The organism is Pollutimonas subterranea (genome assembly GCF_002849655.1).
In the GTDB taxonomy this organism is placed as follows: domain Bacteria; phylum Pseudomonadota; class Gammaproteobacteria; order Burkholderiales; family Burkholderiaceae_B; genus Pollutimonas; species Pollutimonas subterranea.
The window spans coordinates 1-57,671 of record NZ_PDNW01000021.1 but is presented as its reverse complement, the minus strand read 5'-3'; the positions used below and the strand labels follow the sequence as shown (position 1 = coordinate 57,671).

Annotated in this window: 52 protein-coding genes (1 of these 52 running past the window's edge); 37 read left to right on the top strand and 15 right to left on the bottom strand. The window is 56.0% G+C overall.

Going from position 1 to position 57,671, the window contains the following annotated elements; translation table 11 throughout:
- The 6 genes in view from CR159_RS18590 to CR159_RS18565 are tightly spaced (at most 44 nt apart) and all read right to left on the bottom strand, a layout consistent with a single transcriptional unit that may run on beyond the window.
- Positions 1-136 carry the beginning of a PaaI family thioesterase gene (locus CR159_RS18590; protein ID WP_102075465.1) on the bottom strand. 269 nt of this gene lie to the left of the window's left edge, so the window shows 136 of its 405 coding nt (coding positions 1-136); it begins with the start codon at positions 134-136; its stop codon lies beyond the left edge, outside the window.
- Positions 137-180: 44 nt separating this feature from the next.
- The gene (locus CR159_RS18585) at positions 181-393 is read right to left on the bottom strand and encodes an acyl-CoA carboxylase biotin carboxyl carrier protein subunit (protein ID WP_102075451.1); all 213 of its coding nucleotides are present in this window, start codon (positions 391-393) and stop codon (positions 181-183) included.
- Positions 390-1,787, bottom strand: a complete 1,398-nt coding sequence (locus tag CR159_RS18580) for an acetyl-CoA carboxylase biotin carboxylase subunit (protein ID WP_102075450.1) — start codon at positions 1,785-1,787, stop codon at positions 390-392. Before CR159_RS18580 ends, CR159_RS18585 begins: the two co-directional genes overlap by 4 nt.
- Positions 1,784-3,874, bottom strand: a complete 2,091-nt coding sequence (locus CR159_RS18575) for an acetate--CoA ligase family protein (RefSeq protein ID WP_102075464.1) — start codon at positions 3,872-3,874, stop codon at positions 1,784-1,786. Before CR159_RS18575 ends, CR159_RS18580 begins: the two co-directional genes overlap by 4 nt.
- Positions 3,874-4,890: a Bug family tripartite tricarboxylate transporter substrate binding protein gene (locus CR159_RS18570; protein ID WP_233208399.1), complete on the bottom strand. Its 1,017-nt coding sequence runs from the start codon at positions 4,888-4,890 to the stop codon at positions 3,874-3,876. Before CR159_RS18570 ends, CR159_RS18575 begins: the two co-directional genes overlap by 1 nt.
- 41 nt (positions 4,891-4,931) lie before the next feature.
- The gene (locus tag CR159_RS18565) at positions 4,932-6,479 is read right to left on the bottom strand and encodes an acyl-CoA carboxylase subunit beta (protein WP_102075449.1); all 1,548 of its coding nucleotides are present in this window, start codon (positions 6,477-6,479) and stop codon (positions 4,932-4,934) included.
- A gap of 171 nt (positions 6,480-6,650) precedes the next feature.
- Between CR159_RS18565 and CR159_RS18560 the strand changes: the two genes are divergently transcribed.
- On the top strand, positions 6,651-8,387 hold the full coding sequence (locus tag CR159_RS18560) for a sigma-54 interaction domain-containing protein (protein ID WP_439650577.1): 1,737 nt from the start codon (positions 6,651-6,653) through the stop codon (positions 8,385-8,387).
- Between the two features lie 18 nt (positions 8,388-8,405).
- On the opposite strand, the gene CR159_RS18555 is transcribed toward CR159_RS18560, so the two are convergent.
- The gene (locus CR159_RS18555; protein ID WP_102075447.1) at positions 8,406-10,214 is read right to left on the bottom strand and encodes an acyl-CoA dehydrogenase family protein; all 1,809 of its coding nucleotides are present in this window, start codon (positions 10,212-10,214) and stop codon (positions 8,406-8,408) included.
- Positions 10,215-10,427: 213 nt separating this feature from the next.
- Here CR159_RS18555 and CR159_RS18550 point away from each other — a divergent pair, with 213 nt between their 5' ends.
- The 7 genes from CR159_RS18550 to CR159_RS18520 all read left to right on the top strand — a co-directional run bounded on the left by CR159_RS18550 (position 10,428) and on the right by CR159_RS18520 (position 17,794).
- The gene (locus CR159_RS18550; RefSeq protein WP_102075446.1) at positions 10,428-11,390 is read left to right on the top strand and encodes a tripartite tricarboxylate transporter substrate binding protein; all 963 of its coding nucleotides are present in this window, start codon (positions 10,428-10,430) and stop codon (positions 11,388-11,390) included.
- 34 nt (positions 11,391-11,424) lie between these two features.
- Positions 11,425-12,216 (top strand): IclR family transcriptional regulator, encoded by a 792-nt coding sequence (locus CR159_RS18545; RefSeq protein WP_102075445.1) that lies wholly within the window; start codon positions 11,425-11,427, stop codon positions 12,214-12,216.
- An 87-nt stretch (positions 12,217-12,303) separates the two neighbouring features.
- On the top strand, positions 12,304-14,391 hold the full coding sequence (locus CR159_RS18540) for a 3-hydroxyacyl-CoA dehydrogenase NAD-binding domain-containing protein (RefSeq protein ID WP_102075444.1): 2,088 nt from the start codon (positions 12,304-12,306) through the stop codon (positions 14,389-14,391).
- 39 nt (positions 14,392-14,430) lie between these two features.
- Entirely contained in the window at positions 14,431-15,609 is a 1,179-nt protein-coding gene (locus tag CR159_RS18535; RefSeq protein WP_102075443.1) for an acetyl-CoA C-acyltransferase, read from the top strand.
- Positions 15,610-15,632: 23 nt separating this feature from the next.
- Positions 15,633-16,403, top strand: coding sequence for an SDR family oxidoreductase (locus CR159_RS18530; protein WP_102075442.1), 771 nt, complete (start codon positions 15,633-15,635; stop codon positions 16,401-16,403).
- Positions 16,404-16,457: 54 nt separating this feature from the next.
- The gene (locus tag CR159_RS18525; protein ID WP_102075441.1) at positions 16,458-17,138 is read left to right on the top strand and encodes a 3-oxoacid CoA-transferase subunit A; all 681 of its coding nucleotides are present in this window, start codon (positions 16,458-16,460) and stop codon (positions 17,136-17,138) included.
- A gap of 8 nt (positions 17,139-17,146) precedes the next feature.
- Positions 17,147-17,794 carry a 3-oxoacid CoA-transferase subunit B gene (locus tag CR159_RS18520; RefSeq protein ID WP_102075440.1) on the top strand — a complete coding sequence of 216 codons (648 nt, stop codon included), beginning with the start codon at positions 17,147-17,149 and terminating at the stop codon, positions 17,792-17,794.
- 18 nt (positions 17,795-17,812) lie between these two features.
- Here the strand turns inward: CR159_RS18520 and CR159_RS18515 are convergent, their stop codons facing one another.
- Positions 17,813-19,477 (bottom strand): AMP-binding protein, encoded by a 1,665-nt coding sequence (locus CR159_RS18515; RefSeq protein WP_102075439.1) that lies wholly within the window; start codon positions 19,475-19,477, stop codon positions 17,813-17,815.
- A gap of 182 nt (positions 19,478-19,659) precedes the next feature.
- Here CR159_RS18515 and CR159_RS18510 point away from each other — a divergent pair, with 182 nt between their 5' ends.
- On the top strand, positions 19,660-20,682 hold the full coding sequence (locus CR159_RS18510; RefSeq protein ID WP_233208398.1) for a chemotaxis protein CheB: 1,023 nt from the start codon (positions 19,660-19,662) through the stop codon (positions 20,680-20,682).
- An 88-nt stretch (positions 20,683-20,770) separates the two neighbouring features.
- On the opposite strand, the gene CR159_RS18505 is transcribed toward CR159_RS18510, so the two are convergent.
- From CR159_RS18505 to CR159_RS18475, 7 genes are all read right to left on the bottom strand, one after another.
- On the bottom strand, positions 20,771-22,042 hold the full coding sequence (locus CR159_RS18505; RefSeq protein WP_102075437.1) for an OmpP1/FadL family transporter: 1,272 nt from the start codon (positions 22,040-22,042) through the stop codon (positions 20,771-20,773).
- A gap of 79 nt (positions 22,043-22,121) precedes the next feature.
- Entirely contained in the window at positions 22,122-24,062 is a 1,941-nt protein-coding gene (locus tag CR159_RS18500; RefSeq protein WP_102075436.1) for a 3-hydroxyacyl-CoA dehydrogenase NAD-binding domain-containing protein, read from the bottom strand.
- On the bottom strand, positions 24,059-25,357 hold the full coding sequence (locus CR159_RS18495) for an acetyl-CoA C-acetyltransferase (RefSeq protein ID WP_102075435.1): 1,299 nt from the start codon (positions 25,355-25,357) through the stop codon (positions 24,059-24,061). The genes CR159_RS18500 and CR159_RS18495 overlap by 4 nt, the downstream gene beginning before the upstream one ends.
- An 11-nt stretch (positions 25,358-25,368) precedes the next feature.
- The gene (locus CR159_RS18490) at positions 25,369-27,666 is read right to left on the bottom strand and encodes an acyl-CoA dehydrogenase (RefSeq protein WP_102075434.1); all 2,298 of its coding nucleotides are present in this window, start codon (positions 27,664-27,666) and stop codon (positions 25,369-25,371) included.
- Entirely contained in the window at positions 27,663-28,355 is a 693-nt protein-coding gene (locus CR159_RS18485; protein ID WP_102075433.1) for a TetR/AcrR family transcriptional regulator, read from the bottom strand. The genes CR159_RS18490 and CR159_RS18485 overlap by 4 nt, the downstream gene beginning before the upstream one ends.
- A gap of 108 nt (positions 28,356-28,463) precedes the next feature.
- Entirely contained in the window at positions 28,464-29,165 is a 702-nt protein-coding gene (locus CR159_RS18480) for a hypothetical protein (protein WP_102075432.1), read from the bottom strand.
- A gap of 176 nt (positions 29,166-29,341) precedes the next feature.
- Entirely contained in the window at positions 29,342-30,769 is a 1,428-nt protein-coding gene (locus CR159_RS18475; RefSeq protein ID WP_102075431.1) for an NAD-dependent succinate-semialdehyde dehydrogenase, read from the bottom strand.
- A gap of 486 nt (positions 30,770-31,255) precedes the next feature.
- Here CR159_RS18475 and CR159_RS18470 point away from each other — a divergent pair, with 486 nt between their 5' ends.
- From CR159_RS18470 to dsbD, 28 genes are all read left to right on the top strand, one after another.
- A complete protein-coding gene (locus CR159_RS18470) occupies positions 31,256-32,803 on the top strand; it encodes a BcsE family c-di-GMP-binding protein (protein ID WP_158238562.1) in 1,548 nt (515 codons plus the stop codon).
- 177 nt (positions 32,804-32,980) lie between these two features.
- On the top strand, positions 32,981-34,651 hold the full coding sequence (gene bcsG, locus CR159_RS18465) for a cellulose biosynthesis protein BcsG (RefSeq protein WP_199173367.1): 1,671 nt from the start codon (positions 32,981-32,983) through the stop codon (positions 34,649-34,651).
- Positions 34,648-34,899: a cellulose biosynthesis protein BcsR gene (gene bcsR, locus CR159_RS18460; protein ID WP_102075429.1), complete on the top strand. Its 252-nt coding sequence runs from the start codon at positions 34,648-34,650 to the stop codon at positions 34,897-34,899. Before bcsG ends, bcsR begins: the two co-directional genes overlap by 4 nt.
- The gene (gene bcsQ / locus CR159_RS18455; RefSeq protein WP_158238561.1) at positions 34,896-35,624 is read left to right on the top strand and encodes a cellulose biosynthesis protein BcsQ; all 729 of its coding nucleotides are present in this window, start codon (positions 34,896-34,898) and stop codon (positions 35,622-35,624) included. Before bcsR ends, bcsQ begins: the two co-directional genes overlap by 4 nt.
- A complete protein-coding gene (bcsA, locus tag CR159_RS18450) occupies positions 35,591-38,248 on the top strand; it encodes a UDP-forming cellulose synthase catalytic subunit (protein WP_369406266.1) in 2,658 nt (885 codons plus the stop codon). The genes bcsQ and bcsA overlap by 34 nt, the downstream gene beginning before the upstream one ends.
- A gap of 4 nt (positions 38,249-38,252) precedes the next feature.
- Positions 38,253-40,523 (top strand): cellulose biosynthesis cyclic di-GMP-binding regulatory protein BcsB, encoded by a 2,271-nt coding sequence (gene bcsB / locus CR159_RS18445; RefSeq protein WP_102075426.1) that lies wholly within the window; start codon positions 38,253-38,255, stop codon positions 40,521-40,523.
- The gene (gene bcsZ, locus CR159_RS18440; RefSeq protein ID WP_369406265.1) at positions 40,477-41,631 is read left to right on the top strand and encodes a cellulose synthase complex periplasmic endoglucanase BcsZ; all 1,155 of its coding nucleotides are present in this window, start codon (positions 40,477-40,479) and stop codon (positions 41,629-41,631) included. The genes bcsB and bcsZ overlap by 47 nt, the downstream gene beginning before the upstream one ends.
- Complete coding sequence (gene bcsC / locus CR159_RS18435; RefSeq protein WP_102075424.1) at positions 41,613-45,173, top strand: cellulose synthase complex outer membrane protein BcsC; 3,561 nt, start codon at positions 41,613-41,615, stop codon at positions 45,171-45,173. Before bcsZ ends, bcsC begins: the two co-directional genes overlap by 19 nt.
- A gap of 359 nt (positions 45,174-45,532) precedes the next feature.
- Positions 45,533-45,901, top strand: coding sequence for a 50S ribosomal protein L14 (gene rplN / locus CR159_RS18430; RefSeq protein ID WP_073104517.1), 369 nt, complete (start codon positions 45,533-45,535; stop codon positions 45,899-45,901).
- Positions 45,902-45,911: 10 nt separating this feature from the next.
- Positions 45,912-46,232: a 50S ribosomal protein L24 gene (gene rplX, locus CR159_RS18425; protein WP_102068258.1), complete on the top strand. Its 321-nt coding sequence runs from the start codon at positions 45,912-45,914 to the stop codon at positions 46,230-46,232.
- Positions 46,233-46,244: 12 nt separating this feature from the next.
- Positions 46,245-46,784 (top strand): 50S ribosomal protein L5, encoded by a 540-nt coding sequence (rplE, locus tag CR159_RS18420; RefSeq protein ID WP_102068259.1) that lies wholly within the window; start codon positions 46,245-46,247, stop codon positions 46,782-46,784.
- A gap of 11 nt (positions 46,785-46,795) precedes the next feature.
- Positions 46,796-47,101: a 30S ribosomal protein S14 gene (rpsN, locus tag CR159_RS18415; protein WP_102075423.1), complete on the top strand. Its 306-nt coding sequence runs from the start codon at positions 46,796-46,798 to the stop codon at positions 47,099-47,101.
- Between the two features lie 11 nt (positions 47,102-47,112).
- Positions 47,113-47,508 (top strand): 30S ribosomal protein S8, encoded by a 396-nt coding sequence (gene rpsH / locus CR159_RS18410; protein WP_102075422.1) that lies wholly within the window; start codon positions 47,113-47,115, stop codon positions 47,506-47,508.
- A 10-nt stretch (positions 47,509-47,518) separates the two neighbouring features.
- A complete protein-coding gene (gene rplF / locus CR159_RS18405; RefSeq protein ID WP_102075421.1) occupies positions 47,519-48,052 on the top strand; it encodes a 50S ribosomal protein L6 in 534 nt (177 codons plus the stop codon).
- 21 nt (positions 48,053-48,073) lie between these two features.
- Positions 48,074-48,439, top strand: coding sequence for a 50S ribosomal protein L18 (gene rplR / locus CR159_RS18400; RefSeq protein ID WP_102075420.1), 366 nt, complete (start codon positions 48,074-48,076; stop codon positions 48,437-48,439).
- A 15-nt stretch (positions 48,440-48,454) separates the two neighbouring features.
- A complete protein-coding gene (gene rpsE, locus CR159_RS18395; protein ID WP_102068264.1) occupies positions 48,455-48,976 on the top strand; it encodes a 30S ribosomal protein S5 in 522 nt (173 codons plus the stop codon).
- A gap of 3 nt (positions 48,977-48,979) precedes the next feature.
- Positions 48,980-49,165: a 50S ribosomal protein L30 gene (gene rpmD, locus CR159_RS18390; RefSeq protein ID WP_102075419.1), complete on the top strand. Its 186-nt coding sequence runs from the start codon at positions 48,980-48,982 to the stop codon at positions 49,163-49,165.
- 11 nt (positions 49,166-49,176) lie between these two features.
- Entirely contained in the window at positions 49,177-49,617 is a 441-nt protein-coding gene (rplO, locus tag CR159_RS18385) for a 50S ribosomal protein L15 (RefSeq protein ID WP_102075418.1), read from the top strand.
- A gap of 9 nt (positions 49,618-49,626) precedes the next feature.
- Positions 49,627-50,952: a preprotein translocase subunit SecY gene (gene secY, locus CR159_RS18380; protein ID WP_102075417.1), complete on the top strand. Its 1,326-nt coding sequence runs from the start codon at positions 49,627-49,629 to the stop codon at positions 50,950-50,952.
- A gap of 7 nt (positions 50,953-50,959) precedes the next feature.
- Complete coding sequence (gene infA / locus CR159_RS18375; protein WP_073104500.1) at positions 50,960-51,178, top strand: translation initiation factor IF-1; 219 nt, start codon at positions 50,960-50,962, stop codon at positions 51,176-51,178.
- A 31-nt stretch (positions 51,179-51,209) separates the two neighbouring features.
- The gene (rpmJ, locus tag CR159_RS18370) at positions 51,210-51,323 is read left to right on the top strand and encodes a 50S ribosomal protein L36 (RefSeq protein ID WP_073104498.1); all 114 of its coding nucleotides are present in this window, start codon (positions 51,210-51,212) and stop codon (positions 51,321-51,323) included.
- Between the two features lie 35 nt (positions 51,324-51,358).
- Positions 51,359-51,724 (top strand): 30S ribosomal protein S13, encoded by a 366-nt coding sequence (gene rpsM, locus CR159_RS18365; RefSeq protein WP_073104496.1) that lies wholly within the window; start codon positions 51,359-51,361, stop codon positions 51,722-51,724.
- A gap of 14 nt (positions 51,725-51,738) precedes the next feature.
- Entirely contained in the window at positions 51,739-52,140 is a 402-nt protein-coding gene (gene rpsK / locus CR159_RS18360; protein WP_013743934.1) for a 30S ribosomal protein S11, read from the top strand.
- 11 nt (positions 52,141-52,151) lie between these two features.
- The gene (gene rpsD / locus CR159_RS18355; RefSeq protein WP_102075416.1) at positions 52,152-52,775 is read left to right on the top strand and encodes a 30S ribosomal protein S4; all 624 of its coding nucleotides are present in this window, start codon (positions 52,152-52,154) and stop codon (positions 52,773-52,775) included.
- A gap of 154 nt (positions 52,776-52,929) precedes the next feature.
- Positions 52,930-53,925: a DNA-directed RNA polymerase subunit alpha gene (locus CR159_RS18350; RefSeq protein ID WP_102075415.1), complete on the top strand. Its 996-nt coding sequence runs from the start codon at positions 52,930-52,932 to the stop codon at positions 53,923-53,925.
- Positions 53,926-54,114: 189 nt separating this feature from the next.
- Entirely contained in the window at positions 54,115-54,498 is a 384-nt protein-coding gene (gene rplQ / locus CR159_RS18345) for a 50S ribosomal protein L17 (protein WP_102075414.1), read from the top strand.
- Positions 54,499-54,682: 184 nt separating this feature from the next.
- Positions 54,683-55,009, top strand: a complete 327-nt coding sequence (cutA, locus tag CR159_RS18340; protein WP_233208401.1) for a divalent-cation tolerance protein CutA — start codon at positions 54,683-54,685, stop codon at positions 55,007-55,009.
- Positions 55,010-55,045: 36 nt separating this feature from the next.
- Positions 55,046-57,046, top strand: a complete 2,001-nt coding sequence (dsbD, locus tag CR159_RS18335) for a protein-disulfide reductase DsbD (protein ID WP_255398956.1) — start codon at positions 55,046-55,048, stop codon at positions 57,044-57,046.
- The last annotated feature ends 625 nt before the right edge of the window (positions 57,047-57,671 follow it).

Below are 57,671 nucleotides of genomic sequence, written 5' to 3'. Positions count from 1 at the left end.
CGCCGCGACTGTTCAGCAACTCTTCTTTCAGCGGCAGCCGGGTTCTTGCATAGCCAGGTTCCAGCCGTTCGGGCTTGAGGCCAATATGGCGCATGAAGGGAACGTCGATACCAAAATACAGGCCCTTGGCAGTCATTGCACTGGAAGGCTCTGGCCGGAGCACTATGTTAGTCAGTGTGCTCACTCGATCTCCATTACGATTTGTCCTTCGGTGATTGCATCGCCCGGCTGCACAAGTATGGCCTTGATCGTACCCCCCTCATCAGCTTCCAGCGGGATTTCCATTTTCATGGATTCCACAATTAACAGCGTCTGTCCCTCGGTGATGGTTGAGCCTTCCGACACTTCAATACGCATGATTTGACCGCCGACTTGGCTTTCTATGGATTTCATATCATTTCCTTTTGTGTTTCAGGCGTGGCGAGCACGCGTTGTGAGAGCGCGGTATCAATGCGGCATGCATTAAAGTCGTCGTGATCCAGCACTCGTATGATGAAAGGGATGTTGGTCTTGATGCCGCGTATGTCGAATTCTGTAAGCGCCTGCCGTAATCGTTGGATAGCCGCAGGCCTGTCTTCACCCCATGCAATGACTTTTGCGATCATCGGATCGTAGTAGGACGAAACGATGCATCCTTGTGCGTAGCCGGTTTCGGTGCGGATGCCATCTCCTTGAGGCAGCGTGAAAGTCTGCAGCGGACCGGGGGAGGGCAGGAAGCTCAAGGGGTCTTCGGCATAGATACGAGCTTCAATGGCATGGCCATGCGCGGTAATGGCCTGAGGCAGGACGGCGTCTATGGATTCGCCGCTGGCCAGGCGGATTTGAGCTGTAACAATGTCTATACCGGTTATTTCTTCGGTGATGGCATGTTCCACCTGTAGCCGGGTATTCATTTCAAGAAACACAAAGCCGGCCTCTGGCGTGTAAAGCATTTCGACGGTGCCAATGATATCGTAGCCGACCCGTGCGAGCAGTTCGGCGATTAATGCCGACACATGCTCAAGCGTTTCGTTATTGATGGCGGGTGCTCGTGCTTCTTCTATCACCTTCTGATGGCGGCGCTGAACCGAGCAATCTCGCTCGAACAGCACACGCACGCCGCCGTAACGGTCGGCCAGTACTTGAAATTCGACGTGACGTGGCGCGCTTATCAGCTTTTCAAGGTAGAGCTCCGCGGTGCCAAAGCTTTTTTGTGAAATCGAACTGGCCTTCGACCATGCTGTCATCAGCTCTGCATGATTGTGGGCCGGCAGCATTCCAATGCCACCGCCACCGCCGGCGGGTTTGATAAGAACCGGAAAACCGATGGCGTCGGCGGCGGCAGCTATGGCTCTGGGATCGTTGGGCAATACCGGCGAGCTGGCTGCCTGAGGCATGCCTTCGCTTGCCATGAAGCTGCGAGCCTGGGTTTTGTGACCGAGGCGGCGTATCCATTGCGGTGATGGCCCAATGAAGCATAAGCCAGCGGCCTGTACGCGTTCGGCGAATTCCGCATTCTCGGAGAGGAAGCCATAGCCGGGGTGTATGCCGTCGGCCTCTGCCTCCAAAGCGACCTTGATGATGTTGTCCTGATCAAGGTAGCTAAGCGATGCTTGAGCAGGACCAATAGGGATGGCGAGATCAGCCTCTTGCAGATAGGGGAGGCCAGCATCTGCTTCCGAATAGACGGCAATCGAGATAATGCCCAACACGCGAAGGGCTCGAATTACACGCGCTGCGGCAGCGCCGCGATTGGCCACCAGTACGCGGCGTAGGGGTTGGTGGTGTATGTTTTTTTGTGACTTCATGCCGGAACTCCGGTGCCCATGACAACGGCATCGACAATCACTGGGTCGATGTCTCCCCGAGCCACAATGACAGGGTTGGCGTCAACCGAACAGATGGCGCCCTGGGCGTGCATCATCCAGTCACCAAGCGAGGTCAGCATGGCTGTTATGCGGTGCAGGTTAACGGCCGGCATGCCTCGGACTTCACCAAAAGCGGGGGCAATGCGCAGACGCAGTAGAGCATCGTAGGCTTGTCTTTCCGTGAAGGGAGCGATCAAGAACTGGACATCTTTGAGCACTTCCACCAGTACGCCGCCCTGACCTACCATGACGATGGGTCCGTAGTCCGGGTCAAGATGGGCGCCAATAGCCAGTTCAAAATCGCCGTGATGCTGGCGCGCCAATAGCATGCCGCCATTTTCGACGGAAAGCTGGTTCAGGATGGCCATGAAGTCGTTAAAGGCCCGAATGGCTTCTGATTCGGTGTGTATGCCTAACCGTACAAGCTTGTGCTCGGACTTATGAGCCAAGTTTTTGGATACGCCTTTAGCGACCAACGGCCCTTCCATCTGTGCGATCGCATTACGCACATCAGCTTCAGAACGGCATAGTATGTGCTGGACTACTGGAAGATGGGCTGCAGCCAGCGCTGCAAGACTGCTGGGTTCATCCAGCGTAATGGCGGCGGCGCTGATATTTTGTTTTTTTGGAGCAATGCCGCCAGGTTCTTTTCGCAGCGCATCCCGCATTTCAACATAGTTTTCCAGCAGAGCCAGGCCGCGCATGGCGCTGCGTTCGCTGCCAAATACGGGTACGTTTTGGACACGAAATGTGTTACTGACCCAATCCTGATTAGTGCTTACTGTTACGGGTATCCCGCTGTGCTCCATGAAGCTGCCTGTTTGTACTGAAAAATCGCTGAAGTCATAACCCTCTCCACCGATGGGGAATCCAATATGGATCATGTCGGCTTGCTGCTGTTGCGCCAGCGTTTCAAGGGTTTTGCCGTAGATTTCCGGCTGGCCTAATAGTGCTGTTGTCATGTCAATAGGGTTGCGGGCCGTGACGTAGGAAGGCAGTACTTGTTTTAGTGCGCTGATGGTTGACGGTGAAAATTCACATAGTGATAACCCATGGTCTTCCGCCGCATCGGCGGCCAGTACGCAGGTGGCGCCCGAGTTGCTTATAGACACCACCTTGCGCCCTTTTGGCCTATACGGGCTCGAAAATAGCGCACTGTATTCAATGAGTTCATGGAAGTCCGCTAAACGTACAATGCCGTGCTGGCGAAAGAAAGCGTCTGTGAGCGCATCTTCGCCGGCGAGCGATCCGGTATGAGAAGACGCGGTAAGTTGGCCGGCACGGGTGCGCCCCGCTTTAACGGCCAATATGGGTATATCGCGGGCATGTGCAATACATGCCGCTTCGGCAAGTGCGTCGGCATTGCGCATGGCTTCGATGTAAAGCAGCACGGCGCGGATCGATTCGTCTTCAACGACGGCGCGCACGACTTCTGCAGCGGATATATCGGCTTCATTACCCGTGGCGACCATGTAGCGGACACCGATGCCCGCACGCCTCAAGCCTCCATAGATAATGGCGGAGCCCGCGCCGCTCTGGCTGACGATCGCCACAGGACCATCGCTGGGCGGGTTCTCGTTGATCATGGTTGAAAAATGCAGCACAGCGCCATCACGGAAATTGGCGATGCCCTGGGTATTGGGCCCAAACAGGCGTAGGCCGCCGGCTCTGGCCCGCTCGACCAACTCTTGTTGCTGTTTCTGGCCCGCCGCGCCAAGCTCGGCAAAGCCCGACGAATAGATAACTGCGGCGCGAGCGCCTACGGCAATGGAGTCATCGATGGCTTGCACTACGTCTTGGCTGGCTACGCTGACAATGACGATGTCAGGCTGCGCAGGCAAGTCTGTCAATTGACGGTACGAGGGCATGCCCTGAATTTGCCGGCGGTGGGGGTTGACGGGGTAAATGTCCCCTTTAAAGCCAAAGCGGCGCATGTAGTCTATAGGCCGCCCACCTGCCTTGATCGGACTGTCCGATGCGCCAAGGATGGCAACAGATCGCGGCGCCAGGATATCGAGCAACATAATTATTCCACCTTCAGGTTGGCATCCTGCACCACGCGCTTCCACTTGGTCAGTTCGCCATGGACGAAGGAGTCAAACTGCTCGGGATTCAGCTCGCCTGGAGAGGTTCCGTTCAGTGTGAAATACTCCTTTGCTTCGGCGTTATTCAGGCTTTTTACCGCGATGGCATTCAGTTTGTCGGTGATGGATTTATCCAGGCCTGCAGGACCATAAAAGCCTATCCATGTAATGGCTTCATATCCTTGCACGCCTTGCTCGGCAATGGTGGGAACATCGGGTAAGGCTTCGCTGCGTGTGCTGGAAGTAACGCCAATGGCCTTGACTTGGCCATCTTTAACGAAAGGAGCCATGGTCATGACATCGTGGAAAAGTGAAGGGACATGGCCGCCAAGAAGATCTTGTAATGCGGGCGTGGCGCCCTTGTAGGAGATATGGGCCATGGGGGCGCCCGTCATCAGCTTGAGCAACTCCCCTGACAAATGGGTGGCGCCGCCCACGCTGGACGATGCAAATAACATGCCGCCATCCATTTTTTTTGCATAGGCAAGATACTCTTGCAGGTTGGATACGGGTATGTCCTTGTTCACCACGAGTAAATTGGGCGTGGTGGCAAGCAGCGCTATAGCGGTAAAGTCTTTGGATGCGTCGTAGGGCAGGTTGTGCCGTAGCGCAGGATTGATGGCGTGATGCGTTGCCGATACCAGAAGAGTGTATCCGTCAGGTGTCGCTTGTGCCACATGCTGGGTGCCAATTTGCCCGCTGGCGCCGGGCCGGTTTTCAATGACTACGGACTGCTTTAGCGTTTCTTGCATATCTCGCCCAATACGGCGGGCAAGCACGTCTGTCATGCCGCCAGCGGGAAAGGGAACGATCAGCGTAATCGGCTTTTTTGGCCAGGCGTCAGGCTGCGCAAAGGAAGGCGGGGTAAAAAGCATGGCAAGCATCGCCATGATGAAAGCCGCGGCGGCCATCGCCGCAGATTGATATGGCAATTGAAGTTGCAAGGCGTTGTTGGTCATGTTTGTCTCTCAATTTGTTGTGTTGACGGAAAGGGTGTTGTCTATGGGCGGATACCGAATTTGCGTATACCCGGTTCGCGCAGCGGTGCGGCAAGATTTGCGAATTCGCATAGCAGGCGCCGTGTGTCACGCGGATCAATGATGTCTTCGATGACGAAGGCTTCGGCGCTACGGAAAGGGGATGTCAGGCTGCGTACGCGTTGCTCGATTTCCGCGCGTTTTTGTACAGGATCGTCTGCGCCTTCGATTTCTGCCTTGTAAGCCACGTCGAGGCCGCCTTCGATAGGCAGAGAGCCCCAATTTCCCGACGGCCATGCATAGCGGAAGTTATAGCGGCCCATATGCTGATGCCCCGCAGCGGCAACGCCATAGGCGCGGCGCAATATAAGAGAGCACCAGGGCGTTGTCGTCTGATACACCGCCGCCAGTGCGCGCACCCCATAGCGCATGATGCCCGCCTTCTCGGCCTCTAGCCCGATCTGGAAGCCGGCGATATCGACCAGATTTAACACTGGTAGATGAAAAACTTCAGCCAAATCGACAAAGCGGGTGAATTTTTCCGCTGTCGGGCCGTCCCAGCCGCCCCCGTAATGGTAAGGATCGCTGGCAACGACCGCTACCGGCCAGCCGTCGATGCGAGCCAGGCCGGTGACGAGGCCTTTGCCCCAGTAGCGACCCATTTCCATGAACGAGCCATTGTCGACCAGAGTTTCGACGATGGGCCGGATTTTATAAACGGACCGGCTATTACGAGGAATGGCTGAGAGCAGCCACTCATCACGCCGATTGGTGTCATCATTGATTTCGCCGCGGGGAGGGAGCTCGAAAACGTTTGATGGCAAATAAGAAAGGAAGCGTCGTACGCGTTCTAGCGCATCTGCTTCACTGGCGGCTTCGTCGTCGACCACGCCGTTGCGAGTGTGAATGTGGCTGCCGCCAAGGTCGTTTTTTTCAATATGTTGGCCGGCACGGGCCACAACAGGCGGCCCCGCATTGAATAATTGTGAGCTGTCTTTGACCATGACCGAGTAATGGCTCGCAGCCACACGGGCCGCACCCATTCCCGCCACAGAGCCAAGCGCTAACGATACGACGGGCACCAGCGACATATTTTCGACTACATGCTGCCAGACTTTCATTGTAGGAATAAGAGTATGGCCCTTGGTTTCTATATTGCGTACCGAGCCGCCTCCGCCAGTGCCGTCTACCAAGCGAACCATGGGCAGGCGTAGATCACGGGCCATTTTTTCAGCATAGATCAGCTTGTCGCCGATACTGCCATCGTTGGCTCCACCGCGCACAGTAAAGTCGTCTCCGACCAAGACGACGGGCCGCCCCGATATGCGTGCTCGTCCTATTACTAGATTGGCGGGTGTCAAGCCTATGAGTTTGCCTTGGGCGTCGTACTGCCCCGTGCCTGTCAACGCCCCTATTTCGTGGAAAGACTCGGGGTCGGCGCAGGTAGCGATACGTTCTCGAACTGTCAGCTTCCCCGCGGCTTTATGCCGAGCCACTTTTTCTGCCCCTCCTAGGGCTGAAGCTAATTGCTTGCGATATGCCAATTCATCAATTTCGGGCTGCCAAGTCACATTTGACTCCTTGTATGGTTTTATATTTTCAATAAGCTATATGAGATGAAGCGCAATATCTGTGCCAACGTCAATCAATAATGATTTAACTGGGTATGTTTCGATTGAGACGATAGAATGTCCTCATTGGAGACACAAAAGTGTGTTTGTATAAACAGAAAGGTGTGCTCAGTGAAAACACTTGAAGACGAGGTGCTCGGAGCCATGGTGTGCGATGCCGAGAGCGTTGTGCTTTATGCCTTTGGAGTGGCTGGCAATGACGCGGTTCAGCAAGCGACCCTAAGTGCGTGCCGCACCCTTGAAAATATGCCTGGGCATAGCAGCGTGATGTTCCACGTTGACGTGGTTGATGATACGGACGGCGACAACGCGCAGCCAAAAAAATATATAGGCCTTCGGCTACAGGATCATGCGCATCAATTAGTGCTGCTGCGCGACTGCCGTTTCGAGGATGCCCTAGTCGATTTTATTGCCGCTGTGCCGTTTGCGGCCACTATTCTCAACCATTTCATTACCAGCCCCTATCAGGCGGTGAACGTGGTGGACAGCACAGGAAAAATTCTTTACATAAGCCCTACGCATGAACGTTTTTTCGGCCTCAGGAAGGGGGAAGGCTATGGTCGCCAAGCTGGCGAGGTGATTCCGAACTCCCGGCTGGATATCGTGGCCACCACTGGTAAGGCCGAGATTGCACAATTACAGGACGTATCCGATGGCGTGACGCGCATTGTTAACCGTATTCCGGTTATGCGAGATGGCGAGGTTGTTGGCGCTATTGGTCAAGTCTTGTTTAAGAATTCCGAGGCGCTTACGCAAATGCAGCGCAGTCTGGCACGTATGAAGACACAGCTTGAGCAATACCGACGTGAGCTCGAGGAGTTACGCGGCAAGAACGAACCAGACAAAAGGCTGATTGGTGACAGCGCTCCTATGCAACGCCTGCGGCGTGAAATAGAAACCGTTGCAAAACTTGATGTGCCTGTGCTTATTCTTGGGGAAAGCGGCACGGGCAAAGAACTGGTTGCGCGAGCGATCCATGCGGGGGGCGACAATAGCATAGGAGGCCGGCCGTTGATTAGCCTGAACCTGGCGGCATTGCCGGCCACCCTATTGGAGTCGGAGTTGTTCGGGTATGCGCCTGGCGCCTTTACAGGCGGTAGGCGCGAGGGACAAGTCGGCAAGCTGGAGCAGGCCGAAGGAGGCACGCTTTTTCTGGATGAGGTAGCCGACATTCCCATGGAGATGCAGGTTAAATTGCTGCGAGTGCTTGAAGACCATATGGTTGAAAGAATCGGCAGTCACATTCCACGGCGTATTGCCTTCAGAATCGTAGCGGCTACAAATCGTGATATTCAGTCGCTGATTGATGCTGGGCGATTCCGCCTGGATCTTTATTATCGTCTTAGCGGGGTAGTATTACGCATTCCTGCCCTCGAACAAAGGCGGGAAGAAATTCCCGCATTCCTGTCTCATTTCGTTCGAGGTTTCTGCAAGCGCAATGCTATTGTTGCGCCAGCCATTGCTAGCGATGTGGCGCGTTATCTTGCGCAGTTGCCGTGGCCAGGAAATGTGCGACAACTAAGGCAAAAAGTCGAAGAGGCGCTGGTTTTTTGCGACGGCCAAGTGTTGCGCATAGAGGATTTCACGAGAGAGGAGCGGGAGCAGGCGTTGATTGGCGCGGCGCCCAATGCAATTAGCAAGTCTTCGGGCAGAGGCAACAAAGGCACTTTTGGGCCGCAGGAAGGTCGGTTGTCTTCTGGCCACACATTGAGACTGCTAGAGTATGAAGCAGTGCAAGATGCTATTAGCCACCATAACGGCAACAAGAAACAGGCTGCCGAGAGCTTGGGTATTTCGCGTTCTTATCTGTATAAGGTGCTGCGACGTGACACGGACTCACAACACTAGCGGGTGCAAAAGCCCCTATTAGAGCCATTCCGCCTTGACGTTCAATGCATGGCGTTCGATATCGCGCAGCAACAGGTGTTGTGGCTGGGTGGTCGCGAGTTCAGTATGATAAAACCAGGTGCAAGCAGCGAGTTTGCCTTGGTAGAAATCTGCCATATGAGGCTGGTGTTCCAGCAGGGCATGGGCGGCTACCGCCTGTTCCAGCCATAGCCAGGCTAATACATGATGGCCGAACAGGTCGAGGTAGGCGGCCGAGTTCGCGCTGGCTTTGCGCAGGTCTTCGCTGGCGGCAGCCAGTAGCACTTCTGTTGTACGTAATAGTTCTTGCCAAGCCGTCTGCAACTGATCTGCATGGGATTTAAGGCCGGCCACCTGATGTGCACGATCAATGGTGGCTAATACGCGCGCGTGCAATTGACGTAACGGCAGGCCTTCTTTCATACCTACTTTACGGTTCAGCAGATCCAAACTCTGAATGCCATGCGTGCCCTCGTGCAATTGGTTCAGACGGTTGTCACGGTAGAACTGCTCAACGGGGTATTCTCGAGTGTAGCCATAGCCGCCGTATACCTGGATCGCCAGATCGTTGGCGGCAAGGCCATAACGGGCTGGCCATGATTTAACGATGGGAATGAGCAGGGCCAGGACCTGTGCCGCTTCGCGGCGAGCATCCTCATCGGGCTGCGTTCTCTCGTCGTCGACGAGACGCGCGGCGTACAGGCATAGATGCAGTGCGCCTTCTACATAGGATTTCTGCGTGAGCAGCATGCGCCGCACATCGGCATGTTCGATAATAGCGACAGGCGGGCTGGCTGGGTCATTCTGCCCTATTAGGCGGCCTTGTTCACGGTTCTTGGCGTAGTCCAGCGCGTGCAGATAGGCAGTATAAGCGAGCATGCTGGCTCCCATACCAACTCCGATGCGAGCTTCGTTCATCATATGGAACATGCAGTTGAGCCCCATGCCTGGCTCGCCTATCAGTTCGCCCATGCACGCGTCTTGTTCGCCAAAATTGAGCATGGCGGATGTGGTGCCCCGATAGCCCATCTTATGGATCAGGCCGGCCAGCGCGACATCGTTCGGCTCGCCGGCCAGGCCGTCGGCATTAACGCGAAACTTGGGCACGATGAACAGCGAAAGACCCTTGGAACCGAGTGGTGCGTCGGGCAGGCGGGCCAACACCAGGTGGATGATGTTTTCACCCAAGTCATGATCGCCGCCTGAAATGAAAATTTTCTGGCCTTTGATTAGGTAACGGCCATCGGCTTGGGGGGTAGCGGTACAGCGCAGGTCGGAGACCGACGAACCTGCCTGCGGCTCGGTCAGCGCCATGGTGCCGAACCAGCGGCCTTGTAATAACGCAGGCAAATAGCGGCGTTTTTGCTCATCCGTGCCAAAGCTGCGGATCAGGTTGGCGTTGGCGGCTGTCAGGAAACAATACGCTGAGGTGCTCACATTGGCGGCGCGAAACAAGGCTAGGCAAGATTGCGAAATAGTGACGGGTAGTTGCATGCCGTCCAACCCATAATCATGGGTGGCGGCCAGGAAGCCCGCCTGCGCAAAAGCCACTACTGCTGCTTTTATCTCCGGCAGCGTCTTGACCGTCACACCATCGAAATGCGGTTCGTTTTCGTCGGCTTTACGGTTATGCGGAGCAAATAGCTCCTGTGCCAGTTTTTGCGCGGTATCGATGGTGGCGGTAAAAGTTTCGCTGGAATGGTCTGCATAGCGATCCCGTTCGAGAAGCAGCCCGCTCTGGAGTACATCGTTGAGGAGAAAGTCAAGATCGATGCGATTGATCAATAGTGAATTGAGCGATGAATTCATAGCGTTCGGTTCTGCATAGCGGAATTGATTGAGCGTAAATGGGAGGAAATGTCCATGCTAGCATCTTTTTACGTTGATTCGATCTGCGATACAGCATAGTATTCTGTACTACGGAACATAAAATAGAGCGGGAGTACGGTGCATTCACCGTCCCAATCGGCCCGTTTCTACCAAACGAGGCCACCACTGCCAATAAACAAAGAGGAGACATACATGAACAAATTTGAAACGCTAGTATTCGCAGGGTTAATAGCAAGCATAGCGCCTGTTGCGGCGGTTCAGGCCCAGGACGTCTACCCAAACAAGCCCATCACCATCATCGTGCCCTATGGTCCCGGTGGAACCACGGATGTTGTCGGGCGAGCGCTGGGCGAAAGCCTGGGGCGCCAACTCAAGCAACCGGTTGTTATTGAAAACAAACCGGGAGCAGCTGGCTCCATGGGCGTGATAGAAATGATGAACACCAAGCCGGACGGTTATCGGCTTACCATGGCGCCGGTTGGTATTTTTCGCCAGCCTTATCTGCAAAAGACCCGCTACGATCCTATCCGTGATCTGACCTATATCGCTTCGTTCCTGACTTACGACTTTATGGTTACGGTAGCTGCCGACTCGCCTTTCAAGACCATCAATGACATGGTCAGCTTCGCCAAAAAGAATCCTGGTGGCATCGAATATGGTACGCCTGGCCGCTTTACGGGAAATCAGGTGGTGCTGGCCAAGCTCGGCAAAGACGATGGCATAAAGTTCGTACATGTCCCTTATAAAGGCGATAGCGAAGCCATCGCCTCTTTATTAGGCGGACACACCCAGGTCGCTGTGGTCACCAATAGCGTCCTTCCTTTCATGCAGTCCGGAAAAGTTCGCGTCTTGGCCACCGCGGCTGATGTACGCCCCGAGGCTTTCTCGCACGTCCCCACCATGAAGGAAGCCGGCTTCAATGTTGAAGTGCCTTCGCCATTGGGTCTGGCTGGTCCGAAGGGGATGCCGCAAGATATCGTCGATAAACTAGACAAAGCCGTTAAGACTGCGATGAGCGACCCAGCCTTCAAGAAGGTACTCGAGAACTATGGTGTACGAACCTTCTACATGGACAATCAAACCTACACAAAATTTGCCGAAACCACCTTTAAGGCGGAAAAGGACATTATCCAGAGCCTGGGATTAAACGACTGACGAGATCGTGACTCAACAGCGCGAGAGCACACGAATGGCACCTGCCGGTATTGAAATGCAAAGGGCGCAAGACCGTCACTTTGTGACGGCGCTTGCCCGCGGGCTTGAGGTACTGGCGTGTTTCCGTTCGGGTAACAAGGTATTGAGCAATCAGGAGATCGCTAAAAGCTGTGGCTTGCCCAAGTCGACAGTTTCCCGGCTGACGTCTACCCTTATTCGCCTAGGTTATCTCGCGACCGACGAAAACAGCGGCAAGTATTGCCTGGGTGTCGCTACCTTGGCGCTGGGCGTGGGCATGCTGGCAAAGTTGGATATCGGCCAGGTGGCTAAGCCCTGGATGCAAGAAGTGGCTGATTTTTCTCAAGGCATGGTAACACTGGGGGTGCGTGATCGCTTGTCGATGCTCTATATCGAGAATAGCCGTAGCAGGGCGGCTCTGACCTTAAGCATGGACGTGGGGTCGCGCATACCCATTGCAACGTCCGCTATCGGGCGCGCCTATCTGGCAGAAGCTACGGATCAAGAACGTCTGGAAATCATCGAGCGCGTGCGAGAACTAGACGAGCAGGCCAGCCAGGCGATTGTGCATGGTATTGAACAGTCACTGCTTGATTACCACCGCCTTGGGTGTACCTGCTCGTTTGGCGATTGGAATAAAGACGTCAATGGTATTGCCGTTGGGGTCAGGTTGGGCGGAAACTTTCCTGTGATGGCCATCAATTGTGGTGGCCCGGCTTCTCAGTTATCCAGTGACTTCCTGATCAACGATGTCAGGCCCAGGCTGCTCGATCTCGTGCAAAAGCTGAAAGAATCCACAGGGAGATAGCATCTCCTTGCCTAAAGATCGCCTAACAAACAGTAATTCTACATATTAGAACTACGATTAAATTGAAACTGCACGGAGCCTAAGCTAATGAGTCTTGTACTTTACGACGTGGTGGACGGAATTGCCCGCATCACCCTACAAAATCCACCCGTCAATGGTCTAGGCTTTGCGGTGCGCAAAGGCATAGTCGAAGCGTTGGATCAGGCTCAAGGCGATGCCGCGGTCGCAGCCATCGTCCTCACAGGAAATGAGCGCGCTTTTTCCGGCGGCGCCGATATTACCGAGTTCGGCACGCCCAAATCAGGTTGGCAGCCCACGCTTAGAACCGTCATTGAAGTGCTCGAGCAGGTAAGCAAGCCGGTGGTTGCAGCCATTGATGGCGTGTGCCTGGGGGGTGGCCTGGAGTTGGCTCTGGGGGCCCATTTTCGCGTGGCTGCCGCCCAGGCCAAAGTCGGCCTGCCGGAGGTCAACCTAGGACTCTTGCCGGGCGGTGGCGGAACCCAGCGCTTGCCACGCGTGCTGGGCCTGGAAACGGCGCTGGACATGATTGTCACGGGGTCTATTGTCAAGGCGTCTACGCTGGCCGATACGCCTTTGTTTGACCGTGTGGTCGAGACGTCGGTGGTTGAAGCCGCCACTGAATTCGCAAAAGAACTCGTGCGCCAGAGTACACCTTTGAAACGCATTCGCGACCTGAACGTGACGCAACCTGACGCTCAGGCTTTCCTGCAAGTCGCCCGAAAGAATATTGCCGCAGCCAGCAAGCATCAGCCGGCACCGCGCCTATGCCTGGAAGCGGTTGCCGGCAGCGCGTCTTTGCCTTTCGATCAAGGTCTGGCCAACGAACGTAAATTGTTCTTGCAACTGATGAATTCGCCCGAATCATTGGCGTTGCGGCATGTATTTGCGGCTGAGCGTGCAGCCACCAAAATCCCCGACGTGCCCGCCGATACGCCGCTGCGCGATATTCACAAGGTAGGAGTAATCGGCGCGGGCACCATGGGCGGCGGCATCAGCATGAATTTCCTGAACGCCGGCATTCCAGTCATGTTGCTCGAGGCCGAGCAGGCCGCACTGGACCGTGGCGTTGGCACCATAAGGCGCAACTACGAAAACAGTATGAAGCGTGGCCGCCTGACGCAGGAGCAGCTTGATGAGCGCATGGCTTTGCTAAGCACCACGTTGCGCTACGAAGACCTGGTGGACGTCGATCTGGTGATCGAAGCCGTGTTTGAAGAACTCGGCGTGAAGGAAAAAGTATTCAAGGCGTTGGACGCGGTCGTCAAGCCGGGCGCTATTCTGGCTTCGAATACCTCTACGCTCAATGTGGACGCGATCGCCGCTTTGACCAAACGCCCCGAAGACGTCATCGGTCTGCATTTTTTTAGTCCGGCCAACGTCATGAAGCTGCTGGAAATCGTGCGGGGCGCCAAGACTGCCAAAGACGTGCTGGCTACTTCTATTGCGCTGGCTAAGAAAATTAACAAGAAGCCAGTCGTGTCAGGCGTTTGTGACGGCTTTATCGGTAATCGGATGTTGAACAGCTATCGCGCCGCCTCGGAAGAGCTCTTGCTGGGCGGCGCATCGCCCGAATCCATTGACAAGGCACTGGAAGCTTTTGGTTTCGCCATGGGGCCATATCGGATGGGCGATTTAGCTGGACTGGACATAGGCTGGGCAATACGCAAGCGCCGCCAGACAGAAAATCCGGATGCTGATTTTTCTGCGGTGGCTGACCGGCTCTGCGAGACAGGCCGCTACGGACAAAAAGCGGGAGCGGGTTGGTACCGCTATGAAACGGGCAACCGCACGCCCATCGTGGATCCTGCGGTCGACAAGATTATTGAAGATTATCGTGCCGAAAAAGGCATCACAACCAGAACCTATACCGATCGTGAGATCGTTGAGCGCTGTGTGTATGCCCTAGTCAATGAAGGCGCCAAGATACTCGAAGAAGGCATTGCCTTGCGGGCTTCCGATATTGATGTGGTTTACCTGAGCGGCTACGGCTTTCCTTTGCATCGCGGCGGTCCCATGCATTATGCGCAGCAGATTGGCCTGTTCAATGTCGTGCGATCGATGCGGGGCTTCGCGGCCCAGTCTGATAAGGCTGCGGAATTCTGGCAGCCAGCCCGGTTGCTGCAATGCGCCGAGCCTGGCCAGGCGCTCAAGTAAACCATAGAACAGCACTGCGTTAAGCATAGTGAGGGCAGAATGAAAGAAGCAGTTATTGTCTCAACCGCCAGGACAGGCCTAGCCAGATCATGGCGGGGCGCATTCAACATGACCTACGGTGCCACGTTGGGCGGACATGCCGTCGAGCATGCCGTGGCGCGCGCCGGTATTGACCCGGCCGAGGTCGAAGATGTCATCATGGGTGCGACGAACCTTGAAGGCACGACTGGCGGCAATATTGCCCGGGCCATCGCGTTGCGGGCCGGCCTGCCGGTCACGACAGCCGGCTTGAGCATCAATCGTTTTTGTTCGTCCGGTTTGCAAGCCATTGCATTGGCGGCGCAGCGTGTGATGACCGAGCAAGTTCCGGTGATGGTGGCTGGCGGCGTGGAAAGCATCTCTTGTGTGCAGAACGAAGCCAATATGCACATGCGCCGCGATCCCTGGCTGATCGAGCACAAGCCTGAACTGTACTGGAACATGTTGCAAACCGCCGAAACCGTAGCCAAGCGCTATGGGATTTCCCGAGATGCCCAAGATGAATACGGAGCGCGCAGTCAGCAGCGCGCTGCGGCGGCTCAGGCGGCGGGGCTGTTCAACGATGAAATCGTGCCCATGACCACCAATATGGGCATCGTCGACAAGGCCACGGGGCGAATCAGCACGCGTCAAGTCACCATTGCTGCCGACGAAGGCATACGCGCAGACACTACGCTCGAAGGGGTGTCGAAAATACGACCCGTCTTCCCTGGTGGTGTGATTACCGCCGGCAATGCCAGCCAATTTTCCGATGGCGCTTCAGCTTGCGTCGTCATGGATGCGAAACTGGCGGAGCGCAAAGGCTTGCAGCCATTGGGTATTTTCCGAGGCTTTGCAGTGGCCGGCTGCGAGTCTGATGAAATGGGCATAGGCCCGGTATTTGCCGTGCCTCGCCTGCTCGAAAGAAACGGCTTGAAGATGCATGACATCGGCTTGTGGGAACTGAATGAAGCCTTTGCCTGCCAGGTGCTGTATTGTCGCGACCGGCTGGGCATCCCCGACGAACTCCTCAACGTGAATGGCGGAGCTATCGCCGTAGGCCATCCGTATGGCGTGTCGGGCAGCCGGCTTACCGGCCATGCCCTGATCGAGGGAAAGCGCCGCGGAGCCAAGTATGTGGTGGTAACAATGTGCATAGGCGGCGGCCAAGGCGCGGCTGGCCTGTTCGAAGTCGCTTGAGCCACGCAAAACAGGAAAATGATATGAGCGTGAAGGAACTGTTCAAACTAGACGGCCAGGTGGCCCTGATTACCGGTGGTTCGCGTGGCCTGGGACTGCAAATTGCCGAGGCGCTAGGTGAAATGGGCTGCAAGCTGGCCATTACGGCACGTAAGCCCCAAGAACTGGAAGAGGCCCGCGCCCACTTGGAACAGCGGGGCGTCGAAGTGATTGCCATTGTCAACAATCTGGCTCAGTTCGATACCATACCGGGTATGGTGGATCAGGTTCTGGAGCACTATGGCACTATCGATATTCTGGTGAATAACGCGGGCGCGACCTGGGGCGCTCCGGCCGAAGACTACCCCGATGCCGCGTGGCACAAGCTGATGGACCTGAATATCAATGCACTATTCTATTTGTGCCGCGAAGTCGGCAAGCGCGTGATGATCCCGCGGCAACACGGTAAGATCATAAATATCGCCTCAGCAGCCGGGCTGCGCGGTACGGTGAAGGGCGTTACTACCATAGGCTACAACACCTCCAAGGCGGCTGCAGTCAATTTCACCCGCACCCTGGCCTGCGAATGGGGCCAACACAACATCAACGTCAACGCGATTTGCCCCGGGTTTTTTTCGTCAAAGTTGGCTGACAATCTGATCGAGCAGTTGGGCCAAAGCCTGCTGGACCGTATCCCGTTGGGACGCATAGGGGGCGAAGACGATCTGAAAGGCGTCGCAATATTCCTGGCTTCGGAGGCTTCCCGCCATATTACGGGCCAGGCCATAGTAATTGATGGCGGGGCAAGCGCGTAAATAGCCTCTGGCGATAACCATAGGTGAATTCAACAGTAGGGACAAGAGCAAGTAATGGTAAACAAGTTTGTGGACAATGCGCATGAGGCCGTGGTCGATGTGTTCGACGGTGCGACCGTATTGGTAGGGGGATTCGGGGGGGCCGGGCATCCGACCGAATTGCTCCATGCCTTGATAGATCAGGGGGCGACCGACCTGACCATCGTCAATAACAATGCGGGCAATTTCGAAGTGGGTCTGGCTGCGTTGATCAAGGCCGGACGGGTGCGGAAAATGATTTGTTCTTTCCCCAAGGCAAGCCATTCGCATGTATTCAATCAAATGTATAAAGAAGGCCGGATCGAGCTGGAATGCGTGCCGCAGGGCACTATTGCCGAGCGTCTGCACGCAGCCGGGGCCGGTATCGGCGGATTTTTCACGCGCACCAGCTACGGCACCGATTTAGCTAAGGGTAAAGAAGTGCGCGAAATCGATGGCGAGTTTTATGTGTTTGAGTCCCCCATCCGCGGTGATTTCGCCCTGGTGCTGGCGCAAAAGGGTGATCGCTGGGGGAACCTGGTTTATCGCAAAGCAGCCCGGAACTTCGGTCCGGTCATGTGCATGGCGGCAAAGACGACCATCGTTCAAGTCAAGCAAAAAGTGGAACTGGGCGAGCTGGATCCCGAGAACATTGTTACGCCAGGCATTTTTGTTAACCGCGTGGTCGAAATTCCAAATCCACAAATTTCAAGCTGAGGCAGGCTATGCAGAGACTGACACGCCAACAAATGGCTCAACGCCTAGCCAAGGACATCGCACCGGGCAGCTACGTCAATATCGGCATCGGCATGCCGGAACTAGTAGCAAACTACCTGGATCCTGCTGACGAAATCTTGCTGCACAGCGAAAATGGCATATTGGGTATGGGCCCGTCAGCTCCAGAAAACGAAATTGATCTGGAAATGATCAATGCCGGAAAAAAGCCCGTCACCCTGTTGACAGGCGGTGCTTTTTTCCACCATGTCGACTCGTTCGCCATTATGCGTGGCGGCCATTTGGACCTATGCATAATGGGCGGCATGCAAGTGTCGTCGACGGGTGACCTGGCGAATTGGTCGCTGGGCAGGCCAGGAGAGCCCCCTGCTGTAGGCGGTGCCATGGACTTGGCGGTGGGCGCCAAAAAGGTGTTTATCCTGATGGAGCACAATGCCAAAGACGGCACACCTAAGATCGTCGAGAAATGTACATTGCCGGTTACAGGGTTGGGTGTTGTGTCTCGCGTTTACACCGACTTAGCCGTTATCGAGTCAGCGCCCCAGGGGATGCAAGTTATAGAAAAATTAGTCGATATCTCTGATGAGGAACTCCAGTCCCTGACAGGAGCGGTCCTACATTTTCCTGTTGCGCAATAGTTGCGGTTTCCTGTGCCGCTACGGCATTCTTAGCTCACGCCGCAGAATCTTGCCCACGTTGGTGCGTGGAAAATCGTCCCGGAACTCGACTGATTTGGGCGCCTTGTAGCCGGTGAGCATGCTGCGACAGTGCTTGATAAGCGCTTCTTCAGTAAGCGTATTGTTCTTGCGGATGACAAACAGCTTTACGACCTCGCCGGAATGTTCGTCGGGTACGCCAATGGCTGCCGCCTCCCGGACATCCGGATGCTGCATGGCAACCGCTTCGACCTCATTGGGGTAGACATTGAATCCCGATACCAGGATCATGTCTTTCTTGCGATCCAGGATAAAGACGTAGCCTTCGGGATTGACATAGCCGATATCGCCGGTGCGCAGGAATCCGTCTGGTTCGAACGCTTTTTCGGTCTCGTCCGGGCGGTTCCAGTATCCGGGCGTCACTTGGGGCCCCCGCACACAGATTTCCCCGCTTTCACCCTGGGCTTGCTCCTTTCCCTGGTCGTCCCGTATGGAGATTTCGGTGGATGGCACCGGTAGACCTATCGATCCGTTGAACGTCACCTTGTCCAGGGGATTGATCGTAACGGCAGGCGAGGTCTCGGTAAGGCCATAGGCCTGGGCCAAAGGCTTGCCGGTGGTCTTTAACCAGCGCTGCGCGATGACTTCCTGCACCGCCATCCCGCCACCCAGCGTAAGCTGCAACGACGAAAAATCAAGCTTGGCAAATTCAGGATTGTTAAGCAGGGCATTGAACAGAGTATTCACGCCGGTGATGGCGGTGAACTTGACCTTGCCCATGTTCTTGATCAGGTCGGGAATGTCGCGCGCGTTAATGACGAGCAGGTTTTCCGCGCCCAGTTTCATGAAGGTCAGGCAATTGGCTGTCAGCGCAAAGATATGGTAGAGAGGCAAGGCTGTAATGATGCATTCCTTGCCTTCGCTTGTATAAGGCTTGACCCAGGCATGGGCCTGGCATACGTTGGAAACCAGGTTGCCGTGTGTAAGCATGGCGCCTTTTGCCACTCCAGTCGTGCCGCCTGTGTACTGCAGGCATGCCAGGTCGCCATGGCCGAGCGTCACGGGTTTATATGACGCTTCCTTGCCGGCCTTGAGTGCCTGCTTCAGGCTTATCGTACCGGGCAGCTTCCACGGGGGAACCAACTTCTTCACGTGCCGGACAACCAGGTTGGTAATTGCGCCTTTGACTGTACCCAGCATCTCGCCTATCGAGGTAACGACAATATTCTTGATTGCGGTGTCGGGCAGCGCTTTCTCCAGGGTGGCGGCAAAGTTCTCGGCGATGATGATTGTTGCAGCACCCGAGTCGGATAACTGATGCGTCAGTTCGGCGGCGGTATAGAGCGGGTTGGTATTGACGACCACGGCGCCGGCACGTAGAGCCCCGAACAGGCAGATCGGGTACTGCAGCACGTTGGGCAGCATCAATGCCACGCGATCGCCTTTTTGCACACCGATGGCCTGAAGCCATGCCGCGAAATGGCGTGAATGGGTGTCCAGTTCGGCATAGCTCAGCGTCGTGCCCATGCTGTTGTAAGCGGTGTTTTCCGAGAACCGCGTACAGCTTTCCTCGAACATGGCCACGAGCGAACCATAGGCGTTCGCCTGGTCGGTGATGTCGGCCGGTATGCCCGGCGGGTAATGATCAAGCCAGATGCGTTCCATGATGTCTCCCCGATATACGTGTCGATAGCATAACCGACTGCCTCTCCAACGCCTCACGAGAACAGTAGTTTGATTCGTCGGCGCCACCTCAAAGTATCTGGCATAGGATGTGCTGCTTTCTCCGTGCGCCGACATTCAGTATCCGGCGTCGAAGTATCTTCGACAGGGAGGGTATGGATAACATGACACTAGACGCTCGAATGCGAAATATTGTCGTCATGGGCGCGTCGGCGGGTGGAGTCGAGGCGCTTACGGTGTTGTTTCGCCATTTGCCCCCCGACCTGCCGGCGGCCATACTTGTAGTACTTCATATCCCAGCCCATACGCCCAGCCAGCTTCATCGTATCCTGGCTAGGCTGACACCGATGCCGGTGGTTGTAGCCGAAGATGGCCAGGCACTTGAGGCTGGAACGATATACGTGGCGTCTGCCGATCGTCACCTGATGCTCGATGAGTACGGTATCCGGATTACCCGCGGACCCAAGGAGTGCCGGGTAAGGCCCGCGATCGATGTCCTGTTCCGTTCGGCGGCAATTGTCTACGGTCCTCGTGTTACTGGAGCGCGGTTGAGCGGCGCCCTTGACGATGGTACGGCAGGACTGTGGGCGATCAAGGACCACGGCGGACGCGCGCTGGTCCAGGAGCCCGCGCAGGCAATGTACGCTTCCATGCCTGAGAGCGCCATCAGGCATGTCGACGTGGATTTTGTCGGCCCTCTTGAGACGCTGGCGCAGCAGATTGCCGCCATGGTGAAAATTCCGATCGAAAGTCCCGTCAAGGTATCCGTCGAAAAACGGCATATTATCGAAAACCAAATCGCCACGGCAGGCAACGGCATTCGGGCAGGCGTGATGGATCTCGGGAAAGTGTCGAGATATACCTGTCCCGACTGCCATGGTGTCCTGGTCCAGATCGAGGAAGGATCGGTCATCAGGTTTCGATGCCACACCGGCCATGCGTTCTCGCTCAAAACGCTTATCGCCGAGGTTAATGCCGCGATCGACTCCGGCCTGTGGGACACGTTGAGGGCCCTTGAAGAGCGCATGATGCTGCTGCGGCAAATGGCTGATATTTCAGAGAAAGCCGGCGTACCGCAAGGAGCGGAGCGATGTCGCCGTTTGGCTGACGATGCGGAAAACAGATTAAAGCCATTGCGTGAACTGGTGCTTGACGCCGACTTTTTTGGCCATGATCCCGAGACGTGAGCCTGTTCGTCGCCTATATGCCCGCTGTCTGGCGTACCGGTAGACCATGGTCGACCCGACCATGGTGTTCCCGACTCTCATTACGCAATCAGAAGCGATGCGACACTTGCACCCCGATCAGGTTGGCGTTGGATTTATAGTTGCCTCGTACGGTTCCTTTGGTCGCATCGGTATCGTTGTTGATCGACGTGCTCTTCAGAAACAAATGGGTATAGCCCACGTCGACGGTAGTACGGTCATTGAAGTTATATTGCGCGCCCACCGAGACCCAGTAGCGGTTATTGTCGGGCAGTGATGTGGGACGATAGGTGTCCGAATCGATAGGGGATTGATCCCAGGCGACGCCGCCCTTGAGTGTCCATTGCTGATCCAGCTTGTAGTTGACGCCCAGGGCGATGCGCCATGTATCGCGGAAGCGAAGGTCCAGGCTGTCTTGGCCCAGTGCGCCGTTATCAATGTCCAGGGATTGGATGCTGCTCCACCCTGTCCAGGAAACGTCGGCAAGGAGCTGCCACTGGCTGTTGAGGTCATGTACCACGCTGAGAATTGCCGAATCTGGAAGTTCTACCGAGGTGGCCGCGTTTACGCTGCGGGCAGGTATCGGCGCCGGCACATTGTGATTGCTCAGCTTGGTTGTACCGTCCGGGTCAATCTTAACCTTGGATCGATAAGACAGCCCGATTCGGGTTTCAGGTGTGACTTGGTACTGCGCGCCCAGGTTCCAACCCCAGCCGTCGCCCTTGAGCTTCACCGTGGCATCGAGGTCGCCCATGTATCCGACCGGACCGATTGCAGGGACGGCCCGGCTGAATTCCGCATCCAGGTGCATCCAGTTGACGCCGGCTCCCAGCGAAAGACGGTCGTTGACCTTGTAAGCGATCGAGGGGTTCACATTGATGGTCTTAATGTCAAACTTCTTGGAGTGATACCGGCCTGTCCAATTGTCGTCGTCGTACTCGGTCATCAGGCCGAACGGCGCCCCAATGCCCAGGCCAAGGTACCAGCGAGGAGTCAGTTCCCACGAGATGTAGGCGTTAGGCACGGCGGCCCATGAACCCGCATCGCCGCCGTTTGAGCCGGTCGCGCCGGGTACCCTGCTGCCGTCGTTCTCGAACTTGAACGATGGGCGGATTGCGGTGATCCCGGCCGATACATTTACACCTGGCAAGCGCGTCATCCCCGCAGGATTGTAGTAAATGGTGCTGGCGTTTTCCGCTATGGCTCCGGAGCCTGCATAGGCGTTGCCCAGGCCACTGGCGTTTTGCTCCATTATCTGGAACCCCGCTGCATGGACGTTTGCAGCGCCAAGCCCGGCTACGACTGCCGAAATAATACGTATCGACGATAGTACTTTTTTCATGTCCCACCTCCAGTTAAATCACATTTTGCCAACTGTGTTTTTACATTTGCGATGCGCGACCGGATTCCGCGTTCCGGTTCTATGTTTGTTTCTTATGCCTGTAATGCAGCGGCCCTCCCGTAAACGGGGCAAACCCGGTGCCAAAAATTACGCCGGCGTCGGCCAGATCGGCATCCGCCACGACACCGTCGTTCACCTGTTCCTGCGTTTTTTCGATCAAGGGCGTAATAAGTCTTTGCGCCAGGCCAGCCGGAATGGATCCGCTTTCTTGTTTTACGGGCTTACCGTCCTTCCATTGATAGAATCCCTGACCCGTCTTGCGCCCCAGTTCCTGGCGCGCCAAGCGTGCTTCCAGGCAGGCTGGTGTGCTGGCCTGGCCTGACAGCTGTTGGCCGGCGTCCCGGGCAATATCCAGGCCCACGGTATCGATGAGTTCTATCGGGCCCATCGGCATGCCGAAAGCCACCATCGCAGCGTCGACAGTTTCAGGCCGGATGCCTTCATCGACGCAACGCATGGCTTCAAGCATGTAGGGCGCCAGCACCGCATTGACCAGGAAACCCGGCGTGCTTTGCACCGGCAATGGCAGCTTGTCGATCTGGCCGATAAAGGCGTGTGCGGCAGCCTTGACGTCGGAATCGGTTTCCGGCGTTTCGACCACCTCGACCAGTGGCATCTTCGCCACGGGATTGAAGAAATGTATGCCGACCAGCCGTTGTGGTGCCTGCAGGCCGCTGCGCAATTCTTCTATCGAGATGCTGGAGGTATTGGTAGCCAGGATGGCGCCGTGTTTCATCAGCGGTTCAATTTGCGCATAGAGGGCGCGCTTGATCCCGGCGTTCTCGGTAATGGCTTCAATGACCACGTCGGCATGCCGCAGCCCTTTGCCGTCCATGTCGGGTATGAGCCGGTCCGCGGCAGCGCGCGCTTCACGCGTGTCTTTCTTCTTCTTTGCAAACAAGGCGTGGGCGCGTCCTTGCGCCACCGCGACCCGGCCACGGTCCTGATCCTGAAGGGTGACCGTCAGGCCTTTCAGTGCGCACCAGGCGGCAATATCGCCGCCCATGACGCCTGCGCCGATCACGTGTACATGTCGTACCGACGGGCCATTGCGTCCTTTCTTGCCCAGGCTCTTCAACCGCTCTTGAAGACGGAAGACCCGCAACAGGTTCCGGGCGGTGTCCGAGCGTATCAGCCGATCGACCAGTTCGGGCGCCTTGAGTGCGTTGCCGTCATGCTTGGCCCATATCTCGAGTATGGCCCTGGGCGCGAGATAATGGCGGTGAGGATCGCGGGCGTCCACTTTCCTGGCAGTTTGCCTGGCGACCAGGGGCCGTAACGGCCGCATGTTAAGCCATGCACCCAAACCGCGCGCCTTGCGGCGGGGTTTACCGCTGACTACCAGGCTGGCAGCGGCTTGATTCATGAGGCGGGGGGCCACAATGCCATCGGCCAAGCCTGTTTTGGCAGCCTTGCGCGCATCTTGCGGCCGTCCGCTCAACATCATGTCGAGCGCAAGCGGCGCGCCTATGGTTTGCGGGAGCCGGCGTATGCCGCCCCAGCCGGGAAAGATGCCCAGCATGACTTCCGGCAGGGACAAGGATGTGCTTGACTGGTCTACGACCAGGCGGTATCGGCAGGCCAGAGCCAGCTCCAGCCCCCCTCCCAGGCAGTGGCCTCGTATCAGCGCAAGGGTAGGGTACCCAACGGCAGCCAGGCGGTTGAACAATAGCCAGCCACGCGAGACCAGCTCAGTGCCCTTTTGAGCCGTATCCAGTCCGTCGAATTCGGCAATATCGGCCCCGGCGATAAAGCCGGCTTCTTTGGTCGAGTGAATGATCAGGCCGGCCGGCGGCTTGTGCTCGAAATGGTTCAGTGCCCGGCTGAACTCATCCATGACCTCCGCTGACAAACGGTTCACCGGGCTGTCGGCACAATCAATGGCCAGCCACACCAAGTTATTGCCATCGACCTTGCAACTGAAATGGCGCAGGCCTAATGTGTCAAAATCGCTTGTCATGTTGCCACCTTTGCGTCGCAGGTCTCTATCAGCATGGCGCCGCCCTGGCCGCCTCCGATGCAAATGGTGGCGATGCCGCGTTTCAGGTTCCGGGCGCGCAGCGCATTAAGCAGATGCAGCACGATACGCGCGCCCGACGCGCCCACCGGATGGCCCAGGGCAATGGCACCGCCGTCCACATTCAGGCGATCAAGGTCCAGCAAGCCCAGGGCGCTGCGGCCCAGGTTTTCCTGGCACCAGCTTTCGTCGTTCCAGGCAGCGACGCAGCCCAGCACCTGGGCGGCAAAGGCTTCGTTCATTTCCCAGAGGTCAAGGTCATTGAGCCCCAGCTGGTTGCGTTCGAGGATGGGCGTGGAAGCGTGGACCGGTCCCAGGCCCATGGTGGCCGGATCCAGGCTTGCCCATTGCGCATCACTGATGCGGCCCACAGGCTCGAGTTGGTAGCGGTCGACGGCTTCTTGCGACGCCAGAAGCAGCAGGGACGCCCCATCCGTTACCTGCGAGCTATTACCGGCCGTTACGTTGCCCCAGGGTTTGTCGAATACAGGCTTGAGCTTAGCCAACTTGGCAGGCGCCGAATCTTCGCGAATACCATCGTCTTCAGCATACAGCTGCCCTTTCTGATCCACCACTGGGACGATTTCATCGAATGCGCCGGCGCGCTGTGCCGCCAAGGCGCGTTGATGACTCTGCGCGGCATAGTTGTCCATCTGCTGGCGGGTCAAGCCAAAGCGTTGTGCGATATTCTCGGCGGTTTGGCCCATGGACAGGCCGATGACCGGATCCGTCAGGCCCTTGAGCAGGCCGATGACGGGCGCCAGAAACCTTGGGCGCAGCGTTTTCAAGGTGGCCAGCCTGGCACCGATGCTGCGGCTTTTACCCCAGGCGGCAAGCCACTGGACCATTTCATCGGTAAATAATAGGGGAGCCCGCGATAACGCATCGACCCCGCCGGCCAGAACGAGTTGGGAACGACCGGTCTGGATGGACATCACCCCGGAATCCAGTGCCTGCATGCCCGAGGCGCAGTTGCGCATGACGGTCCATCCGGGCACCTTGTATCCGCAACCCATCCTCAAGGCAATGACCCGGCCGATATTGGTTTCGTCGGGCGAAGGGGCGGCACAGCCGATAATCACTTCGTCCAGATCGGTGGGGTTGAACGGCTGCCTGAGCAATAACTCGCGCCCCGCCTGGACGGCGAGGTCGGATGCGGAAAATGGTCCCGGCGCATTTCGTGCCTTCAGAAAAGGACTGCGGGCGCCGTCTACGATGTATACCGGTACAAAAGCCATTGCTAGTGTCCTTATGCGACGTTGCGTTCGGCTGCAGGCGCTCGCTGGCTTGCGCCCTGCAGGTCGAAGGGGAAGTCGTCCACGGCAATGACGCGATCACGCAAGGCGTTACGTCGGCGGACGGTTTCGTACTCGGCATCCGTGATGCCGCCGGCTGCATGTACCGCTTGGGCGATGTCGCGGACATTGGCGGCAGGATTGTTGTCCAGTTGCCCTGTCTTCTCGAACTGCCGGATCTTGCGGTCGATAGTCTCGGTAGCCACACTGGCAACAAATGCGGCTTCGATCGCGCCAATCGGTTCGTCCGTATCCTGGGGCACGTAGCAGTCGTGGGTAAGGCGATCACGCGTGGCGCCGGGCGTGGTCAGCAGGTGCGCCACCGCCTGGCCAAGTTCATCCGAAGGCGGCGCCACAGGATGTCCGAACGGAAACACCAGCACGCGCAACCCCCAGGCGACGGCGCGATTTGGAAAGTTTGCCAGGACGCCTTCAAAGGCTTCCTGCAGCTTATACATGGCATCCTGGATGGCCCAATGGGCCAAGGGCGCGTCGTCGGCCTGACGACCGTCGTCGTCGAATCGCTTGAGCGTGGCGGAGATCAGGTACATGTGCGACAAGATGTCGCCCATCCGGGCCGAGAGACGCTCGCGCCTTTTCAGCGATCCGCCCAACGTCAGCATGGCAATATCGGCGCAGGCTGCGAATGCGCTGGAAAAACGGTTCAACAGGCGATAGTAGCGCTCCATCTCGGGAGCCACATCGGCGTCGATGTGGCTGAAGCGCGCTGTCGTCAAGCCCAGGCCAAGCGAGCGGAATACATTACCGGTCGTGTAGCGGATGTGGCCCCACAATGCATGGTCGAAATCATGGAGGGCCTTTTCGGGATCGGGATGATTGGCAGCGTGCAGTTCAGCCAGTACATAGGGATGGCAACGTATGGCGCCTTGGCCGAATATGATCAGGCTGCGGGTCAGAATATTGGCGCCTTCTACGGTAATGCCCACTGGAATTTGCTGATAGGCGCGTCCCAAAAAGTTTTGCGGTCCCAGGCAGATGCCCTTGCCCCCGATAATATCCATGCCGTCATTGACGACGCCGCGGCCGCGCTCGGTGAGGTGGTATTTGACGATGGCGGAAACGACGGATGGCTTTTCACCCAGATCCACAGCCACGGCCGTCATGCTGCGTGCCGCGTCAATCAGGTAGGTATTGCCGCCTATGCGGGCCAGCGCTTCTTCGACGCCCTCAAACTTGCCAATGGGCGTACGAAACTGAGTACGCACCCGGCAATAAGCCCCGACGGCGCGGGACGTCATCTTCGCCATGCCCGTAAACGAGGATGGCAATGAGATCGATCGTCCGGCGGCAAGGCTTTCCATCAGCATGCGCCATCCCTGGCCAGCCATCTGCGGGCCGCCTATGATGAAGTCCAGGGGCATGAAGACGTCGGTGCCGCGGGTAGGGCCGTTCATGAACATGGCGTCCAGCGGGAAATGGCGCCGGCCGGTCTCTACGCCGGGATGTGCGGCGGGGACCAGGGCACACGTAATACCGATATCCGTTTTCGTCCCCAGCAGTCCCTGCGGGTCATACAGCCGGAAGGCCAGCCCCAGCAGCGTGCACACTGGTGCAAGGGTGATGTAGCGCTTGTCCCAGGTGACGCGCATGCCCAGCACTTCACGCCCCTGCCATTGGCTCATGCAAACAATTCCGCTGTCCGGTATGGCGGCTGCATCGGATCCCGCCCACGGACTGGTCAGCGCGAATGCCGGGATTTCCTCGCCGGTGGCCAGGCGCGGCAAATAGTGGCTTTTCTGTTCATTGGTGCCATAGTGCAAGAGCAACTCGGCGGGGCCCAGCGAGTTCGGAACCATTACCGATACGGAAAGGGCGGAATTGCGGGTGGACAGCTTGGTGATGACCTGCGAATGGGCTAGCGCCGAAAACCCGCGGCCGCCATATTCCTTGGGAATGATCAGGCTTAAAAAGCGATTTTCCTTGATGTATTGCCAGAGCTCTTGCGGCATGTCTTGCAATTCACGGGTTACCTGCCAGTCGTCTATCATTGCGCAGGCCGTTTCTACCTCGTTGTCCAGGAAGTCGCGCTCTTCCTGCGTCAGGGTGGGCTTGGGTATGGCATGCAGCCTGGACCAATCCGGCTTGCCGCGAAACAGCTCGCCTTCCCACCATACCGTGCCTGCCTCGATGGCATCGCGTTCGGTGTCCGACATCTGCGGCATGATGCGCCGGTATAGCGCAAGCATGCGGCGCGATAGCAAAGCACAGCGTAGCGACCGAAAAACATTCATGCCGCACTCCTTTGTACTGGACTCTTGGGGGTGCCAGGCAAAGGAGCGCGCAAGCCACCCAGCAAAAAGCTCAATAGACGGGCAAGCAGCATGTCGGTGTCGCGTGCACCGTCGGCTTCGGATTTAGGCCAGTTCATGGCCTGGCGCAGGACCTCGGTGCCCGAAATCGCGTACGAAGTGGCGCCCAGCATGAAGTGAAAGCGCCAGACGATCTCGTCTTCGGGCACGTCCGGCAATGACTTGAGCAAAGCGTGCTTGAATCGCTCGAGCACGCTGGTGTGCTCGTCGATGAACATGGTGCGTATGAATCCGCCCGGGTCCGACATGCTGCGCTCGAGCAGCGGCACAAAGGTTTTCTGGCCGGGGCTTGTGCCCGCTGCATGGCGCACAAGGGGGCCAAAGAACGACTCGACAATCTGGGAGGGCTTGAGCGGCTGGCCATGGGCCGCGTTTTCAAGCGTGTCCAGGAGATCAAGGCGTTCCTGGTTCAAGGCCGCCAACCGACGCTGGAACACGGCATGGACGAGCCCGTCTTTCGAGCCGAAGTGGTAGTTGACCGCCGACAAGTTGACGCCAGCGGCGGCAGTGATTTGCCGTAACGACGTGTTGTCGTGCCCCTGGTGCGCGAACAGATGCTCGGCGGCATCGAGAATGACGTTACGAGTGGGATTCGGGCGAGAGAGAGTCATAAGGCCTAGTTCAAACGTTTGTTTGAATGTACGCCTTATGACGGCAAAACGAAAGCAGGTGTTTACACTACGCGGGTTTTCACCTCGGCGAGGTAAGGTGCGTACAGGCTAGAAGTAATAGGAAACGCCGATATACAGCGCAGGAATGAATTTGTATTTCTGGACCTTGTCATTGAACTCGCCAAACTGTTCATTGATGGCGCGGTCGGTCGCCGGTGCATTGATCTGGCGAGCCAAATCATAGGTAGGGCCCGAAATGTCATACGACGTCTTGGGTTTGCTGGTGTAGTACACGCCCAGGTCGGCAACGAAACCCCATGTGTTCGCTTTTTGCTGTGCAACATTGAGGCCGTAGCCGATACCGATATAAGGAGTCAGCGTCCGGTACTTGGCTTTGGCTGTGTAGGTGTCGCCTGCGCCCAGCGTCAGGTTGCTTCCACCTACGTTGATGCTATTGGCATTGCCGGTCAGTTCAGTATTGCGCCATGTCAGGCCGCCGGTCAGGCGAAAACCGTTGTCCGCCGGAAACCAGTCCAGGAAAATGCTGGCATTGTCATTTTTCAGTTTGCCGGAATAGTCGACGGCACCAGCGCTGAAGTCGCGGGTGATTGAACCGATGGTCGTGGCTTCACCGCGCAAGGTGAAGGCAGGATTCAAGCCATAGGCATAACCTACGCCGGCGCCCAGGAAACCTGCTTTTGCATAAACGCCATGTCGGGCATCTTGACCGGAAGACGATTGGGAAAAGACGGGAGCGCAAAGCAGGCCGAACAAGGCAGCCGCACAGAATGATTTTGAGATGAAGGACATGATAGGACAGCTGTAGAAAATGGATGGAGGACTGCGAGAAACCAAAGTTTAGACCGATTGACGACCCGTCAATCAGTCTAAAAGGCAAGTGCATTGCATCCAACTCCGCGCTTATGCGTGGATACCGGTATACGCCGAGAGCGGCGTATACCGGACTTCTACAGGGCCTGTACGGACTAAATGTGGGTGACGAACTTGGTGACAAGGTAGCCGTCGAAGGTTTCCACGCCGCCTTCGCTGCCTATGCCGCTGTCTTTGACGCCGCCGAACGGCGTCTCGGGCAGTGCACTACCGAAATGGTTGATATTCACCATGCCGGCTTCAATATTGTTCGAGGCTTTGGTCGCGGTTTGAAGCGAGTTCGTGAACACGTAGGAGGCCAGGCCGAAAGGCAAGGAATTGGCGCGCTTGATGACGTCGTCGGTATCGGAAAAGCGCGAGATTGGTGCGATGGGGCCGAAGGGCTCTTCGGTCATCAGCATGGAGTCTTCAGGCAGGTCCGTTACCACGGTAGGCGAGAAGAAATGGCCCTTGCCGGCAATGGGCTCGCCGCCCAGGACGATTTTTCCACCGCGTTCGCGGGCGTTATCCAGGAATTTTGTCATGGTCGGCACGCGTCGAGCATGCGCCAACGGTCCCATTTGGGTTTCGGGATCCAGCCCGTCGCCGACCTTCACGGTTTTCAATGTATTGACGAAGGTTTCCAGGAACTGGTCATAGACCTTGTCATGCACGTAAAAACGAGTAGGCGAAATGCACACCTGCCCCGCGTTGCGTACCTTGAAGCGAGCCAGCTGCTTGGCAGCGCGGTCGATGTCGGCGTCTTCAAACACAATAACAGGCGAATGCCCACCCAGTTCCATCGTGACCCGTTTCATGTGCGCGCCAGCCAGCGAGGCAATATGCTTGCCGACGGGCACCGAGCCGGTGAAGGACACCTTGCGCACGATCGGTGAACGAATCAGGTAGTCGGATACTTCGGCAGGCACGCCCCACACAATGTTCAGTACGCCGGGAGGAAGGCCGGCATCATGGAAAAGGCGGGCGATCGCCATGACGGCGCTGGGCGAGTCTTCCGGCCCTTTCAGGATGATGGTGCAACCGGCGCCAATGGCGGCGCATACCTTGCGGATAGCCTGGTTGTACGGGAAATTCCAGGGGGTGAACGCGGCGCACACGCCGATGGGCTCGCGCAGCACCATCTGGCGAATTTCGGGGCTGCGTGGCGTAATGATGCGACCGTAGATGCGACGGCACTCTTCAGCGTGCCAGTCGGCATGATCGGCGCACGTCATGATTTCGCCAACGGACTCGGCCAGAGGCTTGCCTTGGTCGAGCGTCATGTTCCTGCCGATTTCCTGGGCGCGGTCCCGCGATAGCTGGCCAACCTTGCGCAGTATTTCGGAGCGCTGCATGGGCGAGCTATGGCGCCAGGTCTCGAAGGCGCGCGCGGCCGCTGCCAGGGCGCGGTCCAGATCCGCCTTGCCTGCATGGGGAAGGTGACCCAGCACATCCAGGGTCGAAGGGTTGGTGACTTCTTCGGTCTTGCGGCCTTCGCCGCTTACAAATTCACCATCTATATATAGGGCTAGTGTCTCGTACATAGTGTGCGTCGTTCTCTCTGTCAGAAGTGGGATGGCTTGAAACCGGTGGGTTGGAAAGCCTCGAGGCTTTATAGCATGCTTGATTCTAGCGTTGAAGGTTGTGTACTTACAACGGCATTTTGGCAGTGACGGCCTTTCTCGACTGTGGCTTAGTTGTGTTTCTATTGGGGAAGCCGCTTCAATGTTCAACGCGGTTACAAATACGTATTTTTTTTAGCGTATTGACTTAACCTTAAGTGACGATTCGCAGATACAATTAGTTTCGGTGGCAACGAATGCAAGTACTTAATAACATTGCAGTTAACACCTTCCAAATCAGACAGGACGATGCACAATATGCCGCCTGTGCCTTGTTTGTATCCACATACGCATGTTGCCCAGTTGTTGTCGGTAAAGTAATTACGTTCGCAATGCGGACCATGCCCCATTAGTTTCATAATCTTATACATGCCTATATTGACCTGCGAGTCCGAGCTAGGCTGCCATGTGGCGATAAACGATCTGCCAATTGAACTGGGGCAGATGCGTAGGGGCAGCTTGTATTGGCTCGGCGCTACACACGAGGCAGATGCATACTCGTTGATTCAGCAGATACTCGCCAATGCCAGTCCATCGTCCAAGGTTGCACTGATTGCAGCCTCCGACCCTTCCGGGCTATGGTCCGAGCTGAAGTCAGACGAGGGGCCCCAGGATGCCCGTAGCTACCGACTTACCGGAAATCCCACACGCGCGCTCGAGGTACTTACCAAAGACTTAGATCGAATTCTGAACCCTCGGGGCCGTACGCTGATAGTGGTCTTGGCCGATAATAGTTTTGCAGCATTGCTAAGCCGTGTCGCCCACATTTTTGCTCAATGGCAACGGTGGCTCGCCAATAGAGAATGCACGTTATTGATGGTGGTACACGGAGCGCATGTTATTAAATTAAGCGCTAATTTAACGGCGATGAACGATATTTTGTCCGGCTTCGCATTGCTTGAACAATGCGAAGCCGTATATCGATATAGGGTAATGCATTGGCGTAATACACTCGATTCGTTAGGAAGCACAGAGCTGGAGTTGACGAAATCGATCGACGGCTTCAGCGTAGTGCAGGCGCGACCAGAGCGGTCTGTGACAACTCTCGACTCCGGTCGTTTTCTTATGGAAGCGCAGGTACTCGAGGGAATGGCTTTGTTCATGGCGGACGACTGGCATGTATTTGCAAGCCAATCTGACCTATTCATGCAAGCGATGCATGCAACCGCAGCCACGGTAGTGTTGGCAATGAGCAGCAGCAGTGAGGTGCCTGCGTTGGCGCGAATGCTGCATTCGCTTCGCCGGCAACGTGGACCGGCGCTCAAGTTGGTAATCAGGGAAATGCAGCGGACATTACGGTACCGGGATGAGCAAGTTCTTAGGGACTGCGGAGCAACGTTGATAATACCGGCTGGCACTCCGTTGCCGCAATTCTTCAGTTTGCTAGAAAGCATCCAGGGCCAGACTTTTTCGAGAGCGTTGGCAGCCGACCCGGTACCGCTTATTGCGTCGTTGAATCCACTGCGAATACGAGGGATCCTCGGCGCTACGCAGTTCTTGGGAGCTTTGGACACGGTAAGGCCGAGGCACAAGGTTTCAGTGGTGACCGGAGTTCTCATCGTCTTGACTCCTGTGCCGGGATTGTCTGCGGCGCAAGCCATGAGCCAGCTGGACTTACGCCGCGCCGGCGATATTGCGTGCCAACTTGAAGGAGTTCTTTATGTATTCTTGTTCGACTGCCGTCCCAACATGACGCAGGTAGCGCTGCGAAATATCTTCCATCTGCACTATAGCGAAATGTTTACTGATCACCGCATATGCATCACCGCCGATGAGATCGATGCAGAAATCACTGCCATGCGGAGCCGCCTAGGACGTGTCCGCGCCGGAACAGCCACGCTTGATGACTCGGACTTGAAGGCGTCGGTCCCTTTGACCTTCACCAGTCTCCGGTCTGCCGGCATGCTGCGCCCGATACGGGCGTCATTGCCGTTCCTTAGCAAGAGTTCTTCATGAGCGGACAGATCGATCAGTCTGTGGCTATGGCTCTAATCGTCGGAGTCGGAATAGGCTGGGTTTCACGTGCCTATATACGTAGCTTGCTTGATTGGATGGATTTACGGCTTTTGCCTGCACGTCATCTAAAGAAATGTGGCGAACGTAAACGCCTTAACAAGGAAAGATCAAGTCGCGATGTCAAGTAGGATAGACAGTTTTCCCGAACGCACGATCATGGTCGGCAGTCACTGGCGGGGACTTGGACTATGGAATTTGTACTTTATTTCAAAGCTCATGTTGCACTGGGCCGGGGTACTGAACTTTCACGTTCTTTATAATCTGGTGTTCGCTGCTGCGCTGCTGGTTCCACTGCCGCCGCTCTGGCTGCATCGCGTCCGATGCTCTGTAGCAACGTTGGCGGGGGTTGCGCTTCTTTATTACGACTCTTGGCTACCTCCTTTCAAGCGCTTGCTCGCACAGCCTGAACTACTACATTTTTCTTCAGATTATTTGCTCGAGCTGGCTGTAAGATTCATTAATTGGGACCTTGTGGGCGCCGGATTTGTGTTGCTTGTGGCTTATCTATTCCTTGCCCAATGGCTACGCTTGACCGTCTTCAGCGTGGCCGCATTAGCATGCACCGCCCTTGCCAGTTCCTTCACTCTTCCATCATGGCTTCTAGTGCAGCCGACGTCTGGCATGCAGCCGGTATATCAGGTGGCCGACGTCCAACACAATCCGGACACGGGAGTACTTTCGCGGACTACGCAGCCCATACAAGGCAGCCCGAGCAATTCGCAGCTGACTGAAAAGCTCGATGCTTTTTATCTGGATGAGAAGACGCGGCAGACGAGCTTTCCAGGCGCCAATGAGTCGGCGCCCTTCGATATTCTATTTATCAATGTTTGCTCGCTCTCCAATTCGGATCTGGAGGTAAGTCGCTTGCAGGACCATGCTTTGTTTAAACGTATGGACGTGGTCTTCGATCAGTTCAATTCAGCAACCGGGTATAGCGGACCGGCTGTATTGCGACTTTTGCGGGCGAGTTGCGGCCAGAGTTCGCATTCGGACCTCTATAAGCCTGCCGCCGATCAGTGTTATTTATTCCAGAACCTACAGAGGCTCGGGTTCGACACGGAGTCGGTTCTCAACCATAATGGCCAGTTCCAGGGGTTCCTTGACGAGTTAACAGTACAAGGCCGTTTTCCCCAGCCTTTTATACCGACAGCGACTCGCCCTAAATTGACCGCCTTTGATGGCTCGCCCATTTGGAACGATTACGACACGTTAAGCCAGTGGTGGGAAAGGCGGAAGCAATCGGGTGCGGACCGCACTGCGCTCCTGTACAACACAATCACCCTCCATGATGGGAACAGGGAGGCGACTGCTGACGGCGGCGGCAGGTCCGCGCCCTTTACAACGCGTGCTCAAAATCTCCTCGATGATCTCAACGTCTTTATAGATGATCTAGAACGTAGCGGGCGAAAGGCTGTTCTGGTGTTCGTCCCAGAGCATGGGGCAGCTCTGCAAGGCGATCGTATGCAAATCGCTGGCATGCGTGAAATTGCGACGCTGGATATCACTCAAATCCCCGTCGGACTGCGTGTAATAGGCGCCAATAGAAAAGCGACAGCCCAACCCGTGCATGTGACCAGTCCAAGTAGCTATTTGGCATTGTCGGAACTTGTGTCGCGTCTTGTTGGGACGAACCTTTTTGTCGACGAGGGTATTGACTGGCCCGAGCTTACGAAGAACCTGCCCGTAACGGCTGCCGTTTCTGAGAACGACGGTACAGTGTTGCTGCAACATAACGAAGTGCCCTATGTCCGCATGGGTAATCGCAATTGGATAGAGTATCCACAATGAAATCGAGTACGACTGAAGATTTCGTCCGCACTGGTCCTCAGGTAGCGCAGACTGACGATGTAGCAGCGCTGCAGCAATATTTGCACAATGCGTCATTCGCCTATGTGGATGTTGCGGCCGAGCAAGCGCTTTTAGCGGCATTGCGCCGTTGGCCGCTGTTATTGGAAATCAGTGCCTGGTTGAACGAGCCTCCGTCGGGACATTATCCCGCCGGACCGTGGGCTGGCAGTGCAGGAACTCAAAAGTGAAATCTGTATCTTTTTGGGGACTGAGAGGTGGATCGGGAACGACGAGCACGGTAGCAATGGTGGGCGAGGCCTTGCACGCATTGGGTGAGTCGGTGCTTATGGTCGACGTGAATCCGTCCGACGTCTTGCGTCTGCACTTCAATGTGGATTATGGAGGACAAAACGGCTGGGCGCTTGCACTGGCTCAGGCCACGCCGTGGCAAGACGAGGGCTTCGTTCTCGAGGAGAATATGTGGTTATTGCCATATGGAAGACACGGACTCAACTCGATTGAGGCGTTGGCAACGCCGCTGGACCAGTCGGACGAATTTTGGTGCGAAGCGCTACGCCGGCTGGACGGGCAATTTTCCTGGGTCTTATTTGATTTGCCGGCGGGGGGGAGCGCCTATCCCAAGCTCCGAGCGACCTCGGGATTGGATATCATGGTGACTTCGGTCGATACGGGCTGCCATATCTTGCTGCTCCAGCACGAAATTGCCGCTACGACGCGCATTCTGATAAACGCTTACGATCCCTCCAGGGCGCTATGCAACGACTTGTTGCTGGAGTGGCGACATCGCTATCAGGCTCATCTGCTCCCTGTCTACATACATCGCGACGAAGGCGTCCATGAGGCATTGGCTCAAAAAACGCCGGTTTCTCGATGCTATCCCGATTGTGCTGCGAGCCGTGACGCGCTTTCCTTGGCAACATGGTTGCTTGCCCAGAAAAAAGCCGCTTCATGAGTGCCGGCCGATTGCTCTTGCTGACACCGCGTGGCTCCGAGGGCCTTGAACGGATATACCACGGAGCCTGTCAAGTCCGCGGGCTGAGCGGGCATATGGCTGTCGCATATACGGTACTCGTAGTGATAGCCTATATTTTCTTGCGCCTTGAAGGTCCCGCCTGGAGGCGTTTACGACACCGATACGCGCCCTGGTTCTTGCATTTGACCTCCCGGCCACTGATGCTCGGCGATCCAATGCGGTATGCATTGCAGACTTTATGGATATTGATCGCCTTGCCCGCGCAGAGGGTATCTCCGGCATGGTGGCGGGCGATTGAATGGGTGGGAGCACAGTTCTACAGCAGTATAAAGGTCTTCCGGCAATGGGTTGGGGGACATTTGCTGCGCATCCCCATTTCCTTGAAAACGAGCCCGACGCTGAAGAGGTCGGGCGCTGCCTTAAGCCAATGCGGCAAGACGACCCGTCAGGCGATACTTGTCGGAGGAGGAGCACTCGCGACGGGCTTGATCGTGCTACTGATCACGCAGCCCTTCAATGTCTATGCGCAGCTGATTTTCGTCGTGCTGCTGTGGAGCGTCGCCATGGTGCTGAGACGAGTACCTGGACAAGTTTCGACGCTCATGCTGATCGTTTTGTCGGTAACGATATCCGGTCGATATATATGGTGGCGATATACGTCCACACTCAATTGGAGCAATGGATTGGATGCCACGCTAGGCATGCTATTGCTGATGGCCGAAACATACTCGTGGGTTGTCCTACTCATGGGTTATGTGCAGACGGCGTGGCCCTTGAACAGAGCTCCTTCGCCCTTGCCGGCAGACACCGAGCAGTGGCCAATCGTGGATTTGATGATTCCAACGTACAACGAGGGCTTGAGTATTGTTGAGCCAACCGTTTACGCCGCCCTCGGGATGGACTGGCCCAAACACAAGTTACGGATTCACCTTCTGGACGATGGACGCCGTGAGTCATTCCGGACGTTCGCAAAAGAGGTGGGCATTAATTACATCGTTCGATCAGACGGAAAACATGCCAAAGCGGGGAACTTGAACCACGCGTTGGGGGAGACAAGTGGCGAACTGATTGCTGTGTTCGATTGTGACCATATCCCGACTCGCTCCTTCCTTCAGATGACGATTGGATGGTTTCTGAGGGATCCGAAGCTGGCATTGGTACAGACACCACACCACTTTTTTTCACCAGACCCATTCGAGCGGAACTTAGGGCATTTTGGCGATCAGCCGAATGAAAACACCCTGTTTTATGGTTTGGTGCAGGATGGGAACGACCTTTGGAACGCCGCCTTCTTTTGCGGTTCCTGTGCTGTGTTGCGCCGTTCCTCACTTGAGTCCATTGGCGGCTTTGCTGTCGAAACAGTCACAGAGGATGCGCATACGGCTCTGCGCCTGCATCGGAATGGATATAACTCTGCGTACTTGCGTATTCCGCAGGCTGCCGGGCTGGCTACCGACAGCCTCTCTGCCCATATTGGCCAGAGAATCCGTTGGGCCCGCGGAATGGTGCAAATATTTCGTACGGATAATCCACTTTTTGGTAAAGGCTTATCTTTCTTTCAACGGCTTTGTTATGTCAATGCCATGCTGCACTTTCTCTCCGGTATACCGCGCATCATCTACTTGACGGCGCCGTTGGCTTTCCTGTTGGCGCATTCGTATATTATTTATGCCCCCGCCGTGGCGATCATGTTGAACGTGCTGCCGCACATGGCTCATGCGAGTCTGACGAGTTCGCATATACAAGGTTCTTATCGGCGCACTTTTTGGGCTGAAATCTACGAGACTGTACTCGCTTGGTATATCGCACGGCCGACTACCGTGGCTCTCTTTGCACCCAATAAAGGCTCCTTCAACGTTACGGCAAAAGGAGGACTGGTCGAGCAAGGTTATTTTGACTGGACGATTTCACATCCTTACGTCTGGCTGGCCTTGGCCAATATAGTGGGGTTAGCCTTTGGCGTCTGGCGCCTATGCATGGGCCCTGCCGACGAGATTCTCACGGTGGCGATTACTATGGCCTGGGTCATGTACAACTTAGTCATCCTCGGCGGGGCGATCGCTGTCGCATCCGAGGTAAAGCAAATACGCCACACTCACCGAGTACCGGCTTCCCTACCTGCGGCAGTGCAATTTATTGATGGGCATGTGGTGCCAACTATCTTAAGCGACTATTCCGAAGGCGGGGTCGGACTGAAATTGTCGACACAGCGGAATATCACGTTGAACGAACCAATCACTGTGTTGCTTGCTCGTGGGGATCGACAGTTCAGCTTTCCGGGACATGTCAGCCGCAGCATGAACGGGAGTATCGGTGTCCGGTTTGCTTCCTTGACCCGACAGCAGCATATTGACTTAGTCCAGTGCACATTTGCCCGTGCAGACTCATGGTTGGCATGGCAAGCGCAATTCAAGCTTGATCGTCCGCTTCAAAGCCTGCGCGACATCGCTCTAGTGGGATTCGGAGGATATCGTCGCCTGGTAAATCATGTTCCTTTCCCGCTGAATGTCATATTCCGCGGCGTCACCGCGCTGGGCTTGTCTGGGATCTCTTTTATCCCGCGTCGCCAGCCAGTTTCCATTATTCTAAATACCAGGCGTTAAGTGTATGTATCCAACTCGGCGAGCAATCACACTCGGGCTTTTCGTTGCGCTGCATAGTTTTGCGCTTCTGTTTCCGGTCCAGGCTCAAACCTCTTCTGCAAGTATTGACGACAACGACTCCGTACCGTCCCAATCGTATACGCTAGGACTTTCCAAGCTGGCCCCGGGTGTCGACTTCAAGCTTTATGGCATTCAGAATAAACAGCATCTGGAATTCTCTCTTCGCCGAGATCAGTTGGTGACGGATGCGGTTCTGAATCTGGTGTTTACACCTTCACCGGCCTTGCTCCCCAAGCTTTCCCACTTGCGTGTGTATCTTAATGAGGAGTTGATGGGCGTCGTTCCGGTGGACGATAGTCAGTCGGGGCAACCACAAAAGCGCTCCCTAACTCTTGATCCAACGTTGCTGACCAGCTTCAATCGGGTACGGCTCGAATTTGTCGGTCACTATACCGATACCTGCGAAAACCTTGCGCACAGTTCATTGTGGCTCGACATCAGCGGGAAGACGAATATAGCAATCAATCAGCAGGCTCTGCCTCTGGCCAATGATTTGTCATACTTTCCTGAACCGTTTATCGATACCCTGGATATGAGGGCGCAGCGTATACCTTTTGTCTTTTCCGTTAGCCCCACACTGCCGGAACTCCGGGCTGCTTCGGTATTGGCCTCTTACTTTGGTACCAAAGGCCAATGGAGGCAGCTTAGTTTTCCCGCATTTTATGATGAGCTGCCGTCTGAACACGCGGTGGTATTCGCAATCAATGAAGCGCGTCCCGAATTTCTACGTGGTTATCCTGAGGTAAATGGACCGACCATAGACATGATCAGCGCACCCGATAATCCTTACCAGAAGCTATTGCTCATCCTGGGACGTGACGACAAAGACATCAGTGCCGCTGTATCCGCCTTAGCTTTAGGTAGCCCGTTGTTCCGTGGGCAGAGTGTCAGAGTAGAGGAAACGGCCGCCTTTGCTCCTCGGAAGCCGTACGATGCACCAAACTGGATACCCACGAACCGACCTGTTTTTCTCTCGGAGTTGGTCAGTTATCCGGGGCAGCTGGAAGTAACTGGATTACGTCCTCCGCCGATAACGCTGCCTTTGAATCTTCCCCCCGATTTGTTTGTCTGGCGCAATAACGGCATACCCCTGCAGCTGGGATACCGCTATACCGCGCCGAAAGTCAGTGATGAATCGCGATTGACATTGAGTCTGAACGGCCGGTTCCTGGATAGTTATCTTCTCGAGGCAAGCGATCATAAAAGCGCTTTAGCCCGCATGCGTCTGCAGGTCCTTGGGAATGATGCGGTTGCAAGCAGTGAAAGTCTTATGATACCGGCATTGAGAATCGGGGCTCGCAACGAGATTCGTTTCAATTTCTCTTTTTCCAGTACCGTCGGTGCGTCGGAACGGGATGGTTGTCGGACCATTATGCCGGTTGATAGCCATGCTTCCATTGATGACCGTTCGGTAATCGACTTTTCAGGCTACATGCATTATTTGGAGATGCCAAATCTGAAGGCGTTTGCAAATAGCGGTTTCCCGTTCAGTCGGATGGCGGACTTATCGGAAACGATAGTCGTGATGCCGGCCCGTCCTACTCCGCTCCAGGCATCCACCTTGTTCGAGGAGCTCGCACATATTGGCGCTCAAGTTGGCTATCCGGCCGTGAAAGTACGCGTGACGAATGATTGGGCTGAGGCCCTTCAGCTGGATGCCGACCTTTTATGGATCGGCGAGGCGCCCGATACCTTTCGAAGTCGCCCCGACGCCAATCTGTTACTCGAGAATGCTACTGCGAGTCTCCGGCAGCCTGGAACGGAACGTGGAGCTTTCGAAGCAAGGCATTCTGCCGACTTTTCGTCTGCGCCAGAGCGCGATGCCGCTTCCGAAATTCGTGTAAGAGCCTTGGGGCCGATTGCTGCCATAGTGGGGATGCAATCTGAACGTTTTCCGCAACGCAGTATGGTCGGGCTGATGGCTTCAACCAATGAAGATTATGGCCTGCTTCGCGGAGCGTTGGCGGACACAGGCAAGCGAGACAGTATGTATGGATCAGTAGCTATTATCAGGGAGTCTGGAGTCGCGAGCGAATTAGTGGGCCCACGGTATTTTGTTGGCCAACTTCACTGGTGGCAACATATCTGGCTCAAGCTGTCTGATAAACCGGTCCTGCTGGCCATAACGGCAGTCTTCACCGTGTTGCTCGTGGCCATTTTGCTTTGGAATGGCCTGCGCTGGGTCGCTCGACGCAGATTGTCCAGAGATGCGTAAGATTTTCGCGGTGCTATGTCTTGGTGTGGCCAGTTGCACGACAGGATTGTCAGGAGCGGCTGAATGTGCGGGCGCCGACCCGTGGCCCGGCTGGAACAGATTTCAGGGCGAGATGATCACTCCGGACGGACGGGTAATAGACCGTTCCGATTCCAGGCGGATTACAACATCCGAAGGCCAAAGCTACGCCATGTTCTTTGCTCTCGTGGACAACGATCCCGTACTCTTCAGACGCCTGCTACGCTGGACCGAGCTTCACTTGGCCTCGAGCGATTTGACTGCGCGCTTGCCTGCATGGTTATGGGGAAGGACGAAGTCAGGGGAGTGGGGGGTGCTTGATACCAATTCGGCTTCAGACGCTGACCTCTGGATTGCCTACAGTTTGCTCGAAGCCGGTCGGTTGTGGGATGAACATAGTTATACCGTCCTCGGAACCTTATTGCTGCAGCGTATTGCCAAAGAGGAAGTAGCGACGCTACCTGGATTTGGACCCGTATTGCTGCCCGGAAAAATTGGGTTCGTGCATGAGGCATCATGGCGTCTGAATCCCAGTTATATGCCGCCGCAACTCATGGCGGCGATTCGACGGTCACAGCCAGCGGAGCCTTGGATCAGCCTGCACGAGAATACGAATCGATTCCTCATCGCGAGTTCCCCCAACGGCCTGGCTCCCGACTGGACTAGTTGGACTGGGCGTCAATTCGAGCCATTGTCAAAGTCAGAGCGTAAAGGAAGCTACGATGCCATTCGGGTTTATCTTTGGGTTGGCATGCTCAATACGGAGACTCCCGGCGCCACAGCCCTGAAACAGCACTTTCGTTCAATTCAATCTTATTTTGGACCGGACGCCGCCGTGCCCGAAAGTCTGGACATCTACGAAGGTTCGGCTTCCGGTACCGGTCCTGCAGGATTTGCAGCATCTCTATTGCCTCTATTCAATGGCTACGGTGTGGCTCAGGCGCTACGCGACCGGCTTGCATCATCTCGAAAGGAAACACTCGGCTACTTCAGCCAGGCACTGATTCTATTCGGTGAAGGCTGGGACGAGGGCCGATTCTGGTTTGAAGCGGACGGTTCTTTGGTGCCGAAATGGAAAGTATGCCCGTGATGCACATTTTTATTGGCGTGCTCTTCTTGCTGTTGAGCACCGGCGCTCCAGGCACAGCTTATGCGACGGTTAAAACGCAAGGTCAAGCCCAGGCCCGGTTGCTGGAACAGATCAACATGGGCGAGTCCTTGTATCGCGACGATATTATTCTTGATGCGGTAGAAAAGCTCTACCGGGTCGCGCCGCAGCATCTCGAGGGTTTGGCTGCCGAATTGCGCCTGGCCGTCAGGCGCGACCAGTTGGACAAAGCCGCGAGTTTGTTAAAGAAAATAGACGGGCTCGCGCCCGGTTCACAAGTTCATCAAAATAGTCTTAACTTGATGGCGCTTTCGACGTCGGAAGGTGCCCAGACCCTTGCGATGGCACGGCTTTATGCCGCCGCAGGACGGGTTGGGGAAGCGATCAAGCTTTATGACGGGATGTTCAAGGGTGAGTATCCCACCGTGGACTATGCCCTGGAGTATTGGCAAGTTCGTGCGCGCGAACCCGACGGTCGGCCAATCGCTATAGTACGGCTGACAGAGCTATTAGCGAGCTACCCCAGGCATGCCGGCTTACTTGCCGCAGTATCTGGTTTCAATTTCGCCGAAAATAACCCGCAGAAGGCTTTGGAACATCTGCACACGCTGGCAAAGCAGCCCGCTCATCGGGATTTCGCGGCGAGTCAAGAATATGAATATTTATCAACCTTGCGACCGGGTCCGGCAAGCGTGGCGGCATGGATATCCTTTACGGAACGGTATGGCGATCTGGTCGTCGGGTCAAGGGCGCGACAGACGCTCGCTGGAATTGAGAAATTGATAGCGGATCCGATGTGGAATTCTGGGCAGGAAGGCCTCCGTCTTGTGAACCAAGGCAAAAACGCCCAAGCTTTGATTCCGCTGCAAAGAGCAATCAAAGCCTATCCTGACGACGCGGACCTCCATGGAGCGCTAGGCCTGGCTTATTCACGGACGGGAAACCGATCTCAGGCGCTAATTTATTTCGAAAACGCCCGCGCCAAAGAGGTCCGCGCTGACCAGACATCCAAATGGTCGAGTCTCATTAAGTCGACCCGTTATTGGCTGTTGTTGCAAAACGCCGCCGATGCCGTTGAGCAACAGCATTGGGGCGAGGCACAGTCTTTATACCGCCGCGCTCATCGTCTGGATCCGGACGATATACACGCGATAATAGGCTTGGGAGACGTTGCACTGGCAACGGGGCTAAAACAGGACGCCTGGCGCTTCTACCGCCGGGCGCTCGACCGTACGCCGCGTGATGAAGCAGCACAACGAGGCATCGCTCGTTATTTGGCGAGCGAGACGCCTGATCAGGCATTGTCCTTAATAGATGGATTATCCGCGATCCAGCAGGACGCCTTGTCTTCCATCCGTCGCAGCTTTACGCTTGCCATGCTCGATCAACGTGCTGAGCAGGCTCGACGGGGGTCACAATGGTCCGAAGTCGTCGCTGCCTTGTCCGACGCTCAACGCCTTGATTTGAACGATCCTTGGCTAAGCTATCGCTTGGCAATGGCATTTCGACAGGCTGGGCGCCCTCAAGAGGGAATAAGGGCGTTCGAGAAGCACCTGCTTGGACATGTAGGGGAGCCGGTTAGTCAGTATGCATACGCATTATTGTTGGCATCCCTGGACGATCGTGCGGCAGCGAGCGAGTCACTGCATAAGGTCGCTGCCGCGCGCTGGACAGCAGACATGGCGGCGCTGCACATTCGGCTTCAAGATGAAGAACGCATTGACCAAGCAACCAGGCTGTACGAGATGGGGTCGAAATCGGCGGCGGTTGCGCTGCTGGAGACTGCTCCGGCGAGCGTAGCAAGCCGTCTTCAGATTGCCGCATGGTCTTTAGCAGATGGGCACTATCCCAAGGCACTATTCAACTATGGGGCGATTTTGCGGGACGAACCAGAGAATATTAGTGCGAGGCTTGGGCAGCTTGAGACTTGGCTTGCGCAAGGAAAAGTCGAAGCGGTCAGGCTTGGTTTGAAAAATAGGGAGTTGGCGTTGCTAGCAGCGGATTCGAGTGCCCCTAGGGTGGCGGCATTATGGAAAGGTATCGGCGACGACGAGCGCGCTTACTCCATTTTAAACGATGCAGCGTCTCAAACCGATGGACCCGCACCTTTGCTTTTCAGGGATTTGGCGCGTTTAACTGCGCTTGACGATCCCGATAGGGCGCTGGACCACTATGAGAAGGCTATGGCAGACGGCAAGATGTTGCCGCCACGAAGTGAGCGGCAAGGTCGGAATGGCGCCGAATTTACGCGTGCCATGCGCGTGACCCCGACGGACGACTGGCTCACCCGTAGCATTCGAAGCGATGCGGCCAGTTTGTATCAGCTCCATAATCCGACACTCAGCATAGCAAGTGACGTCTGGGGACGGCGTGACGGCACCCCGGGACTCTCGCGACTTAGCGCGAACACAACCATTGCTCAGCTGGACTTACCCATGCGCAACGGAAAGGCATTTCTTCGCGCTGACCACGTCCGGATGAATGCCGGAAGCTTCGAGACCAATCCAGCCGGCGAAAATGATGCGCTTTTCGGGACCTGCCTTTTTAGCGCCGTTGACGCTCAAGCCGTTGACCAGACATTGCCGGGGTGTGGAGGAGGGCTCGAACAGAAAGCTTCCGGAACGAGCTTTGCCGCTGGCTGGCAGGGCGAGCGGCTGGCATTCGACTTGGGGCGAACGCCCCAAGGCTTTGCTGTTACGAACTGGACTGGTGGTGTTAGTTACAAGGGCGACCTGCATTCTTTGGGATGGACGGCGACAGCATCTCGACGACCAATGTCAAACTCATTGCTCTCCTTTGCGGGAACCCAAGACCCGCGCACTGGCGTTACTTGGGGGGGCGTCATGGCGACAGGGATTAGTCTAGGACTTAGCTGGGACAAGGGCGAAGAAAATGGTGTCTGGGCAGATATCAGCCATCACAAGTTGACCGGCAGGAATGTGGCAGACAATCAACGGACCCGCGTGATGGCCGGTTATTACCGCCGCTTAATCAATCAGCCGCGCGAGAGCCTGACCGTTGGCGTTAATTTGATGCACTGGCGCTATCAACGGGACCTGGGGGGATACACCTTGGGTCAAGGCGGCTATTACAGTCCGCAACGCTATAGCTCCGTGTCGCTGCCCATAGGATATGCGCGTCGCCTTGAAAATTGGTCCTTCTTGCTCGAAGGCTCCGTGTCGGCATCTGTGTCGCAAAGTAAAGCTGCAGCGCGGTATCCAGTGCCAGGGCTCATAAACGGCCCCCTCAGCCAACTCGAAAAACTTGGTGTGACTGGACCGTCCTTTGCCGCGGCGAACGGTGTCGGCGCCTCATCCAATAGCGGGAAGGGATACGCGTTGCGCGCTGTCGCAGAGCGTCGCCTGGACAGTCATTGGGTGTTGGGGGGAGGGATCGACCTGCAGCATGGCGAGGACTACGCGCCGAGCCGTTTCATCCTGTACCTCCGCTATACTTTTAAGCCGTGGCAGGGTGATCTCAAACTTCGCCCTGCAAATGTAACGCCATACGCCGACTTCAAATAGCTATGCTTCAATTGTAGTTGGTCAGACACAGTTCGGCGACGTCATCGCGATGGCGTCGCCGCAACGGTTAATAAAGCTTGCGTTAGTTGCGCGCATGTTATAAACTTTAATGCTTACCTGTCCTAGTGGGCGCTCAAGAGCTTTGCTAATAAAGCGCAAGCCGGCGCAATGCAGTACTTCGGCGGGTAATACACGTTTTGTTTTTCGCAAGATTTCAACCTAGGGTTCGATTTTAGTTGGCTTGAAAATCCGGTTTACGGTATCAGGCTGGCGGATGTCGGATCTAACGGGACCAAAACTGGTTGTGTGGCATGTCAATAATGACAAGGCAATGCGGCTAAGTTGGAACAGGAAAAATCATGATCCAAATGCAGACCACGCTGGACGTGGCCGATAACACTGGTGCACGCAGAATCATGTGCATCAAGGTGTTAGGCGGCTCGAAGCGCCGTTATGCCGCTATCGGTGACATTATCAAAGTTAGTGTCAAAGATGCGGCCCCACGCGGGCGCGTCAAAAAGGGCGAGATTTACAACGCTGTAGTGGTTCGCACCGCTAAGGGCGTTCGTCGTAAAGACGGCTCGCTGATCAAGTTCGGCGGCAACGCTGCCGTGTTGCTCAACGCCAAACTGGAACCCATCGGTACCCGTATCTTCGGACCTGTCACGCGCGAATTGCGTACAGAAAAGTTCATGAAGATCGTGTCGCTGGCTCCAGAAGTGCTGTAAGGAGCGAACCATGCAAAAAATCCGTAAAGGCGACGAAGTCATTGTGTTGACTGGTCGCGACAAAAAACGCCGTGGCACCGTGCTGCAACGTGTAGACGCCGACCACGTGTTGGTCGAAGGCATCAATGTCGTCAAGAAACACGTGAAGGCCAATCCTATGGCTGGCTCGCAAGGTGGCATTATCGACAAGACCATGCCCATCCACATTTCGAATGTGGCGCTCTTCAATCCCGAGTCCGGCAAGGCCGATCGCGTTGGGATCAAAGAAGTCGATGGCAGCAAGGTCCGTGTATTCCGTTCCAGCGGCGCCGTCGTTGGCGCCAAGGCTTAAGGGGCGAAGAACATGGCACGTTTACAAGAGTTTTACCGCAGCAAGGTCGCCGCAGACCTGCAAGCACAATTCGGCTACGAAAGCGCAATGCAAGTGCCGCGCATCACCAAGATCACCCTGAACATGGGTGTATCGGAAGCGGTGTCCGACAAGAAAGTCATTGAGCACGCTGTCTCTGACTTGACGAAAATTGCAGGGCAAAAGCCTGTTGTCACGAAAACGAAAAAGGCTATCGCCGGCTTCAAGATCCGTGAAGACTACCCCATCGGTTGCATGGTCACATTGCGTGGCCGCCGCATGTACGAATTCCTGGACCGCCTGGTCGCCGTGGCTCTGCCGCGCGTTCGCGACTTCCGTGGTATTTCGGGTCGTGCGTTCGATGGACGTGGCAACTACAACATCGGGGTGAAAGAGCAACTCATTTTCCCTGAAATCGAATACGACAAAATCGACGCCGTACGTGGGATGAACATCAGCATCACTACTACAGCCAAGACCGACGAAGAAGCCAAGGCATTGCTTACCGCCTTCAGCTTCCCGTTTCGCAATTAAGGGGCGATGACGTGGCAAAACTTTCACTCATCAATCGCGATATCAAACGCGCCAAGCTGGCAGAAAAATTTGCACCCAAGCGCGCTGCGCTGAAGGCGATCATCGACGATCAGTCCAAGACTGACGAAGAACGCTATCAGGCCCGTTTGCAACTGCAACAACTGCCGCGCAATTCCAACCCAACTCGCCAGCGCAATCGTTGCGTTGTCACGGGTCGTTCGCGTGGCGTTTATAGCAAGTTCGGTTTAACTCGCCACAAGCTGCGTGAAATGACGTTGCGTGGCGAAGTGCCGGGCATGACCAAAGCCAGCTGGTAGGAGAAATACAAATGAGCATGAGCGATCCCATCGCCGACATGTTGACCCGCGTGCGTAACGCGCAACAAGTCAATAAAACGTCGGTTAGCATGCCCTCCTCGAAGCTGAAGGTAGCTATTGCTGCCGTGCTGAAAGACGAAGGCTATATCGACAGTTTCCAGATCGGCGGCGAAAAAGCCAAGCCTGTTCTGGAAATCACACTTAAATACTACGCTGGCCGTCCGGTCATCGAACGTATCGACCGCGTTTCGCGTCCTGGGCTGCGTATATATAAAAACAGCAAATCCATTCCTCAAGTGATGAATGGCCTGGGCGTCGCAATCGTGTCGACTCCGCGCGGTGTCATGACCGATCGCAAAGCTCGCGCCAATGGCGTGGGCGGCGAAGTACTTTGCTACGTGGCATAAGGAGAATCATATGTCACGCATTGCAAAATACCCGGTCCCCGTACCCCAAGGCGTAGAAGCCACCATCAGTGCCGATCAAATTGTTGTCAAGGGCCCATTGGGCACCTTGACGCAAGCCCTGAAGGGCGACGTTGCCGTCGTTCAAGATGGTGATCAGCTGACGTTTGCTGTTGCCAACGATTCTCGCGAGGCCAAGGCCATGTCGGGCACGTTGCGCGCGCTGGTTGCCAATATGGTAACTGGTGTCAGCAAAGGCTTCGAGCGTAAACTCACTCTGGTTGGCGTGGGCTTTCGTGCCCAGGTTCAGGGCGACGCGCTGAAGTTGCAACTTGGTTTTTCCCACGACATCCTGCATCCCATGCCCCAAGGCATCAAGGTCGAGTGCCCCACTCAAACCGAGATCGTCATCAAGGGTTCGGACAAACAGGTTGTTGGTCAGGTGGCCGCTGAAATCCGCGCTTACCGCGAACCCGAACCCTACAAGGGCAAGGGCGTGCGTTACGCTGATGAACGCGTCATCATCAAAGAAACCAAGAAGAAATAAGCGCGCAGGCAAGGACGAATTATGGACAAGAGAATCTCCCGTTTGCGTCGTGCAGTGGCGACCCGTCGGAAAATCAGCGAGCTGCGTGTTCACCGCCTCTCTATTTTCCGCTCGAACCTGCACATATACGCGAACATCATTTCGCCGGAAGGCGATCGTGTGCTCGTTAGCGCTTCCACGCTCGAGCCCGAAGTACGCAAAGAACTCGCCGGCAATAGCGCCAACGGTGGTAACGTTGCCGCCGCTGGTCTGGTCGGTAAGCGCGTAGCCGAAAAAGCAAAAGCCGCTGGTATAGAGCTGGTTGCCTTTGATCGTTCGGGCTTTCGTTATCATGGCCGCGTGAAAGCGTTGGCCGACGCCGCGCGTGAAGCCGGCTTGAAATTCTAAGCAAGGAATTATCAAATGGCTAAAGCACAAGGTAAGCACGCCGCAGAGAAAGAAAGCGACGACGGCTTGCGTGAAAAAATGATCGCGGTCAACCGTGTCAGCAAAGTGGTCAAGGGTGGTCGCACCATGAGCTTTGCCGCGTTGACCGTGGTAGGTGATGGCGATGGCCGCATCGGAATGGGCAAAGGTAAAGCCCGTGAAGTGCCCGTCGCTGTTCAAAAAGCAATGGAACAGGCCCGCCGCGGACTGCTCAAGGTCAACCTGAAAAACGGTACCTTGCATCACACGGTTTTTGGCAAGCATGGCGCCGCCACAGTCATGATTTCACCAGCACCTGAAGGTACTGGCGTTATCGCAGGCGGCCCAATGCGCGCTGTATTCGACGTAATGGGCGTGCGTAATGTGGTTGCAAAGAGCCTGGGCTCCAGCAACCCTTACAACATGGTCCGCGCAACGCTTAATGGCTTGCGTGCCTGCTCGACTCCTGCTGACATCGCTGCAAAACGCGGCAAGTCGGTAGAAGATATTCTGGGGTAAGTCATGGCACAGAAGCAAATTAAAGTAACTCTCGTACGTTCTGTTATTGGCACTCACAAATCCCACCGCGCCACAGTTCGCGGTCTGGGCCTGGGTCGCATGAATAGCAGCCGCGTATTGGTCGATACGCCCGAGGTGCGTGGGATGATCCGTAAAGTGGATTACCTCGTCACCGTCTCGGAAGCCTGAAAGGAATCGAGATGTCAGAAACTCAATTAAATACGCTGAAACCAGCCGAAGGCAGCCGTCCAGCTCGCCGCCGTGTTGGTCGCGGAATCGGCTCCGGCTTCGGTAAAACCGCTGGTCGTGGTCACAAAGGTCAAAAATCGCGTACTGGCGGTTTCCACAAGGTTGGTTTTGAAGGCGGTCAAATGCCTTTGCAACGCCGCCTTCCGAAACGTGGCTTTACGGCGATGAACCAACATTTGTCCGCCGAAGTGCGTCTGTCCGACCTCGAGCGCCTGCCTGTCGACCAAGTCGACGTGCAGGTTCTCAAGCAGGCAGGCGTCATTGGCCAAGCCGTGCGTTACGTAAAAGTCATCAAGTCCGGCGAACTGTCGCGCAAGGTTGCCCTTAGCGGAATCAGTGCAACGGCCGGTGCTCGCAGCGCGATCGAAGCTGCTGGCGGCTCGCTGGCTTAAGGGGTAACGGTGGCTAAAGCTCAGGCACAGAGTAAATCAGGTTCCCGATACAGCGATTTAAAACGCCGTATCGTCTTCCTGATACTCGCCCTGGTGGTCTATCGGTTGGGAACGCACATACCCGTGCCGGGCATCAACCCCGACGCGCTGGCCGAACTGTTCCAGCAAAACCAGGACGGTATCCTGGGCTTGTTCAACATGTTCTCGGGCGGCGCGCTGTCGCGGTTCTCCGTGTTCGCACTGGGTATCATGCCTTACATCTCCGCGTCCATCATCATGCAGTTGATGGCGGTCGTGGTGCCTACCCTGGAAGCGATCAAGAAAGAAGGCGAATCGGGCCGACGCAAGATCACCCAGTACACCCGCTACGGCACGGTGTTCCTGGCGCTGATTCAGGCTGTCGGTATCTCGGTAGCCCTCGAATCGCAGCCAGGCCTGGTTATCGATGTTGGCATGATGTTCCGCTTCACAACGGTAGTCACACTGGTTACCGGCACGATGTTCGTGATGTGGTTGGGCGAGCAAATCACCGAGCGCGGTATGGGTAATGGCATTTCCATACTGATTTTCGCCGGTATTGTTGCAGGATTGCCTAGTGCCTTGGCAGGAATGCTGGATCTGGTTCGTACCGACGCCATGTCGGTGCTGTCAGCGCTGTTCATTCTTGTACTGGTTGTTGCGGTTACGTACTTCGTGGTGTTTGTCGAACGCGGCCAGCGCCGCATCACGGTGAACTACGCGAAGCGCCAGGTGGGCAACAAGATCTACGGCGGTCAAAGTTCGCATTTGCCCCTGAAGTTGAACATGGCGGGTGTTATTCCTCCCATCTTCGCCTCATCGATCATCTTGCTTCCTGCAACCGTTACCAGCTGGTTTTCCAGTAACCCGAATATGCGTTGGTTGGGCGATCTCGCGGCGGTACTTTCGCCGGGTCAGCCGCTCTACATTACGCTGTATTCTGCTGCAATTATTTTCTTCTGCTTCTTTTATACGGCCTTGGTGTTCAATAGTCGTGAAACCGCAGATAACCTGAAGAAAAGCGGTGCGTTCGTTCCAGGCATCCGTCCAGGGGACCAGACGTCGCGTTATATCGACAAGATACTGATGCGATTGACCCTGATGGGCGCTCTCTATATAACTCTGGTGTGTTTGTTGCCGGAACTTATGCAGGCTCGCTGGAATGTACCGTTTTATTTTGGTGGCACTTCTTTGTTGATTATCGTGGTGGTGACCATGGACTTCATGGCACAAGCTCAGGCTTACATGATGTCCCATCAATACGACTCGCTGCTCAAGAAGGCCAACTTCAAGGGTGCGGGATTGCCAATGCGGTAAAAAAGAAATGGCAAAAGACGACGTCATTCAAATGCAAGGAGAGGTTCTTGAGAACCTTCCCAACGCAACTTTTCGCGTCAAGCTGGAAAATGGCCACATAGTATTGGGCCACATATCGGGCAAGATGCGTATGCATTACATCCGGATTCTGCCGGGTGACAAGGTTACAGTGGAGCTCACGCCCTATGACCTGTCGCGTGCCAGAATTGTATTCCGCTCTAAATAAGCGGCCGGTTACAGGAAACTAGGAGTCAACCATGAAAGTAATGGCATCGGTAAAACGGATCTGCCGCAACTGCAAGATCATTAAACGTCACGGCGTGGTGCGTGTAATTTGCACCGAACCACGTCATAAGCAGCGTCAAGGCTAATGGCCGACACGCAACGGATTTAACAAGGAACAGTCATGGCCCGTATTGCTGGCATCAACATTCCGCCGCATCAACACGCCGAAATCGGACTTACCGCTATTTTTGGTATTGGTCGTACCCGTGCTCGCAAAATCTGCGAAGCATCTGGTATTGAGCTCTCCAAGAAAGTGAAAGATCTGACAGACGCCGAACTCGAACGTATCCGCGAACACGTCGGTGTGTTCACGGTTGAAGGTGATTTGCGTCGCGAAGTACAATTGTCGATCAAACGTCTGATCGATCTGGGAACTTACCGGGGCATGCGCCACAAGCGTGGCTTGCCTGTACGTGGTCAACGCACCCGTACCAACGCACGCACCCGTAAAGGTCCGCGTCGCGCTGCTGCTTCCCTGAAGAAATAATCGAGGAATAGAAGATGGCGAAAGCTTCCAACAGCGGCGCATCGCGCGTACGCAAGAAAATCAAGAAGAGCGTATCGGACGGCATTGCGCACGTCCATGCGTCCTTCAACAACACGATCATCACCATTACCGACCGTCAAGGCAATGCCTTGTCCTGGGCGACATCCGGTGGTGCGGGCTTTAAAGGCTCGCGCAAGTCCACACCATTCGCGGCGCAGGTTGCAGCGGAATCGGCTGGGCGCGTCGCGTTGGAATATGGTATCAAAACACTTGAAGTTCGCATCAAGGGCCCCGGTCCTGGCCGTGAATCATCGGTGCGTGCTCTGAATGCCCTGGGTATTAAAATCTCCAGCATTTCAGATATCACGCCGGTGCCTCATAACGGCTGCCGTCCGCCCAAGCGTCGTCGCATCTAAGGGGAAGCATCTTGGCACGTTATATTGGACCTAAATGCAAACTCTCGCGTCGCGAGGGTACAGATCTATTTTTAAAGAGCTCGCGCCGCTCGCTCGACTCGAAATGCAAAATCGAGTCCAAGCCTGGTCAGCATGGCCGTACATCGGGCGCTCGTACGTCCGACTACGGTTTGCAGTTGCGCGAAAAGCAAAAGCTCAAGCGCATGTACGGTGTGTTGGAAAAACAATTCCGCAAGTATTTCTTTGAAGCTGAGCGTCGTCGTGGCAACACTGGCGAGACCCTGATTCAATTGCTGGAATCGCGTCTGGACAACGTCGTCTACCGCATGGGCTTTGGCTCGACGCGTGCTGAAGCACGTCAGTTGGTGAATCACCGCTCCGTTGAAATCAATGGCCGCACAGCCGACATCGCTTCGATGCTCGTCAAGGCTGGCGACGTTATCTCGATCCGCGAAAAGGCGAAAGCCCAGCTGCGCATTCGTGAATCGCTAGACCTTGCAACAGGCCAGGGCCTGCCGCAGTGGGTCGACGTCGACACCGGCAAGCTGACAGGTACCTTCAAACAGGTTCCTGATCGTGCTGATGTTGCCCGCGACGTCAACGAATCGATGGTTGTCGAGTTGTACTCGCGCTAATTGATACAAGCAGCAAAGCAGCAAATCGCAGTATTGCAACAGCCCACTTCTCCAGTTCACTGGTAAGTGGGCTTTGCGATGCCGCAAGAATCATCCCAATCAGTTCATCAGCCTTATCGGTGTAACGAGCCGAGGGTATTGAAAAGGAACACACATGTCGTCACTAGGTTTTCTTAAACCCCGTTCTATTGAAGTCGTGCCTGTCGGCAAGAATCACGCGAAAATCGTGATGGAGCCGTTCGAGCGCGGCTACGGACACACACTGGGCAATGCCCTGCGTCGCATCCTGTTGTCATCCATGGCCGGCTATGCGCCTACCGAAGTACAGATGACCGGTGTCGTGCATGAATATTCGACCATTGCCGGCGTACGTGAAGACGTTGTCGACATCTTGTTGAATCTGAAAGGCGTCGTGTTCAAGCTGCATAACCGCGAAGAAGTCACGCTGGTTCTTCGCAAGCAGGGTCAAGGCATCGTGCTGGCCAGCGATATCGAACTGCCGCACGACGTTGAAATCATCAACCCTGACCATGTCATTGCCACGCTTACCGAAGCCGGCAAGCTTGAAATGCAGATCAAGGTAGAGCAGGGTCGTGGCTACGTCCCGGGCAATGTGCGCGCGCTGGTCGATGATCGCACTCACACCATTGGCCGTATCGTGCTCGACGCATCGTACAGCCCTGTGCGCCGTGTCAGCTATTCGGTCGAAAGCGCTCGTGTTGAACAGCGCACCGACCTGGACAAGCTGGTTCTGGACATCCAGACCAACGGTGTTGTGTCGCCCGAAGAAGCGGTACGTCAGTCGGCACGCATCCTGATGGACCAGATCTCTGTATTTGCCGCCCTGGAAGGCGCCGGCGATTACGCCGACAGCCCTCGAGGTCCCGGCGGCAATGCTCCACAAATCGATCCAGTGCTGCTGCGCCCGGTCGACGATCTGGAACTTACCGTTCGCTCTGCCAACTGCCTGAAAGCCGAAAACATCTACTACATCGGCGATCTGATCCAGCGCACAGAAAACGAATTGCTCAAAACGCCTAACCTGGGCCGCAAGTCCTTGAATGAAATCAAGGAAGTCCTTGCCGCACGTGGCTTGACGTTGGGCATGAAGCTCGAAAACTGGCCACCAGTCGGCCTGGAACGTCCTTAAGTTGTTGGAATAGATATCGGATTACGGCTTCAGTCGTGGTAGTCCGATATCGGTATCGCCATTCATGTATCTAAAGGATTTTGGCACAGTCGTGTTAGAATCCTGCCCGCACCCGGCCCGCAGCACTGCTGATAGAAGAGCCGGTTAACCAACGGAATTGTCCGTTAAACAGATTCAAAGGAAAACATCATGCGTCACCGTAGTGGTTTGCGTAAATTAAATCGCACCAGCAGTCACCGTTTGGCTATGTTCCGCAACATGGCTGTTTCGTTGCTGACACACGAAGCCATCAAGACAACCTTGCCGAAAGCCAAGGAATTGCGTCGCGTCGTCGAGCCCCTCATCACGCTGGGCAAAGAGCCCACGCTGGCCAACAAGCGCCTTGCGTTTGCCCGTCTGCGCGACCGCGATGCCGTGGTCAAACTGTTTGCTGAAATCGGTCCTCGCTACAAAGAACGTAACGGCGGCTACACCCGTGTCCTGAAAATGGGTTTCCGTCAGGGCGACAACGCTCCGATGGCGTTCATGGAACTGGTTGACCGTCCTGAAGTCGAAGAAACCGACGCTGAATAAGCGACGCGGATCTGCAGTAGTTCAAACGGGCTTTCGGGCCCGTTTTTTATAGGTAGAATGGATTGTTGCCAACGATCTCAGGATTCCCTTCGTGAGCACCTTCACTTCGCCCGACCATTCCCACGATCGCGCCGAGGCGCCCGATACAGGCAGCGGCCGCGCTACGCTTGCCCCAGCCGACGACGTGGTGATCCTGCTCAGCAATGCCCCCGATTTACTGCTCGCCAAGCGTATCGCCCATGTCCTGGTGGAAGAACATCTCGCCGCCTGCGTGAACCTTGGCGGCACTGTGTTGTCCATGTATATGTGGGAAGGCGTACTGGAAGGCACCGAAGAAATTCCGCTTACGATAAAAACCACGATTGCGCGGGCTCCACAGCTCGTAGCGCGACTGGCCCAGCTACACCCTTACGAAGTCCCTGAAATCCTCGTCCTGCCCGTCTCAGGCGGTTCGACGAGCTATCTGGATTGGTGTCGCAGCCAAACCGTGTCGGATCCGTCCAGCACTTGAACACAAAGGACGCGAGGCGTCCAAGAGGAAGTACAGATGTCGTATTTGGCGCTGGCCAACGCAGTGATGCAAACTCCCCTTGACACCAGGCAACCGGCGCCGCCTCTACCGGATTCACGCGCATTGCTGCCGATACACCGAATCGTCTGGGCCTTTCTGGCTGCCTTGATGCTGGCTCTGGCCTTTCTGCCCGCCGGATCGGTGCGCGCAGAAGACGAGTTCCTCGACCCCGAAAAAGCGTTCGTGTTTTCCGCGGCGATGACCACGCCGACACAACTGGATGTGCATTTTGTGATCGCACCGAAGTACTACATGTACCGGGAACGATTTGAATTTGCGCTTGCACCCGACTCCTCTCCCAGCGTACTGGGCAACGCTGTCTACCCCGCGGGAAAGGTCACGTACGATCCGACCTTCGAGAAAGATCTGGAAGTCTACTATGACCAGGTAACGGTCACTCTGCCTCTGACCGCCGGCGCAGGCCAGCCGCTGCGTCTGGCCATCACCAGCCAGGGCTGTGCCGATGCCGGCCTATGCTATCCACCCATGACGCGGGAAATCACCCTTACGCCCACAGACACCGGGTACCGGGCGGATGGACCCGGGGTGGTTGCTAGCGTGCCGGCGGCAAAGCCCCAATTGGCACAGGCAAAGAGCGTGGCTGCATCAGCGCAAGCGGCGAACGCCGCCAGCACGACAAGCTTGGGTAGTGCGCTGAACCTCGGCGACACGGGTTTCGCGGCCTACCTCGCACAGGCCGGTTGGTTCCAGGTCATTGCCCTATGCCTGCTGCTGGGCTTGCTGCTGTCCTTCACGCCTTGCGTGCTGCCCATGGTGCCTATTCTGCTGGCCATTGTTGCGGGCGATGCGGGTCAGGGCAGGAAGGTCTCCCGTTGGCGCGGCTTGTCTCTGGCTGCGGTGTTCGTGCTGGGCATGTCCCTGGTCTATACGGCGCTAGGTGTCGCTGCGGGGTTGATTGGCGCCAGCTTGGCGGTTTGGCTGCAGACGCCCTGGGTTCTGACCTTATTCGCGGTCATCCTGGTCGTGCTCGCGTTGGCAATGTTCGATGTATTCACCTTGCAGGCCCCTACGGGAATGCAGACGGCTTTGAATGCGCGCCTGTCCCGGATTCCGGGTGGGCGCTATGGTGGCGTGTTCGCCATGGGCATGCTGTCCGCGCTCATCGTCGGGCCCTGCGTGGCGGCTCCACTCGCGGGCGTGTTGCTGTTCATTTCCCAGACAGGGGATCTGGTGCTGGGCGGAACGGCATTGTTTGCCATGGCCTGGGGCGAGGGCTTGCTGTTGCTGGCCGTGGGCGCTTCATCGGGCGCGTTGCTGCCCAAATCAGGCCCGTGGATGAATGGCGTCAAGCGTCTTTTCGGCGTTTTGCTGCTTGCCACCGCGTGGTGGATGGTGAATCCGATACTGCCCGCGTGGATAATGATGCTCGGCTGGGCTTTCCTTGCCTTGTGGAGCGCTGTCATGCTGGGCGCCTTCGATGCCATGCCCGCCGGAACAGGAGCCGGGCGTCTGGCTAACCGCGCATTGGGTCTGATGCTGGCACTTTGGGCGGTGATTCTGGTGGTGGGCGTAATGGCCGGCGCGCGCGATGTGCTAAGGCCGCTGGCGCCGCTTACGGCGTCGTCTCAAGGTTCGGGCGTCGTAGCAGCCACACACCCGGAGTTCACGCAGGTGACTTCAGTCGCACAGCTGGACAATCTGCTGGCCAATACCAACCGGCCGGTCATGCTGGATTTCTATGCGGACTGGTGCGTGTCGTGCATAGAAATGGAGCGGTTCACCTTTAGCGATTCCGCAGTGGCGGGGCAGATGTCGCAGTTCTTGCTGGTGCAGGCCGACGTTACCAAAAACTCCCCGGAAGACCGGGAACTGCTGAAACGATTCAAGTTGTTTGGCCCGCCGGGGATTATCTTCTTTGATGAGCAGGGCAAGGAATTGCACGAGGCCCGCGTGGTCGGCTTCAAGAACGCCCGCGATTTCGGGGCGGTGCTGGAGCGCGTGCTTACCCAAGGGTAGATGTGTTTTCACTCTGGCGAGTGGGCTTTTTGTGGAAGATGGGTTGCTTGCGTTGAGTAGCGTTCTTGTGTTCGGCTATGTGACTGTGTTCTTGCGTGATGCTATTTTGCTGCGTGGAGGTATCTTGCGGCATGAAGTTATTCTATGCATGAAGCTATCTTTCTAGCTCCGCGTGTCAGGTCCTGTGGGGCCCTGTTGCGCTTCTCGTTGCCGGTTCATCGCCCTGCGGCGCCGAACATCGCATCGCCTTGCTCATCCGCCCGTCCGGGCTCCTTTCGCCTACGGCTTGCTCGTGTTAATGGCCAATTAAAATGACCCACTAATGGCCAATAGTTTTGACCCACCTGACGGTGGCTGCAAAGCCATGAAACGTGTAGCGTTCCTGCCATATAAAAGACAACGGGAGCGCGTCAGTGAAGGAGTGGGTAGTGATACACAAGATCAAAGGGCTGTATGACCGGGGCAAGGGGCTGTCGATCCGTGCCATTAGTCGGGAACTGCGTATTCCGGTGAAGATGACCGCTGATTCCGGTCTATCGTGACCGCTGCGCATTCGATGATGTTACGTGTTCAGATTGTATAGGTAGCGGTCACGATAGGTCGGTGGTTTTCTCCTTTTTGCTTA

Excerpts from the sequence above, each read along its gene's own strand:
- CR159_RS18545 (WP_102075445.1), top strand. The coding sequence starts at position 11,425 with ATGGCACCTGCCGGTATTGAAATGCAAAGGGCGCAAGACCGTCACTTT.
- rpsE (WP_102068264.1), top strand. The coding sequence starts at position 48,455 with ATGGCTAAAGCACAAGGTAAGCACGCCGCAGAGAAAGAAAGCGACGAC.
- bcsA (WP_369406266.1), top strand. The coding sequence starts at position 35,591 with ATGGTTGCTTGCCCAGAAAAAAGCCGCTTCATGAGTGCCGGCCGATTG.
- rplE (WP_102068259.1), top strand. The coding sequence starts at position 46,245 with ATGGCACGTTTACAAGAGTTTTACCGCAGCAAGGTCGCCGCAGACCTG.
- CR159_RS18525 (WP_102075441.1), top strand. The coding sequence starts at position 16,458 with ATGGTAAACAAGTTTGTGGACAATGCGCATGAGGCCGTGGTCGATGTG.
- bcsR (WP_102075429.1), top strand. The coding sequence starts at position 34,648 with ATGAAATCGAGTACGACTGAAGATTTCGTCCGCACTGGTCCTCAGGTA.
- rpmJ (WP_073104498.1), top strand. The coding sequence starts at position 51,210 with ATGAAAGTAATGGCATCGGTAAAACGGATCTGCCGCAACTGCAAGATC.
- CR159_RS18475 (WP_102075431.1), bottom strand. The coding sequence starts at position 30,769 with ATGTACGAGACACTAGCCCTATATATAGATGGTGAATTTGTAAGCGGC.
- rplQ (WP_102075414.1), top strand. The coding sequence starts at position 54,115 with ATGCGTCACCGTAGTGGTTTGCGTAAATTAAATCGCACCAGCAGTCAC.
- rplX (WP_102068258.1), top strand. The coding sequence starts at position 45,912 with ATGCAAAAAATCCGTAAAGGCGACGAAGTCATTGTGTTGACTGGTCGC.
- dsbD (WP_255398956.1), top strand. The coding sequence starts at position 55,046 with ATGTCGTATTTGGCGCTGGCCAACGCAGTGATGCAAACTCCCCTTGAC.
- CR159_RS18350 (WP_102075415.1), top strand. The coding sequence starts at position 52,930 with ATGTCGTCACTAGGTTTTCTTAAACCCCGTTCTATTGAAGTCGTGCCT.
- CR159_RS18530 (WP_102075442.1), top strand. The coding sequence starts at position 15,633 with ATGAGCGTGAAGGAACTGTTCAAACTAGACGGCCAGGTGGCCCTGATT.
- CR159_RS18490 (WP_102075434.1), bottom strand. The coding sequence starts at position 27,666 with ATGAATGTTTTTCGGTCGCTACGCTGTGCTTTGCTATCGCGCCGCATG.
- rpmD (WP_102075419.1), top strand. The coding sequence starts at position 48,980 with ATGGCACAGAAGCAAATTAAAGTAACTCTCGTACGTTCTGTTATTGGC.
- CR159_RS18500 (WP_102075436.1), bottom strand. The coding sequence starts at position 24,062 with ATGACAAGCGATTTTGACACATTAGGCCTGCGCCATTTCAGTTGCAAG.
- rplR (WP_102075420.1), top strand. The coding sequence starts at position 48,074 with ATGGACAAGAGAATCTCCCGTTTGCGTCGTGCAGTGGCGACCCGTCGG.
- CR159_RS18540 (WP_102075444.1), top strand. The coding sequence starts at position 12,304 with ATGAGTCTTGTACTTTACGACGTGGTGGACGGAATTGCCCGCATCACC.
- CR159_RS18495 (WP_102075435.1), bottom strand. The coding sequence starts at position 25,357 with ATGGCTTTTGTACCGGTATACATCGTAGACGGCGCCCGCAGTCCTTTT.
- rplO (WP_102075418.1), top strand. The coding sequence starts at position 49,177 with ATGTCAGAAACTCAATTAAATACGCTGAAACCAGCCGAAGGCAGCCGT.
- CR159_RS18515 (WP_102075439.1), bottom strand. The coding sequence starts at position 19,477 with ATGGAACGCATCTGGCTTGATCATTACCCGCCGGGCATACCGGCCGAC.
- CR159_RS18580 (WP_102075450.1), bottom strand. The coding sequence starts at position 1,787 with ATGAAGTCACAAAAAAACATACACCACCAACCCCTACGCCGCGTACTG.
- bcsB (WP_102075426.1), top strand. The coding sequence starts at position 38,253 with ATGTATCCAACTCGGCGAGCAATCACACTCGGGCTTTTCGTTGCGCTG.
- bcsC (WP_102075424.1), top strand. The coding sequence starts at position 41,613 with ATGGAAAGTATGCCCGTGATGCACATTTTTATTGGCGTGCTCTTCTTG.
- CR159_RS18510 (WP_233208398.1), top strand. The coding sequence starts at position 19,660 with ATGACACTAGACGCTCGAATGCGAAATATTGTCGTCATGGGCGCGTCG.
- CR159_RS18550 (WP_102075446.1), top strand. The coding sequence starts at position 10,428 with ATGAACAAATTTGAAACGCTAGTATTCGCAGGGTTAATAGCAAGCATA.
- CR159_RS18555 (WP_102075447.1), bottom strand. The coding sequence starts at position 10,214 with ATGAATTCATCGCTCAATTCACTATTGATCAATCGCATCGATCTTGAC.
- CR159_RS18480 (WP_102075432.1), bottom strand. The coding sequence starts at position 29,165 with ATGTCCTTCATCTCAAAATCATTCTGTGCGGCTGCCTTGTTCGGCCTG.
- CR159_RS18535 (WP_102075443.1), top strand. The coding sequence starts at position 14,431 with ATGAAAGAAGCAGTTATTGTCTCAACCGCCAGGACAGGCCTAGCCAGA.
- bcsG (WP_199173367.1), top strand. The coding sequence starts at position 32,981 with ATGTCAAGTAGGATAGACAGTTTTCCCGAACGCACGATCATGGTCGGC.
- rpsH (WP_102075422.1), top strand. The coding sequence starts at position 47,113 with ATGAGCATGAGCGATCCCATCGCCGACATGTTGACCCGCGTGCGTAAC.
- rplN (WP_073104517.1), top strand. The coding sequence starts at position 45,533 with ATGATCCAAATGCAGACCACGCTGGACGTGGCCGATAACACTGGTGCA.
- CR159_RS18505 (WP_102075437.1), bottom strand. The coding sequence starts at position 22,042 with ATGAAAAAAGTACTATCGTCGATACGTATTATTTCGGCAGTCGTAGCC.
- CR159_RS18520 (WP_102075440.1), top strand. The coding sequence starts at position 17,147 with ATGCAGAGACTGACACGCCAACAAATGGCTCAACGCCTAGCCAAGGAC.
- infA (WP_073104500.1), top strand. The coding sequence starts at position 50,960 with ATGGCAAAAGACGACGTCATTCAAATGCAAGGAGAGGTTCTTGAGAAC.
- bcsZ (WP_369406265.1), top strand. The coding sequence starts at position 40,477 with ATGGCCTGCGCTGGGTCGCTCGACGCAGATTGTCCAGAGATGCGTAAG.
- CR159_RS18485 (WP_102075433.1), bottom strand. The coding sequence starts at position 28,355 with ATGACTCTCTCTCGCCCGAATCCCACTCGTAACGTCATTCTCGATGCC.
- rplF (WP_102075421.1), top strand. The coding sequence starts at position 47,519 with ATGTCACGCATTGCAAAATACCCGGTCCCCGTACCCCAAGGCGTAGAA.
- CR159_RS18570 (WP_233208399.1), bottom strand. The coding sequence starts at position 4,890 with ATGACCAACAACGCCTTGCAACTTCAATTGCCATATCAATCTGCGGCG.
- rpsM (WP_073104496.1), top strand. The coding sequence starts at position 51,359 with ATGGCCCGTATTGCTGGCATCAACATTCCGCCGCATCAACACGCCGAA.
- rpsK (WP_013743934.1), top strand. The coding sequence starts at position 51,739 with ATGGCGAAAGCTTCCAACAGCGGCGCATCGCGCGTACGCAAGAAAATC.
- CR159_RS18585 (WP_102075451.1), bottom strand. The coding sequence starts at position 393 with ATGAAATCCATAGAAAGCCAAGTCGGCGGTCAAATCATGCGTATTGAA.